We start from the raw sequence: 57671 nt of genomic DNA on the forward strand, positions 1-57671 counted from the left end.
GAAGACCAGGTCCGCAAAATGAAAAAGGCCTGTCCCGGTCGCAATGACCGGGACAGGCCCCAATAGGGTTTGTGGAGATGGGGAGAATTGAACTCCCGTCCGATGTTGCTTTGTCAGGGCTTCTCCGGGTGCAGTTTGCGTCGGTTTTTCTCGGCCCCAGCTGTCTCGCAAACAAGCAGCTGCCAGGCCCAGTTGTATAAGAGTCCCCTAAGCGCCTACAACAAGAACTTAGAGCAGTGGCCCTCTAAATGACGCCAGGATCCGGGACGAGAGCATTCCCGGGCTGACGGACTGTCTTACTGCTTAGGCAGCAAGAGCGAAGTCAGTGCGATTTGAGTCAGCACTTATTGTTTTACAGAGATCGTTTACGAGATAACCCTGTATCCTCGACCCGCTTCACCTGTCTCGACAAACACCGTCGAAACCGATCATCCCCTATTGTGTTTTCAAAGCCACGCCCGGTGCAAACCAACCGTGGACTACTTAGCTTAGCGCATTCGGGGCCGGATTTATTTCCCCAACAGCCCGGTAGCGGACTTTGCATTCAACACGAGCAGGGCTGCTGCGTCAACCTGTGCTGCAAAGGCGGGGTCGGACTGCGCCGCCGCCACGAGCCCTTCATACATTTGCGGGAGCAGCGCCTGGTCGGTGCACAGCGCCATGGTGCCTCCGGCGGCAATGAAGTCCACGCCCCGCTCCGCAATGGGCACCCCGGAGACCTGGACGGCGTCGCACATGTCGTCGCTGACAATGATGCCCCGGAAGCCAAGGTCCCCGCGGACCATGCCCTGGATGATGACGGCCGAATACGGGGCCAGTTGGGCCGCATCAATTTTCGGGTAGTACGCGTTGGAAAGCATCAGCCATGGCACGCCTGCATTGACCGCGTCGCGGAACGGCTGCACATAAGGGTCGTTGCGGACCGTGACGGAGTCCGTGACGCCCGCGGTGACGTCGGTGTTGCCGATCACCCGCCCCAGCCCGGGAAAGTGCTTCACGGTGGGGCTGATGCCGGCGGCCAGCATGCCCCTGGCAAACGCCACGCCGTGGCTGGAGACCGCCGCGGGGGTGTAGCCGTACTCGCGCCCAAAGGCGCCGATCGGTGCGTTCTGAGGGGCAAAGGCCGCCCCGGGGACGGTATCCAGGACGGGGGCCAGGTTGACGTTGACACCCACCGCTGCCAGCTGCTGCCCCCACCGCGTCGCATCGGCCTGCAGCTGTGCCGGCGGCAGCTGGCCCTGCACGATGGCCTGCGGGATGGTGTCAAGGCCCGGTCCCTGCATGATCTGCACAAAACCGCCCTCCTGGTCCGTGGCCACAAACGGCCTTACCCCGGCCGTTCCCGGGCCAACGTGGGCGGTGACTGCGGAGACCACGGCCGCAATCGCTCCCGATCCGGCGGCGCTGCGCCCCTTCATGAACACGTTGCCCACGTGCAGGCTGTCCAAGGCATACAGGGAATTGGCGTCGGCCCCCGTGACCGGAGTCGACACCATGAGCACCTGCCCCACCTTCTGCGCCAGGGTCATGGCCGCCAGCCTTTGGGCGGCAGGGCTGCCCTGCGCCGGGCCCGACGCCGGAGGGGGCGTTGCGCTGGTGGGCGGCGGTGGCGCCGTGCTCGGCACGGGTGGCGCGGTGGTGCTTGCCGCCGTCGTGCTTGCCGCTGACGGGCTGGCCGCTGTCGTGCTTGACGGGGGGCTGGAAGAGACTGAAGCAGGAGGCGGCGTCGACGCCTGGACGGAGGGGGGCGCAGTGCGGGGAACGAAAAGGAAAGCCAGGACCAGCCCGGCCGCGAGCACTGCGGCCACAGCCGCAACAATCCACCACCTGGCCCGCGTTGTCATGTGCGTCAATTCCTCAGGTGCAGGTGGGCGGCGTTGAGTTCATCCATTTGCTCATCCGTGAGCTCATCGAGCACCTTGCGTTCGCCCTTGTCGGACTTCGAAAAACGGATGAAGAGCAGGATCATCACGGGCAGGTCCATGACCTCGGCGATGAACCACAGGAAGTCCCCGCCCAACTGCTGGTCCACAATGCTGCTGGGAAACCAGGGCGGCTTGGGCCCGGAGAATGCCGCTGCGCCGTCGAGGACTGCGGGGGAAAGGCGCATGACAATGCCGGGGACGGCGTCGGCCAGGAGTTCGATGAAGGCGAAGACAAATTCCAGCATGATCAGCGCCGTGCTTACCTTGGTCTGCTCCTCCACCATGGGCAGGACCATGAGCAGGCCCAGCAGGGGGATGAAAATGCTTAGCAGGCCCTCAAGCACGGGGCTCAGGCGGGATACGCCGGCCAGGGGCGTGAGCATCATCGACAGCACAATCAGGCCCACCACGGGCGCCACGGCGCTGTTGGCAAAGAACTTCATGGGCCGGCGGGCGGCGGCCCCCAGGGTGGTGCGGAGGCGCCCGGGGCGCACGGTGAGCCGCGCCAGGCCTACAGGCAGGCCAAGGGCGAGTCCGGCGGGGACCACAAACAGCATGATGGCGATGCGCATGGAGAATGCCCACCTCAGCTCCGGCGACCAGGTGCCCAGGAAGCCGAAGTTCGCCAAGGTGTACAGTCCCAGCCCCATGAGGAAGAACGCCGCGGCCCGCCACAGGGGCCACCGGATCCCTGCCCGCGCAGCCCGGGTCAGACCCCACGAATACAGCCCTCCGGCACCCACCACCAGGGCCAGCGCCCAGGGGTCCAGGCTCCACGTCGACCAAAATTCGCTGATGGGTGGCACGATCTAGCCCCTGTTCTTCTCCCGCATGGCGCGCAGGGCCTCGCGGTTGTCCTGCTTTTCACGCAATGACTGGCGTTTGTCGTAATCCTTCTTGCCGCGGGCGATGGCAATCTCCACCTTGGCCCGGCTGTCCAGAAAGTACAGCTGCAGCGGTACAATCGTGAAGCCGGATTCACGCGTCTTGGACGCGATTTTTTCCAGCTCGTCGCGGTGCAGCAGCAGTTTGCGGCGGCGGCGGGCCGTGTGGTTGGTCCAGCTGCCGTTGAGGTATTCCGGGATGTAGACGGCCTCAAGCCACAGTTCGTCGTTGTAGAACGTGGCGAATCCGTCCACCAGGGAGGCCCGGCCTTCGCGCAGCGACTTGACCTCGGTGCCCATGAGCACCAGCCCGGCCTCGTAGGTGTCCATGATGTGGTAGTCGTGCCGGGCCTTGCGATTGGTGGCCACCACTTTCAGGCCACTTTCCTTGGGCACTGTACTGCTCCTTCATTGACAACTTGGGACGGGTTTCCAGTTTAGCAACGATCACCTTGCGTCCCTGCGCGGCCCTAGAGCAGCGTCATGGGGTCCACCGGGGACCCGTTGAGCCACGTCTCAAAGTGCGCATGGCAGCCGGTGGAGTTGCCGGTGCTGCCCGAGTAGGCGATCAGCTGGCCGCGGCTGACCTGCTGGCCTGCCGCCACCTGCACGGAGCTGTTGTGGTAGTAGATGGTCATGAGGGCGTTGCCCTGGATGACGCCGTGCGTGATCTGCACGGTGTTCCCGCCGCCGCCGTTGGTCCAGCCGGCAATCACCACGGTCCCGGCGGCCGCCGCATACACGGGCGTGCCGCAGGTGGCACCAAAATCGACGCCCGTGTGCATGTACCCGCCGGTGCCGTTGAAGTCGATGGTGCCGGGAGGCGTCTGGCGCCAGCCAAATCCGGAGGTGATGGGAATGTTCCCGGCGAACGGGTGCGCCAGACCGAAGGCGGAGGGGTTGCCCGGTGCCGGCGGGACGTAGGGCGGGGGCACAAAGTTGTTGTTGCCTTGCTCGGCGGCCTTTTGCCGTGCCAGCTCGGCCTGGCGGGCGGCTTCGGCAGCCGCCGCCTTGCGTGCCGCCTCAATTTCCTGGCGCTGGCGTTCGGCGATCTTCGCGGCAACATTGTCCTGCTGCTGCTGCACCACCTTGATTTTGGCCTGGATTTGTGGCTTCTGGGCTTCCAGCTTGGCGTTGATCGCGGCGGAGTCGCTGATGAGCTTGTCTACGGCGGCCTTCTTCGCCGCAGCCTGGTCGCGGGCAGCCTGCTCGGCCACCAGTGCCGCGTCCGCCTGTGTCTTCAGGTCCTTGATTTCAGCCTCCACGGCAACCAGCCGTGCCTGCGCATTCTGGTTGGTGGCTTTTTCCGTGGTCAGCCGCTCAAGGGCGGCGTTCTGGCTGCGCATGGCCTGTCCGGCCAGGTCGATGGAGTCGGCCAGGTCGCCGGAGTTGCCCACCCCCAGGATCAGTGCCAGGTTGGGCGGCAGTCCCCCGGCCTTGTAGGACTGCGCGGCCAGCTGGCCGATCATGCTCTTTGTCTCGGCCGACTTCTTCGCCTCGAGGGCAATCTGGGCCGTGATCTTGTCCTTGCTTTGCTGGGCCAGGCCGATGCGGGCTGCGAGGGAGTTGACCAGCTCGGTGGCCGCACCAACGCGGTTCTGTGCATCGGCCAGGGCGGCCTGGGCCCCCGGCAGCTGGCCCTGGTACATGACCAGGTCCGAGGCCGACTTGGCGATGCCGGCGTCCACGAATTCCAGGGCGGAGGCGGCGTCGTCGGCCTGCTGGCGAAGGGCCGCCGCCTGGTCGTCGAGATTGTCCGCATGGGCGGCCGGCACCAGTCCCAGCATTCCCACAAGCACCAGCGATGCCAAGGTTCCGCCCATGCGGGCCTGCCACCGTCCTCCACGCCGCGGGGTGGTCACCGCGCCTGTTCCCCCGCTTGATGTCGAATTCATGTGGGCAATGCTCCTAGGTCTGTGACTCGTGGTGATGTATTGCCGTTCGTATCGCACTGGCCGGGCAGAAAGTGATGCCGTGGTCTATGTTTTCAGATTTTTGCGCAATGATACAACCGAGGATACGCCTGCCAGGAGGATTCCGAGCAGAATCAGCACCGGATAGATGACCAGCGCCTGGGTCTGAGAGATGACCGGCGTGCCCGAGGACCCCTTGGCCAGGTAGTCGCCGAGGAAGAACCTGACGATTCCCCAGACGGCCCCGGAGGCCAGCAGCGCGCCGATGGTGGAGGCAATGATCCCCTCGAGGGCAAACGGCAGCTGGATCACTGTCTTCGAGGCACCCACCAGGCGCATGATGTTGATCTCGCGTTCGCGCGACTTGGCGGAGAGCTTGATGGTGGTGGACACCAGCAGGGCCGCGCAAATAATCATCAGCCCCGCCACGATCATGGCCACCAGGGTGGCAATGTTCATGAGGTAAAACAGCGAGTCCAGCACCTTGCGCTGGTCCACCACCGAGTCGACGCCGGGGGTCGCGGACAAGGACTCGTTGATGATCTGGTATTTCTGCGGGTCCGTGAGCTTGATGCGGAACGACGACGGCAGGTTGCCCGCCTCCACCGAGTCCACCATGGGGGAATTGGCGAACTGCTCCTTGAAGTGGGCCAGTGCCTCCGCCTGGGTCTCAAACGTCCACGATTCCACGTACGGCTTGACGGCCGGCGAGGCCAGGATGCCCTCAATGTTCTTCTTCTGGTCCGCCGTGACGGGGCCGCCGGCACAGTTGGTGTTGGTGGGGGTGTCATTGCACAGGAAGACGGTGACCTGGACCTTGTCGTACCAGAAGCCCTTGAGCTGGCCGATCTGCAGTTGCAGCACCCCGGCCGCGCCGACAAATGTCAGGGACACAAACGTCACCAGGATGACGGAAATGACCATGGTCAAGTTGCGCCGCAGGCCGCTGCCAAGCTCGCTGAGGATGAAGGCTAGTCTCACGGCTGGTCCCCGTTCGTCGTGGCGTCGGAGGGGTGTTGCCGTGCCCCGGGGCGCGGGTAGATGCGGCCGCGGTTGCGTTCGAGCCGCGGCGGCATGGCATCGTCAGCGGGTGCCACGTCCCTCTCTGTTGCGGCACTCACGGCGCGCTGGCGGCGGGTCTGGGGGGCGCCCTCGTCCATTGCAGGCACGACGGCGGGAGCCTGGCTCCCAGCCTCGTTTGCAGCTTGGGCGGCGGGAACGATGGGGATGGTGGAAGTGTACTGGGCGGCGTCCTCGTCGCGGACCACCTTGCCCTGGCGCAGTTCGATCACGCGCTTGCGCATGGAGTTGACGATGTCGTCGTCGTGGGTGGCCATGACCACGGTGGTGCCGTTTTGGTTGATCTTGTCCAGAATGTCCATGATGCCGACGCTGGTGACGGGGTCAAGGTTGCCGGTGGGCTCGTCGGCCAGCAGGATGTCCGGCTGGTTCACGATGGCGCGGGCAATGGCCACGCGCTGCTGCTCGCCGCCGGAAAGCTCGTCGGGGAGCCTGTGGCCCTTGCCTTCCAGGCCCACCAGTTCCAGCACGCGCGGCACCTCGGTCCTGATGGCCGCCCGGCTCTTGCCGATGACCTGCATGGCGTAGGCGACGTTGGCGAACGCCGTCTTGGTGCTGATGAGGCGGAAGTCCTGGAACACGATGCCGATGCCGCGGCGGAATTTGGGCACGCGCCAGCTGGGGACGTTGGACACGTTCTGCCCGGCCACATACACCTGGCCGGCCTGGGTCTTGGTTTCCCGCAGCACCAGGCTGAGGAACGTCGACTTGCCGGAGCCGGACGGGCCCACCAGAAAAACAAACTCGCCGCGCTGGACTTCAAGGGAAATGTCGTCGAGCGCGGGGCCGATTTGTTTGAGGTGGGTGATGCTCACATTTTCAAAACGAATCATGACTTTTCGTTGCCCTTCCAGCGAACGGTGCTGGCATGCCGGTGCCTGGGCGTGGGTTTGGGGGAAGAAACCACCAGCGTTACGACTATAGGCACCAATTGGCGGCATCGCTGGACCCGTGCCGGTGTGTCGGGATCCGGAATGTTATGGATGTGCCGGGTTGCGGGAGCGGCTAGGTGTAGGAATCACCGCGAATGGGGGCCTTGATCAGTGCCCGGTCATACAGCACGCGGGCATTGTTTTGCACCACCAGCTCATGGGCCAACTCGTTGCCGGTGCGTTTGTCGCGGACACTGCGGTAGACGCTGTTGCGGCGGTAGACGTCGGGGCCCACCTGCTGGAAATGGGAGTCGCGTTCCTTGATGTGGTACTTCACGTCCAGGGGTTCCTGGGCCCGCAGTTCCCCGCGCAGGTGCTCTTCCGTCACCGAGATGCGGAACTGGAATGTGTTCCGGGTGGGGTTTCGCACCCGGTAGTCCAGGTAGTTGTACACAATGGACGTCCCGGTGCCGAAGGGAATTTGCCGGTTGAAGTCAGGGAACAGGTCAATTTCCCCGTGGTGGTGGTGGTGTTCCGCAATTTCCAGGGGGCTGTGCAGCACCATCCAGTGCAAAAGGTTGGTGAACTGGCACAGGCCCCCGCCTAGGCCTTCCGCGGGTCCGTTGTGGCTGATGGTCAGGCCCGTCCGGTATCCCTTTTTTGCCGAACAGCGCCCCACCAGGGTCCAGAAGGAAAACGTCTCCCCCGGGCGAATCAGGATTCCGTCAATGTGCGGGGCGGCCAGGCCCAGGCTGACGGCCTTGTTTTCCTGCAGGGCCAGGTCCACTGTGCCGAGCTTGCGGCGGATGAGCGAATTGTGGCTGTAGACACTGACCGGCAGGTCTTGCATGTTGCGCGTGCGTGCCAGGGCCGCCCGGTGGCGGAAATTGGCCAGCTTCCGCAGCACGATTTGCCGCTGGACGGCGATGGCAAAAGTGAGTGGTGAAATTTCCCCAAATAATTTCCGTGCCAAAGTGGTACTTCCCCCGTGAAAGTGCGCCAACAGGTGACTTGTGACAAGGGCCACTATATCGCCATTTGGGCGGCGCGCCCTGCTGGTTTACTGGTTTTCGGCGTTGCGGTTGTCCGCCCGCCAGCGGATACCGGCGTCGATGAAGTCGTCGATTTCCCCGTCCAGCACGGCCGAGGTGTTGCCCACTTCGTACTCGGTGCGCAGGTCCTTGACCATCTGGTACGGGTTGAGCACATAGGAGCGCATCTGGTCGCCCCAGGAAGCCTTGACGTCCCCTGCCATGGCCTTTTTAGTGGCGTCCTCCTCCGCTTTTTTCAGCAGCAGCAGGCGGGACTGCAACACGCGCATGGCGGCGGCACGGTTTTGGATCTGCGACTTTTCATTCTGCATGGACACCACCGTGCCCGTGGGCAGGTGGGTAAGCCGGACGGCGGAGTCCGTCGTGTTCACGGACTGGCCTCCGGGGCCGGAGGAGCGGAACACATCCACGCGGATGTCGTTGTCCGGGATGTCGATGCTGTCCGTCTGCTCAATGAGCGGGATGACCTCGACGGCGGCGAAGGAGGTCTGGCGACGTCCCTGGTTGTCGAAGGGGCTGATGCGCACCAGCCTGTGCGTGCCGGCCTCCACGCTGAGCGTGCCGAAGGCGTAGGGTGCCTTGACTTCGAAGGTGGCCGACTTCAGGCCTGCCTCTTCAGCGTAGGAGGTGTCCAGGACGGAGGTGGGGTAGCCGTGGCGTTCGGCCCAGCGCAGGTACATCCGCAGCAGCATCTCGGCGAAGTCGGCCGCATCCACGCCGCCGGCACCGGAGCGGATGGTCACCACGGCCTCCCGTTCGTCATACTCGCCGGCCAGCAGCGTCACGATCTCAAGGTCCTTGAGGGACTTTTGCAGGCTCGGAAGCTCCTTGGCCGCCTCAGCAAGCGTGTCCGCGTCGCCTTCATCCTGGGCCAGCTCCACCAGGACCTCAAGGTCGTCGATGCGCGATTCAAGCGTGCGCAGCTTTTCCAGCTTGGACTGGGCATGGCTGAGCCGGGAAGTCACCTTTTGGGCGGCGGCGGGGTCGTCCCAGAGGTTGGGTGAGCCAGCCTGGTCCGACAAGTCTTCAATGTCCTCCAAGAGCCTGTCCACCTCGGACACCTGCTCAATGGACGTGTAGGTGGCGCGTAGCGCCCGGATCTCTGCGGGAAAGTCGATCTCTGCCATGATATTCAAGCCTACGGCATGCTTGGCGCACCTTCCGCGGGCGCCCGGCCCTACAGCACCAGGTGTGCCCGGGCCGTGCCGGTCACGGTCATGGCAATGCCGTCGGGTACAAGGAAGTTGATGAACCAGGGATGGACCGTGCCGGTCAGGTTCACCTGGGCGGTCCGGCCGTCAGGGGTGCCGGTGCCGGCTGCAAGGCGGACGTCCGACAGCGACTTTGGTGATTCATTGCTTTCGAGGTAGGCCAGCGCGGCCGCAGTTACGCCCTGGCCGGTGAGAAGGGTGCCAGGGTCCGGGCCGTGGTTGCCGGCGTTGAGGACGAAGGTGTCGGCGGCTGCGAGCGCGGCGCCGTCTGCGGTGGAGAGCAATTTCTTGTGGCCGAGGTAGAGGCTGGACCCGGCCGCGACCACCGTCATCAGGAGCAGGGACAGCAAGACATAGCCGATCAGCAGGACCATGATGTGGCCGTCTTCCTGCGTCGTTTCGCGTGCGCCACTCATTTAAACCGGCCCACTTTTTGGGTTGCGGTGGAGTCAACTGTTGCCGCTGTCAGGTTGACGCCGGGCAACGCTGAGACCAGTGGCAGTTCGACCCTCAAGGTGACGCGGGTCCGGACCATGGTGCCCGGCGTGAGGCAGCCGCCGTCGCACGTCACGGTGAGGGCCGCCTTGGAGGGGTCATAGCCCATGTCCGTGACGGCCATGGCAACGGCCTGTTCGGCAGCCATGCGCGCTGATGCTTCGTCTCCTTGCAGCACGTAGACCTTGGCCGCCTGGTCTGCAGCCCCCACCACGGCGTAGGCCCCGCCCTGCAACTGCCCCACGGTAAGGATGAGGTAGGCCACGGGCACCATGAGGAGCACTACGAGGAACACGAATTCCACAATGGCACTCCCGACTTCTGCGTCCGGCGGTGCGTCCGGCGCTGCGCCAGGCGATGCGCCAGGCGCTTCGAACGGTCCGTGGCGCCCCGCGGCCTCTGGGTGCGAGGACACCTCACCCCGGAACCAGGGCATGCCCGCTCATCTCAAGCCGTCCGCGCGGCCCAAAAAGGCCCACCAGCGGCAGCGGCGCCGTGACGGAGACGGTCAGGATGGCCACCCCTCCAGCCGTGGACACGCTGGCCGTGACATCCTGGGCATAGCCCTCCCCCAGCGAGGTGGACAGCAGCAGTTCCGCCCGGTCCTGGGCATCCTGGGCCGTCCTGTCCGCCAGGGCCCCGTAGCGGGCCGCCGACGACGCAGCATCCGCCACAGTGTTCCGCACGTGCAGCACAAGCGCCAGCTGGATCAGGGCCAGGAACATGACGGTGACCAGGGTGGACACCAGGACGAAGTCAACCACGGCCGCGCCGGACTCCGAGGCACGTGCTACGGCTGGACCTGGCTCATGGCCTCGTTGAACAGCTTTTCCAGTGCCGGACCGGCGAGCGCCAGCAGCCCCGCCACGAGGACGGCGGACATGAGCGTGATGAGAACCCAACCGGGAACGTCCCCGCGGGCGCCGCCGGTGGCCGGGCGGAACCGGAGGCTCGGCCACCGGCTCGCCAGGCGCAACTGCCACAGTCCCAGTAGTTGCTTGACGGCGATCAGTTGCCTCAGTGCAAGTGTCGCGGCCCCGTTGTGCTTCCCCATGGTGTTTCCCCTCCAGGTGTTGGTGCAGGTGGTTTGTTGGTGGTTTGCAGCAGGTGCCCATTACAGGCCAATCTGCAGCAGGGCCAGGCCCGGGAAGACGGCAAAGACGACCGTCAGCGGGAGGACGCCAAAGACCAAGGGGATCATCATGGCGATCTCCTTGCGCCCTGCCGCTTCCATCAGTTCCCTCTTGGCGACGTCGCGGACGTCCTGGGCCTGGGCTCTCAGTACATCGGCCAGCGGCGTCCCCCGGTTTACGGCCACGCTGATGCCGTCCACGAAGCGGGTCAGCGCGGGCACATTGAGCCGGTCTGAAAATTCGCCCAGGGCCGTCACCAGCGGCACTCCGGTGCGGGTTTGGGCCAGGACCTTGGCAAATTCCGCGGACAGTTCCCCGCGGGACTGCCTGGCCACCCTGTCCAGGGCACTGCCGGCGCTCTCCCCCGCCCCCACGGCAAGGGCCATGAGTTCGGCCATGGCCGGGAACTCGGCCAGGATTCTGGCCTGCCGGCGTTTGATGCGGATGCCGAGGAGGTAGTCGTAGCTGAGGTAGCCGCCCAGCATGAAGCCGATGGTGAAGGCGAAACCCACCATGGCGTTGGTGCGCCCCGACCAGGCCAGGACCAGCGACAGCACCAGCCCGACCACCATGCCGGCGCCGGCCCAGAGGAACTGGACGGCTCGAAACTCGAGGGCGGATTCGTTGCGGCCGGCCTGGGCAAGCCGGGCGCGGAGGCCCTTGACGCTGATGTTGAAGCGGCCCAGCCTCCCCACCACATCGGCCAAAACCAGGCGGAACAGCCGTTCCAGCGGGCCAAACAGTGCGCTGGTTTCGTCTTCAGCCAGGAGCTTGGAGCGGCTCTCCAGGCTGCGCAGTTGGGGTTCCACGCGGTCGGCGAAGGTGGGCCGGCGCATGGCGGGAATCCTGGCAAAGACCGTCCACAGGCCGAACCCCAGACCCAGGCCGGTGGCCACCACGGCCGCGAGGTGGCCGTTCACCGCAGCACCCGTTCTTCCCTGGGCAGGGCGCCAATCCGCAGCATGAGCCGGTAGCAGACCACGGAGACCAGCAGCCCGCCACCCAGCACGGCCCAACCCAAGGGTGAGTTGTAGGCAGTTACAGCCTCAGGGCGGGTAGACATCAGCATGAGTACAATCCACGGTGCTGCAACGGCCAGCCTGGCCGCGTTGACAGTCCACGACTGCCGGGCTTCGAGCTCGCTGCGGGTCCTGGCGTGGTCGCGCAGAAACTCCGAGAGGGTTCCGAGCAGGCGCCCAAGGTCTGAGCCTCCCACATCCCGAGTCAACCGCAGGGCTTCGATGATCCGGTCGGCGACAGGGTCGGCCAGCCTGTCCTTGAGCCTTTGCAGGGCGGCCTCAAAATGGCCGCTGGCGCGGTAGTCGGCCCCAAACCCGGCAAACTCACCCCTGAGTTCTTCAGGCCCCTTGACTCCCAACTGGATGAGGGCTTCGGGGAGTGAGAGCCCGGCCCGGATTGCTGAGCGAAGGTGGTCCACCACGTCCGGCCAGAGCTCGCGCATTGTTGAGGACCGGCGTCGGGCACGCCATTGCAGGAGGGCAAAGGGCAGGTAGCCGCTGAACAGGCCAAAGCACAGCGCAATGGGGGCGGCACCTGTCAGGAGCAGGAAAAGCAGGGTGGTGAAAACCGCAAGGCCTGCCGTGCTGGCGGTCAGGGATGCCGGCGTCACCTGGGCCACGCCCGCCTGCTGCAGGAGTTCGCCCAGCCGGCCCCGCCTGGCCACTGCCGGCGCCCGCTCGGGGGTACTCCAGCAGGCGGCCCAGACCAGGTACAGTCCCAGGCCTCCCAGCAGGCCGGCGAGCGCGGACATCAGGCGTCACCCACCAGGGTGGCCACGTTGTAGCCGGCCGCCGCAAACTTTTCCGGCGACGGCATGGCCGAGGCTTGGGCTGTGAGGAGTCCGTCAACGGTGTCGAACACCATTCCCGATTCGATGACGCCATTTTCCACCCGCCGGCCCAGGGACAGGATTTGGCCCACGCGCCGCTTCCCATTGGGGGCCCTGACGCAGTGCACCACCAGGTCGATGCACGCCGCCACGGTGGGCAGCACGAAGGCCGCAGTGATGTTTTCCCCGGCCAGGAGGGGAAGCGTGCAAATCTTGACGACGGCGTCGTGGGCGGAGTTGGCATGGACGCTTGCCATGCCGGGCAAGCCGCTGTTGAGGGCTATCAGCATGTCCAGGCTTTCGGCCTCACGCACCTCGCCCACGATGAGGCGGTCCGGCCGCATGCGAAGGGCTTCCTTGACCAGGCGGCGCAATGGAATCTCGCCGGCTCCCTCCAGGTTGGGCTGGCGGCACTGCAGGCCCACCACGTCCCTCAGCGGCAGGGCGAGCTCAAAGATCTCCTCCACCGTCACCACGCGTTCCCGGGAGCCGATGCCGGCGGCCAGGCAGTTGAGCATGGTCGTCTTGCCAGCCTGCGTTGCCCCGGATACCAGGATGTTGAGCCCGCTGCTGACGGCGGCGCCCAGGAAGCGGGCCGCCTGGGGCGTGAGGGAGCCGAGTTCCACGAGGTGTTCCAGGCGGCTGGCGCGGGCGGTGAACTTGCGGATGTTTACGGCCCAATGGGCCTTGGTGATGTCCGGGATGACCACGTGCAGGCGGGAGCCGTCCGGGAGGGCAGCGTCCACAAAGGGGCTGCTGAGGTCCAGCCGGCGGCCCGAGCTTTTGAGCATTCGCTCGACGAGGTCCCTGACCTGCTGCTGGGTGAAGACAAGCGGCGTCAGTTCGGATTCACCGTTGCGGGCCACGAACACCTGGTCCGGGGCGTTGAGCCAAATTTCCTCCACAGACGGATCGTCCAGGAAGGGTTGCAGGGCGCCAAAGCCGGCCACGGCGTCATAGATGTGCTGCTTGGCGTCTGCCGCATGGGAAAGGGGAGGTACGGCCCCTACAAGTGAACGCTCGTCGTAATCGTTGACTGCCGCCTCGACCAGGCGCCGAACCTCGCCGCCCTGCTGCAATGGGTCCAGCCCCTTGCGGCGTATGAGCTCGCGAACTTCGTCTTCAACGAGTGTCAGTGCATCCATCAACCTCTCCGCCCCCGCGGTCCGGTTCTTCCCCTTGGTCCTTGGAGCATAACCAAGTGAATGTCCAGGCGCCAGAGGGTGGTGGTGATCTGTGGACAACCGGCGCCGCTTCAACCCCCATTTTCACAAAGCTTTCCCAGCCAACCATCATGGAACGGCCATTATTCTGGTGAAGTGAACTTTCTCTATCAGGCGCCCATCGTCAACGGCGCAATTCCTGCCGTCCTGGTCACCTCCGGGCTGCTGGCATTGCTCTGGCTGGCGTGGGGCAACCGGCGCCACCTGACTCGCTGGGTACCCGTGGCCCTTGTGATCTCCGTGCTGGCGATGGGCATTTTCTGGTATCTGGCAGAGAAAGTGTGGAACCTTTGGGGCGAGCCGCTGCCGCGCCGCCTCTACATATACGCCGGGCTGGCGCTGTTCGGCGTGTTGCTGGCGGTCCCGAAAATCGTGGCCCTCCGGCGCCTCTGGGCACGCCTGCTGGTGTTGCCGATCGCCGCCGTCGTGGTGGTTTCCGCTGCAGGAATGGTGAACCAGAACTTCGAGTATTACCCCACCTTTGGATCACTCTTTGGCGACACCGGAACAGCCATCAAGAGCCTGGCCCAATTCGAAGCTGACAAGGGCGTCGCGGAACTACCAATACCACCAAAACCGACCACCGAGGCGAACTGGTCACCGCCCGCCAACATGCCTGCCCACGGCGACGTCATCAACGTGCATATTCCGGGCCCAATCTCACATGAAGTGTCGTCAGGGGCCTTCGTGTACCTCCCCCCGGCCTACTTATCCACACCGCGCGCCAATCTACCCGTGCTGGTGCTGATTCACGGGGTACCCGGCAGCACGGTCGACTGGTTGCGGGGCGGGCAGATCAACAAGTTCATGGACCAATATGCGGCGGCGCACCATGGACTCGCCCCCGTAGTAGTCTTGCCCGATGCCGGGGCCAACTGGGCAGGGTACCCGCCGGCGTGCCTCAACAGCCGGCAGGGACAAGCGGCCACGTACCTGACTTTGGATGTACCGAACTGGATCAAGAAGACGTTTGGGGCCGGCACGATTTCCTCCCGGCAGTGGGCGATTGGTGGATTTTCATACGGTGGCACCTGTGCCATGACACTTGCCGTCAACCATCCCGAGGTTTATCCAACGTTTATTGACAGTTCCGGCGAGTCTGAGCCAACCATTGAACAGGGACATGACTTGCTTCTCAAGAAGTACTTCGCTGGAAATCCTGCCGCGTTTGCAAAGCAAAACGCCCTGGACATTCTCAAGGTAAGGCGTTATGCGGGAAGTGCCGGTATAGTCACGGTCGGATCCAGCGACAGCCATTATCGACCACAAGGCATCGAGGTATTTCGCGCCATGAAGAAGGCGGGCATGGATGTCACCCTTCAGGAAGCTCCAGGTGGCCATGCCTGGCCGGCCTGGCGGTACGGTGTGTATCAGAACATGGACTGGCTGATGAAGCGTTTGGGCGTCAACTGAGCGACCTTTCCTAACGCCATGGCCGTTCCGGCGCCTTCTGCATCTGGTCCGGCCTGATTCCCAGACCCAATGGCCCAGCCTATTGGCGACTTCGGGAAGCAAAGTGGTCCTTGCTACAATCACCAAGGACCTGCAGGGGAACTCGCTTCGAGGGACCGGCGAGCATTCCTAAGGAGAGTTCCAGAAGTTCATGACTTGGTTTCAGACTATTCCGACAATAATCGTCGCCGGGCTTGTTGTCTTCGTTCCGGGCGCCCTCCTTAGCCGGTTATTGGGAGCACGGGGCCTCGCCTGGGCCGCGACGGCGGCTCCCCTGACCGTGTCCCTGGCCGCTGTGGGTGCCATCGCCGCCCAGAAGCTGCATGTCGGCTGGTCACTATTGCCATTTCTGGGAATCACCCTTCTTGCATGCGCTGTCACAGTCGCGATCCGGCTTCCCGGGATCATGCGCCGCAGGAACACCGCACAAGGCCGTCCGCCCTGGATCCGTCCCAGCTGGACACTCGTGTTGGCCGTCGCCGCCGGGTTCGCTGTGCCGGCAATCATCCTTTTCGTTCGTTTCGCAAAGATTTTTAACACTCCGGAGAACATCTCCCAGACGTACGACAACGTCTTCCACCTCAATGCGATCCGCTTCATCCTCAACACAGGGAACGCTTCATCGCTGACCCTTGGCAACCTGTCCGCCACGGGAACAGCCAGCTTCTATCCTGCTGCCTGGCACGATCTTGCGGCGCTAGTGGTCGGTCTGACAGGCACACCAATTCCCGTAGGGGTCAACGCTCTCAACATGGTGTTGGGCGCCCTCGTCTGGACGACGTCGAGCATGTATCTCGCAACGCGTTTGCTCGGCAACCGGCCGGCCGCTTATTTGGCGACGGGCGCACTCGCAGCAGGCTTCAACGCCTTCCCCTACCTGTTGATGGAATTCGGCGTCCTGTACCCAAACTTCTTGGCGATTGCGCTTCTTCCGGCATTCATGGGGCTGGCGGCCGATCTGATGAAGCTGAGCAAAGCCCCTGGTCCCAACACTCTCCTGGCCATCATTCTCCTCGGTGTCGGCGCCCCAGGGCTTGCCCTGTCGCACCCCAGCGTGGTGATGGCCCTGGGCGCCTTCGCGATTTCGCCGCTGGTGGTCTGGCTCATCGTGACGATCCGGAAAGCCTTCGCCAACCGGATCAAGTGGCGCTGGGCAGCAGCAGCTGGGGTCTTCACCTTTTTGTATGCGCTGGGCCTGTTCTTTCTGTGGGGCGTGATTCGCCCGAGTAAGACAGCATCATTTTGGCCGCCGCTCCAGACAGTTCCACGCGCCATTGGCGAGGCCCTGACGAATGGTGTCCTGGGCAGGCCAATGCCGTGGCTCGCTGCACTACTAATGGTGATCGGCATCTATGCCGTATTCCGTCGGAAGCAGGGCTTCTGGGTGCTGGGCGGGTACGGTCTCAGTGCCCTCTTTTTCGTTGTGGCCTCCGCGTTTGAGCAAAACGGCCTGCGAGATTTTCTTACACGCGTCTGGTACAACGACAGCAACCGGCTGGCGTCCATGCTTCCCGTCTTCGCACTTCCGTTGGCCGCAATGGGCGCCGTGTGGCTTTTCGACCTCGTAGTCGCGGACAGCCGCGCCCAGCCCGTGAAGGCCAAACCGAACTCCCTTGCTTCCTTCCTGCGCAGCAGAAACGGAGGGCTGGTGTTTGGTGCTGTCGCATGGTTAGCTGTCATCGTATTGGCACAAGGATTTGCCATTGCCACAGCACAGGGCAAGGCCAGGATCCAGTATGACTTGTCGCCTGCGTCCCGGTTGCTGACGGTGGACGAGAATGCCATCCTGATGCGTCTTGATGCCCACGTTCCCAGCCACGGCATCATCATTGACAATGCCGGAACGGGGTCAGCCCTTGCCTACGCACTGGCCAACCGGCAAGTCATCTTGCCTGCCATCGGCCCCAATCCGAGTCGCGATGATTCAACACTGATCCGTTTCCTGCCTGAACTGGGAAATAACCCGGCCGTATGCGATGCCATCAAACGCCTCAACAGCTATTACGTTCTTGATTTTGGCGCACAGGAAATCAATGGCATGACTCACCCGTTCCCGAGTTCGAAGGCCCTGGCGGAGATGCCTGGGCTGAAGCTTCTCGACCAGGAGGGCACAGCAAAGCTGTACCAAGTCACCGGCTGCCGATAGGAATTCCAGACAGCGGCTGCCAGGATCAGCCCCCAGACCTATCCCGGGGCACTGCGGTCAGGCTCCGTACCCCTGCGGGTTGTCGTGCTGCCACCGCCAGTGGTCTTCACACATTTGGGCCAGGTTGCGGTGCGCCGACCAGCCCAGGTCCGCCAATGCAGCGGACGGGTCGGCGTAACTGACCGCGGCATCGCCAGGGCGTCTCGGCGCAAACTCAAACGGGATGGGCCTGCCCGCCGCGTCGCCAAACGCCTGGATGACTTCCAGCACCGAGGAGCCGTTGCCGGTGCCCAGGTTCCAGCGGAACACACCCTGATGCGTTGGCAGGTAGTCCAATGCTGCGAGGTGGCCGGCGGCCAGGTCCATCACGTGAATGTAGTCGCGCACGCCGGTGCCGTCCGGCGTCGGGTAGTCATTGCCAAAGACCATGACCTTTTCGCGGCGTCCCACGGCGACCTGGGCCACAAATGGCAGTAGGTTGTTGGGGATTCCGCTGGGGTCCTCGCCAATGCGGCCGGACTCGTGTGCGCCCACCGGATTGAAGTAGCGCAAAAGTGCCACACGCCAAGTTGCGTCTGCGGCGCCGAGGTCCGTGAGGATGTCCTCGATCTGTTCTTTGGTGCGTCCGTACGGGTTGGTGGCGTCCAACGGCATCTTCTCGATGAGGGGCACTTCTTCGCTGGCACCATAGACCGTGGCAGAGGAACTGAAGACGATGGTTCGCACGCCGTGCTTGTCCATGGAAGCCAGGAGGTTCAGCGTGCCCACAATGTTGTTTTGGTAGTACATGAGCGGCTGGGCCACCGACTCCCCCACTGCCTTAAGCCCGGCAAAGTGGATGACGGAATCGAACTCCCCAGCAGCAAAAAGTGCATCCACCCCACTTGCATCCAGCAGGTCCAGTTCAACAAATTCCGGGTGCCGCCCTGTAAGGTCCTCAACCCGGCGCAGGGACTCCGCGGATGAGTTCACCAAATTGTCAAGCACGACGACGCTGTGCCCGGCTTCCAGCAGGCAAAGCACCGTGTGTGAACCTATATAGCCGGCGCCGCCGGTCACCAAAACTTTCATGTGCCCAAGCCTATCTGGCCCAACGGGTAGACTTTAAAGTTGTGTCGTCCAACTATCCCCCCGCAGCCGATCAGGCTGCCCGCGTGTCCAGCCGCCGACGTGCCAACGTTGCCACCAACTTCCGCCCGGACGTGCAAGGGCTCCGAACAGTCGCCGTCATGGCTGTGGTGCTGTATCACCTGTGGCCCAAGCGCATCACGGGCGGGTTTGTTGGTGTGGACGTATTCTTCGTTATCTCCGGTTTCCTGATAACTGGTCACATGTACCGGGAACTGATGGCCAATTCAGGGCTGTCGCTGGTCAAATTTTGGGGTCGCCGTATCCGCAGGCTGCTGCCCGCAGCATTCGTTGTTTTGCTGCTGTCCTTGGCCGCCGTCTACTTGTGGGTCCCTGCCACATTGTGGGAATCCACGGCCCGCCAGGTGGGATCCAGTGCGCTTTACGTCCAAAACTGGGTGCTGGCCGCAGATTCCGTGGACTACTCCGCCCTTAACGCAGATGCCACGGTGGCCCAACACTACTGGTCCCTGTCCATTGAAGAGCAGTTTTACATCTCCTGGCCTCTCATCATGGTTGCCCTGCTGTGGATTGTTCGCCGACTTGCCCGGCGCGTGCCAACGCTGTCCCAATCACCACGGGCGACACTTATCGCAGGGCTGACGGCCATTGGCGGGGCATCGCTGGCATACTCCATCCATGAAACATCAGTGAATCCTGCAGCCGCGTATTTCCTCACCCCCACCAGGGTTTGGGAATTCGCCGCCGGGGCGCTCGTTGCCCTGGTTTTCCTGGACAGGCAGTTTTCCGGCCCGTTGGCAACAGCCCTCGCCTGGACGGGGCTGGGTGGCATTTTAGTCTCGGCACTGCTATACAGCAGCGATACCCCTTTTCCCGGCTATACAGCCCTGTTGCCGGTTGTCGGCACCGCTCTGCTGCTGTGCTGCAGCGGGACCACGTCCACCGCGAGTCCCGCCTGGCTCCTGTCCCGCAGGTCGGCAACCTTTGTGGGTGACATTTCATATGCCGTGTACCTCTGGCACTGGCCACTGATCATCGTTGTCCCTTACGCCCTGCAGACTGATCTCAATTGGGAGCTGAAACTTGGCATCCTCGGGCTGTCAATCCTGTTGTCCTGGCTGACGAAACTTTTTATTGAGGATCCTTTCCGGAAGGGACCTTGGTTGCGGGGTTCCGTGCGGGCCTACTCCTTCGCCGCCATCGGGATGATGGTGGTCACCGGCCTGTGCTTCGGGCTGACAACGCTCGCCAATGCCCCAGCCCACGTAGATCCCGCCCTCGCAGCCTCCAGCTGCTACGGCCCTGGCGCCCTCAATCCTGCCAATTCTTGCGGTTCGGTTCTGGGCACGGATGCCCCCAACCCAACGGCTGTTGAAGTTTCCAACGAGAATACCAATCCGTTGTACCGCGGTTGCCAGGCCAGCTACGGCGGCTCGGAGTTGGTTAGTTGCGATCTTGGTGTTCCTGCCGCCTCGGCCCGGGCCACCGTGGCGATGGTCGGTGATTCGCACGCGACGGCTTGGTATCCGGCCATGGACGTGCTGGCAAAAAAACACGGTTGGCATGTCGTCACCTATGCAAAGGCGTCCTGCCCTGTTACCACGGCACTGAGGGTCCTCAGCAATGAGAAGAACCCCGAGAATCAAAGCGCCTGCCATGCCTGGGTCCTTCGGTTGAACGACGCACTGAAAGCCGACCACTCGATCTCTGCGATCTTCACGGCCTCGTATTCGTCGGCCTACCAATTTAAGTCAGCCAGTGGTGACCCACTCAAGGTCCCCGCAGTGGACGGCTTCACCCAGATGTGGGCAGGCTGGCAGGCCGCCGGCAAAAAAGTGGTGGTCTTTGACGACGTTCCACGAACCAATGGACAATTCATTCCAACGTGCCTCTCCAAGAATCCAGGGAACGCCATGAATTGTGCCCTCCCTGTCAGTCAAGCCCTCCCACCCAGCATGAACATCACGAAGGCGGCCAAGCAGGCCGCCAAGGACGGTGTCATCGGGGTCGAGTTGCGCAGGGAGTTTTGCGACACAAAGTGGTGCTACCCCGTGATCGGCTCCGTGATCGTCTATCGCGACTACTCACACATCAGTGCTGAATATTCACGGGCACTGGTACCGTATGTGGACGCGCAACTCGGTGCCCTGAAGATTGGCAAATAATTGGCTGAAAATGATGGCCGTTTGACTGTCCTGCATCTGGGCGACATCGCCGGCACCTCGCGCAACGTGATTGAAGTTGCCGACGCGAAGGGTTTAACGTGGATCCTGCGCGACGTTCCGGCCGGCCGTGGCACCAACCCCGCCGTTGTAATGTTGCGCCGTTTGCGTGACTTGATTGCCGTTCGCTCGATCCGGCCACGCCCAAGTATTCTCCACATCAATTACGGTGTTTCGGGCTACTACGGTTGGGGCCGGCGCAACGTGGTTCTGCACCTCCACGGCACGGATGTCCGCTCCGACCTGCACTCAAGGATCCTGGGCCCGGTGGTGCGAACGTCCATCAAGCGCGCCGACGTCGTTCTGTATTCGACACCTGACATGGCCGCTGCGGTCAAGGCTATCCGGGCCGATGCCCAATGGTTTCCGGCATCCTTGCCCCCAGTTGCCGGAGTTCGGTTGCCGCTGCCGGAGCCAAGAAGGGGTACACGAATATTCTTTGCCAGCCGTTGGGACGATTCCAAGGGTGCCTTGCAACTGCTCGAACTGGCCTCGGAACTGCGCCGGGATCACCCGGAGCTTGAGCTGGTCGCCCTGGACTGGGGCACATATGCGCAGCGGGCCCGCAATCTGGGAATGCGGATGCTGCCCCACATGTCCCCGGACGAATTTCGGGCGCAACTGGCTGCAGCCGACGTCGTCATCGGGCAGCTGGCCCTAGGGGCATTGGGCCTGAGTGACCTGGAGGCCATGGCACAGGCAAGGCCTCTGGTGGCACGATTTACCCTTGACGCCGAATATGGCGAGCCGGCCCCTCTTTTCAATACCAACACGGCGCCGGCATTAGAACTGGTCCTGCAAATACTCGCTGACCCGGCCGCCGCGGCAGCATTGGGCGAACAAGGACGGAACTGGGCGCTGAAGCACCACGGCGCCGACGTACTGGAAGCGAAACTGGAAGACATTTACGCCAAACTTTCAGCTTGAGCCAGGGGGCGGCCATCGAACGGGAGCTGAGCTGTCATGTCGCGCAAGAGGCCGTTTTCTGTCTAGACCGCATTCACCCTCGCCGGCAAACCCCTCATTTTTGAAGGTCCACTAACCATCAAATGACACCATGGGCATGACACTGCGGCGCTTTCAACTCCAGTAACAAAGGCAACACTGGCCACTTCGGCATCCCACGAGTAAGCTTGCGAGTGGTTTGGGGGCCCGAGCACGGGCATTCATTTGTCCCGGACGGGTGCCAATCCCCTAACCCGACAACCCCTACCCACCGCCGCGGAGCTCTCCCCATGATTACGACTTGGTCCAAGTTTATTGACGGGTCCACCCGGTGCCTACCGCACAAGTTTGCCCTAGGTGCGGGTGCGGGTCTGGTCGCCACGGCTCTGGCGCTTTCCATGGCCATGCCCGCTGCCAGGGCCGCAACGCCCACTCCCACACCCTCTGCATCTGTGGCCGCCCTAGCACCCGCGCCCACCCCAACTCCGCCGCCGTCGGCCGTGCCGTCGAACATGATCAAGAGCACCCCGGTTCCAGTTCCACCGCCCGTCGAGTCACCAACAACTTCCGCCATGCCATCCGCAAGCCCTGCCAGCCAATCGCTTAATGACCTCATTAGACAGAATGGGGCCTACATGGGGCAGGGGGAAAAACTGCGGGCCATGAAGCAGGGCACGCAATCCATGGCCCCGCTGGCAAAGTCACTTCAGCCCAACTCACAAATGCAGTCCATGACAGCGCAGTTCATGGCTCCCGGCATCCAGGGCCTTGATGTCAGCGGTTGGCAGGCTTCGGTCAATTGGGCGACGCAATACAATCTTGGCGCACGGTTCGCTTACGTAAAAGCCACTGAAGGCAACAACTTCACCAGCAGTGCCTTCAGTAGCCAGTACACGGGCGCTGCAGCGGCTGGGCTCATCCGCGGAGCCTACCACTTTGCCTTGCCCAGCCAGTCGTCGGCCGTCTCGCAGGCCGATTTCTTCGTCAACAACGGCGGCGGATGGAGCGCCGACGGCAAGACCATGCCGCCACTCCTGGACATCGAGTACAACCCCTACTCAAACCTCGGAAATACCTGCTACAACATGAGCGCCAGCACCATGGTCGCGTGGATTCGGGACTTTTCCAACCAGGTGCAGTTTCGCACCGGACGCCTGCCCATGATTTACACGACCACCGATTGGTGGACTCGGTGCACGGGGAATTCGGGCGCCTTTGCAAACCAGGCCCTGCATATTGCGGCCTACTCGACGGTGGTTGGAACGCTGCCGAAAAGCTGGTCGGAATACAGTGTGTGGCAGTACAGCTCGTCGGGCCCATTCGCCGGTGATTCCAATGCTTGGAACGGCACCCTTGACCGCCTGAAGGTGTTTGCGACCACGGCCGACGCACCCCGGCCGGTCCCCTCCATCCCCTCCTCCGCCGATGTGGTGGCGGCAGATTCGGCTGGCATCTTGTGGGACTACCCCGCCCCGGGCGACGGCACCTTGGGCACGCCGCGAAAGATCGGTGTCGGCTGGTCCGGACTGCGCTCCATCAATGTCATCGATTGGAATGCAGACGGCGTACTAGACATTATTGCGCAATGGACTAACGGCAGCGTCACGGTGTACCCCGGCCTTCCCGCCGGTGGATTCGCACCCCCCCAAGCCATCGCCTCAGGTTGGCAAAACAACCAGCTCACCATTGGATACTGGCTCTCTGCCAGCAACTATCCACAAATCCTCAGCCGAAACCCGGACGGGGCCTTGACCCTCTGGATGAACACCACTGGGGGCGCACTGCAGGGAAGCACGTCAATCGGTAACGGCTGGGGAAGCCTCAACCTGACGATGGTCGACTTCGACGGAGACGGGAACCAGGACGTCCTGGCCCAAAACCCAGCCGGCGCCCTAACCCTTTACCGATCCGACGGTTCAGGCCGTTTCATCAGCGAGTCCCGGCCACAAGTGGGCTCTGGTTGGAACACCATGACCAGCATCACCATTGCTTCCGGATACCGATACACATCCGACGTCGGCCTCATGGCCCGGAACTCCGCAGGTGCCCTGATCTACTACCCTGTACCGGGAAACTCAACATTCGGCGCACCCTCCAATGTGGGCACTGGCTGGAATCCCATGCTCATCGCCGGCGGCGAAAACGTCAACATGAGCGTCTCAACGCCGCCAACAACAGTCGCTCCGTCCCCACCCACCCCCTCCATCAAGTCCACCTCGGACGTCGTGTCAATCGACAGCGGGGGCCGTCTTTGGCGTTACCCTGTTGCCAATGCCAAACTGGGTACCGGCGCGCAAATCGGTACCGGTTTCACCGGCGTCAAGTCCATACATGTGGCCGACTGGAATAGCGACGGGGTTCTGGACTTGATCGTCCAATGGTCAAATGGAAGGCTGTCGCTCTACCCGGGTGTTTCCACGGGCTCCTTCAACACGGCCGTAACGTTGGCAGACACAGGCTGGGGCGGCTATGACATGACTGTCGGCCAATGGATCACAGGCTCCAGTTTCCCAGCCATCGTTGCCCAGTCCCCTGATGGCACCCTGACGTCATTCACAACAACTAATGGGACATCCCTGACGGCGGGTACAGTGCTAGCCCACGGCATGACCCGCATGCATCCGGTGATGACTGATTTTGACGGCGACGGCAATGCCGACATTGCTGCTGTTAATAACATAGGCCAGCTAGTCCTTTACCGCTCCAACGGCAAGGGAAGCTTGATCCCGGAGCAGCGCCCCGTCATTGGAAACGGGTGGCAAGGGTTTACAAGTGTCGGGCCCGCGCCGGCGTTCACGTCAAGCGCGTCCAAGGGCTTTCTCGCCCGGACGGCGGCAGGGGTGCTCGTGTACTACCCCACGGCCGGATCGACCTTTGGTACCCCGTCGACGCTCGCAACAGACTGGAATGGGAACACTATTGCAGGCAGTTCGTTTCTGGCACCCCAGCAGGCCGTCCCGAGCCTCGCTGACGTTGTTGCCGTGGATGCCAGTGGAACCCTTTGGAATTATGCTGCAACCGGGTCCACGGCATTGGCCGCGCCCTACCCGATCGCCACAGGGTGGATGGGCATCAAGAGCCTTCACGTGGTGGACTGGAATTCAGACGGACTCCCTGACATCTTGGCCCAGTCAAGCAATGGGGCAATGACATTATTCCCCGGCACGAAAGCTGGGGCGCTGGGCTCCGCAATTCCATTGACCACTTATGGTTGGGGTTCAATAAAATTCATCGCAGGGAACTGGGTCAAGGGCGCTAAATATCCGGGTCTGGTTGGGACCAATGGCCAGGGCGATTTGTATTACTGGCCCAATCCGTCTGGCAGAACAATGGGCGCGGCCCAACGAATAGGCATTGGCTGGGGCTCGCTGACCATTGCCATGCAGGATTTCGATTCGGACGGCAATTCGGATTTGCTGGCTGTAGACACTGCGGGCATCATGCGCCTCTACCGCTCGAATGGTTCCGGTGGGTTCATTCCCGAGACTCGCACTGTGATCGGAACGGGTTGGTCCTCGTTTAGCCAGATCGCAGGCATCAACGGATTCGCAGGAGTGGGCACCAAGGGCATATTGACGTTCGTGGCATCAGGCCAGGCCCGCTACTACCCGGTTGACTCCAATTCAACCTGGGGTTCGCCGGCCCCTGTCAGCCAAGGTGTTGTGGCCAGCAGCGTGTCCTACTGATCGGGGCAGGGTCCGGCGCGCACTGAATCGTCAGTGTGTGCCGGGCCCGCGCCTGCGGCTACTTGCTGTCCAAAGCTGCTGTCGGGGCGGCGATGGCCGCAATAGCTGACTCCCAGCCCCTTACCTGTTGCTCCGCGGAAAGCGCGTGGGCGGCCGCATGGGCGCCCTTCTTCCAGCCTTCCACCAGCTCCGGCGTCAGGGAAAGGAGCGTCTTGGAAAGCGATGCGGTGGAAAAATCTTCTGTGACGGTGCCAAATCCATACTCACGGACCAACGCGACCATGGCGGGCGACGGGCCGACGATGACACCAAGCCTGGCCTGCACGGCCTCAAAGAACTTGTTGGGCAAGGCGTTGGCCAGATTGAAGTTTGTCGGGGGCAGGAAAACGATGGAGGCATCATAGGACTGGAGCGTTGCCACCAATTCGGCGTACGGGACGGGATCTCGGAACCTAATTCCCGGGACCCCCACGGCGCGCTGGCGCAATTCCTCCACATATGCGGGCTCGTTGGGTATCACGATCATGTCAAGGGTGAGCCAGTCCGGCGCACTGCGCATGGCATCAATGAAATTTTCAAGCTTCCTGTACCGCTGGCCTGCAGCACTGTGGATCAGCTTGATTGGCGAGCCAACTGGCCGAGGTGTGGCCTCCAAATATGGAGCCGCGTTGGTCACGACTCCTGTTGCCACCCCATAATCCTTTGCATATTCCGCGGCGATGCCATCGGAAACTGTGGTCACGGATTTTGTGAGCGGCAAGTACTTTTTACACAGCCACCTCATAAAAGGAGCAACGAAGGTACGCCATTTGATGTCGTCGTCCTTTTCGCGCGGGGCAAACTCGTGGAGATCTGCGTGGACGCCCAGCCTCGGTCGCAAGTCAAGAGCAAGCGGCAGTGCGTTGAGATCATTCGCCAGCACCATGTCAAAGCTGCCGATGGGAAGGACGGCGCGGGCCGCCTGGACCGCGGTCAAGCCCTCATAAACTCTTTTGTACTGGCGGGTGGCCAAGCCAACACGATCGTTGGTCCAGCCCCTGGAATCCTCCGGCAGGGCAAAGTGACCCGCAACGCCGTCGGGCGCTTCACCATAGGCGCAAGTAAACACGCGGTACTTGTCCTTGAACAACTCCACTTGTTTGAGAACTCTCGGATCTGAACGAATCGGCGAAAACGTGAGAATCAACAGGGAAAGTGGTTCAGTCATGGGTTCATTATTCCAGAAACAGCACGGGTGCATGACATTGCCAAGCGCTTGCTAGACCTCATGCTGCGTATTCTTGTCAGGGGACTCCTGCGCCATCTTCGCGCCCTCTACATCCGCATCAACCGCGGTAACGGGCAGAATGGCCTCATCCAGCGCAATGCGCCGTGAGAGCCTGGTGATCGAAGCTTCCATATTGCGAAACCGCTGATATGTGGTTGCCATAAACACCAGAACTGTGACGATCAAGCCATAAAGCACCAGGTCCGTACCACGGCCAATGCCGAGGAACCGCGCAACGTGGGTGAGAACCGTGGGGAAAAAAATCGAAAACGCGGCCACCAGGGCAAACAAAATGAGCATCAGTCTGCGAATCGCCAAGTGCTGGGCGTTGGAACCGCCGCGCATCAGAGCCAGCGACAGGACCACCACGGCCAGGACAAGAACAATTTGGACAACTATTTGCACAATGTCACCTAAACAAGAGGTCCGCGAGGATATTTACCGAATTCAGCAGGGATTGTCCCTTGGACTTCGAATAGTCCGTATAAATGATCTCGACTGGTTGTTCCACCCACCGAGGTTTCATTTCGGCAATCTGGTGCACCAGTTCGGAGGCGTGCGCCATCCGGTTCTGGCGAAGGTCGATTCTTCGGGCCACCGAGGGGCCGATGGCACGCAAGCCATTGTGGGCATCCGTTAGGTTCATTCCAGTCGCCAGTCGTGATTGCACCGCCGCCGTGCGCAGGACAACCCGCTTTGCAAACGACAGTTTTGTGCGCTTGTCCAAGAATCGTGATCCCAAGACTATTTCTGCCTCGCCGGAGAGTATTCTGCCTTCCATTGCCTTCGCATCCATCACCCTGTGCTGGCCGTCGGCGTCAAAAGTAATGACGCATCCCAGTTCTGGATCCTGAAGGGCATAGGAAATACCGGTCTGCAGTGCCGCGCCCTGGCCGAGGTTCATGGGATGTTGAACCACGACGGCACCCGCCTCGCGGGCCACTGCCTGCGAACCATCTGTACTACCGTCATCAACACAAACAACATGGCGAAACTCGTTCCGGAGTCCCGAGATAACAGTGCCGACAACAGACGCTTCGTTATACATGGGGATAACTATCCAAGTTCGACTCACCGTCCGAGTATCCCATAATCGATGACAACCGAGTGAATCCAGGCTGCCGACATGCCTGCAAGTTGGCGGATATCCTGTCCTTGCTTCAAAGGCCTGCCACGCGGCGGTAAAGTGCAGCTAGCTTTGGTACATATGCGTCGGCTGCATACCTAGGCCGAGCCCAGGCCGCGCCGTTCAGCCTCAAGGACGCGGCTTGCGGGTCGGCAAGTGCGTCCAACACCTGGGCGACGACGTCGTCAAGGCCGCCTTCCATGACCGGTGGAACACTTCCATCATCGGGGCGGGCCAGTCGGGTGCCGAGCGCTGCTACGGGCAATCCCATGCACAGGGCTTCGAACTCGCTGGTTGAAAAATAGTTCGAGGCCTGGCCGATGCCTACTGAGGCGTGGGCCAGTTGCGAGTGGTACGCCTGCTGCGGCATTCGATCCAGCATCCGGACGCCGTGCCGACGGGCCTGCGCCGCTCCCGGGCCCCAATCAAGTCCAACCAGGTCAGCTTTGCCGTGCAGCACCTCGCTGAGCTTCGCCGCAAGATTCAGCTGCCTGTCGACACCCTTGTCCTCATCCCATCGGGAAATGAAAAGGACGGTTGGCTTCTCCGACGGATTCCAGGACGGCAGCCCGGGTACGTCGACCAATGACGGCAGGAATTCCGCGTCAGGCCGTGCGGCCATGGCATCTTCACAATTGTCCGTATTCGCATAGAAGACATGTGCGGCATCGTCAATGGCCCGCTGGATTTCGTCGTGAAAGGTCGGCTCCTTCCATTGCCGGCGTATGTCAGTGCCATGCAAGGTCAAAACATAGGGCCGCTTGGGCATGCCGCCCTGTCTGATTAGCCGGACGCTGGTGCCATAGTGGACATGGACGGCGTCCGCAGAACGGAGTCTCAACGCCCGGCGGACGGCAAATGGAACCATCCGGAATCTTGCCAGCGTGGCATTTGAAGGTGCAGCAGTCAGGGGGCGAACCTGTTCCGGGGGCATGTAATCCCACTTCAAGCCTGTGCGGGCAGCCGCCCGCACCGTAGCCCGTGCAACGAACGCACAGTCATTAAATTGCAGAACTCTTGGCTGGGGTTCCACGACTCTCCTAACAAGTCAAAGCAAAAATCAGTCTTGAACTATCGCACCAGTGCGGACGCAACCATGAAGCGCATTGGCGCCTCCGGGTGAAATACCGCCGCAATCTCCAGAGGAAACCATGTTGCGGGGCTCGAAAAGTTTCTGCGGGACGAGGAGAGCCGGTCCATTAGGCCACAATCCCCTTCATGTCGCACCAATGCATCTACGAGGGCACGATCGGCCCTGGACAGCGGGCGCAGCGCGTTTGGGGCCGAGACCAGCATCACTTCCAGGACTTCTGCCAAGGCTGCGGAATCATCGGCGCTCCAGGAACCTGCTGCAGATCGAAGCGCGACCTGCCCAAAAACGTGGACACGCACCAGCTTGGTGACAATCGACTCCCTGGCCTTCGCAGTCAGTCCGGAAAACCAGTCGGTGGCTACCAGCCCCGTGGCAAACGCCATGTCGTCCGCAATGGGCCTCCCGGTCAAGCTCACCCTCGCCACGGCATCATCGTGCACCAGGTACCGAGGCAGCCCGCGACCATAAGTGATGCGCGCACCGGAAAACCACAATTTGGCGGAAAAGAGCTGGTCTTCACCGCTCGCATAGCTGGTCAGGAACGCCAGACCTAAGTCACGAATCAGGGACCGCTTCATCAGGCCCAGCGGTGCGCTGCGATACGCCAGTCTGTCCGAAATTGGATCAAGTCCCACCCGGCGGGTTCGGCGGACCACTGGTGTTCGGATACTGCCGCCACCTGCATGGGCCATGGGCGCCACCAAAACGTCTGCACCGTCGGCCGAAGCGGCACCTGCCCAGGCCGCCACGGCCCCGATTTCGAGCGAGTCATCGGAGCCCATGATGCCCACCCAGTTGCCTGTAGCCTCCGAAAGCCCGTAATTGAACGGGCCGGCCGGGCTCTGGATGCCATCCACATAATGAAGGAAACGAATCAGCCCCCGGTGTTCCGGGGCCACGCGATCCCTGATGGGAGCGACGTCGGTGTTGTGGCAAACCACGCTAATCCGCAGGCGTCCGGAAATTCCCGGTTCCGTGGGCAGGCCGCCTGCGATGAGTGAAGCGACTGCGCGCTCGATGGGCCGGTCCGGTGAATGCACGGCGATGACCATGTCGACCAGGATCGAATCCTGTGAGTTGGAGTCCATCCAGCTAGGTTATCGCGGAAGTGGGCAATTCTCGCGGGCTACCCGTGGCCACGGTGAGCACCTGGTCCCAGGCAAGCCGCACGGCGAGTTGCCTAACACCGCATGAATCCCGGTTAACATGGAATCATGCGAATATTGAGCGTCGTGGGCGCACGCCCCCAGTTTGTCAAGCTTGCTCCCATCGCCCGGGCCATGAAGGGGCGGGCCGAACATATCATTGTTCACACAGGCCAGCATTACGACGAACTCATGTCCGACGTCTTCTTTCAGGACCTGGGCATCCCCGCGCCCGACTACAACTTGGGTGTTGGTTCCGGCAAGCATGGCGAGCAAACTGGTGCCATGCTGGCTGGACTTGAAAAGGTGTTTGAGGAAGCACAGCCGGATGTCGTGCTGGTTTATGGCGATACCAACTCCACCTTGGCGGCAGCACTGGCCGCCGTCAAGATTCACATTCCCGTGGCACACCTCGAGGCCGGACTTCGCTCGTTCAACCGGCGCATGCCTGAGGAACACAACCGGGTGCTTACCGACCACGCATCGGATCTGCTGCTCTCGCCCACAGAGGTGGGCATGAAGCACCTGGCCGGTGAGGGATTGGCAGGGCGTTCAGTCATGGTGGGCGACGTCATGACGGACGTGCTGTTCCGTGTCCGCGAGCACCTGGCCGAAGAGCGCCAGCCCCTGCCTGACGGCGTTTCTGCGGGCAAGTATTTCGTGTGCACCATCCACCGTCCTGACAATACTGACGACCCCACGCGGCTGAAGGGCATAGTGGAATCGCTGGCGGCCCTGGGCATGCCGGTGCTACTTCTGGCCCACCCCCGGCTAAAGGCCCTCGCCGAGGCGCACGGAATCAGCCTGGCTGCCGGATCCATCGTGCTCCACGAACCTCTGGCATACCCTCAGCTGGTAAATGCCGTCGCGAACAGCGCCGGGGTGGTGACAGATTCTGGCGGGCTCCAGAAGGAAGCCTTCTTGCTCCGAATTCCCTGCACCACCATCCGTCCGGAAACCGAATGGGTGGAGACTGTCGAGCTGGGGTGGAATATGTTGGTCAATGACGACCTCAGCAAGCTTGCACCGGCGGTACAGCGGCCGGCTCCCGACCCGACAGATGCCACGCCATATGGTGACGGGAATGCGGCACAACGAACCGTTGACGCTCTACTGGAGAAATTTGCCAAATAGAAACCGGACGGCGCGCTCGGAGCCACCGCACTATGAGCTAAGGCCGGAAAATTCTAATGCACGGTTTGCCAAAGTTGCCGGGGCAGGTTCAGTATCCGTGCTGCTTGGCGGCCTTGTCGTACCGGCGGCTGACCCACAATGCCATGCCTACGAAGACCACCAGCCAGACGGCCATCGCCCATGACATGATCGATAGTGTCACGACAATGTCCCCGTGAAGCCACGGGATGAGCGTTAGGGGAATAGCCGCATATACAACGGCATGTGCCAGCATCCAGTCCTGATTGTCGGTCACGACAAAAATCGTCGAAATGGGCGACGTGATCAGGTTCATGAACAGCCACGGAACAAGTGCCTGCGAGATGTAACTGGCCTGCACCCATTGGCCACCCAACACGAGTGGAAAGATCCACGGCGACAATACGTAGATCAGGACAAACGGAATAATTCCCAAAAGGGCCGACCTGACAATCGCCGTCCTGATGAAGGGGAACATCCGCCCCCGCTCAATGGTGGCCAGCTTTTGAAAGAACACTTGTGAAATGGCGCCATTAATCAGCGCAATGGGAATCTGGAGAATTCGCCATGCCATGTAGAACTGGCCCAGGACAGCGCCTGAATAGAGTGCGGCGATCAGCAACGACATGCCCGTTGACCGGGCACTGTCCACCAAGGCGTTGGGTCCGTTGAGCAGCGGCATGCGCCGATACCGATGAAGCAGTTCCTTTAGTGAGGAATCAGCTTCTTCAAGTCCCGAGCGGGAGTCTTTGCTCTTTTGGCGCAGACGGACGAGGGCCAGGAATTGGCCTAGCAGCGAACCTATGATCAGTCCGCCCACTCCCCCAATTTTGACCAGGGCCAGGCCCAGTTGGGCCAGGCCGGTCCCGGAACTCATCAGGACCTTGTTGACGCCAATGGTCTTGTAGTCCTTGGTCCGGTTGAACCAGTAGGTCAAGGCGGTGATTTCGGACAGGCTGAATACGCTCAAGCCCATCAGTCCCAGCCATGGCGCCAGGGAAGGGGCATTAAAGGCATCGGCTATCACCCCGCCCAAAATGAGACAGACAACTGTTGATACGACGCTGGCCGCAACGATGAGGATCGTGACGCCGCGCTTGAGGACTTTTGCGTTGGCTTCAGAGCGCGGCAGCATAATGGCCATGTCATAACGCAGGGCGGCAATGACTGTCAGCGTTGAAAGAATTGATGCATAGACGGAGAACAGGCCGTAATCTTCAGGCGTGTAAAGCCTGGAAAGGACCGGGGTCAGCAACAGCATCAAAGCCTGTGATGCAACCGTTCCTGTCAACAATGTGGCTACGTGCCGGATGAATTCGTTGGCAAAGAGGGACTTGGCCCTGTTGGCCACCGAAGGTTTGGCCTTGGGCGTTAGCGACATTTTTATGCCTGCCCAACTTCACGGAAGGCTGCGCCCAGGACAGCTTTGGCGGCCGACTCTCCCACCGACACCAAGGAACAGTTGGCCACTACCCACGCCGACAACTGTTCCCGCTTGGCCGGCGAAGCCGGATTCCCGAGCAAGCGGATCATCGCATCGGCCACTTCTGCAGGATTCCACGCGCAGGTGTCACCGAGCTCGTTGTCCTCAACAATGTCGGCACCGTCGCCCTGGCCGGCGAAAATCACCGGAGTACCGCAGCCAGCCGCTGCATAGATCTTTGTTGGCTTGGCGAAGTCGTACCCTTGGCCAGGTTTGATGCTGACCAAGGCCCCTGCGGCCCCACGAATCCAGCTCGCAGCCTCATGAGGTGCCACGACTCCACCGAAATGGACACTTTCCGGGGCGATGCGCTCAGCCATCTCCTTCAGGTGGGGCTCATCGGTGCCCTGGCCAAAGAATCGCAGCTGAATGCCAGGTGCTTTGGCCAGGACCAGGGGCAGTGCCTCGATGAACACGCCGGCGCCCTGCCATTCGCTCATTGTTCCGGTGTACACAAAATAAGGAACATCCACGGACGTTGTCGGCCCCGTCAACCCAAACGTGGCCGTGTCAACCCCGTTGCCCGTTACGAGGACACGATCATGTGGGACATTGAATTTGGCCACCTGCTCGGCAACCGGCTCGGAAACGGCGACCACCGCGGCCGCATGCCGAAGGACAAAGCCTTCCAAGGCCCCCATTACCTTCTTCACGATGCCGGGCACCTCCATTGCGGAGAGCGCCTCCGTCCACACGTCAGCCGCATAATAGACGAATGGGCGCCGGAGCAGCAGCGAAGAAAGGGCAACCACCAAACCAGTGGTGGGCGGCGGTTCAGAGACCACCACGTCTGCCTTTACGGCGAGCAGCCTAAAGAACGCAGGGATGTCGAAGCTGAGGTACTGCACGTATCCGCGCACGTTTCCCCCCTTGTCACGCAAGACAGGCCAGCGCCTGAGCTTGTACGCCGGCTTGAACACGCCGGAGCCCTTGGGAGGCTTTGTGGTGATGACCTCCACCACTGCCCCCTGTTCCACGAGCCCGTCCACCAAGGCCTTCAAGCGGAAGGCCGCCGCCCCCACTTCCGGCGCAAACAGCCGGGTGGCAACGACGACCTTCAACGGTTTTTGCATCGACACTAAGACGGGATCCTTACGGTGGCGCCTGTGCGGGATGATTCCAACACTGCTTCTGCCACCACAAGGGTGTCCTGGCCCTCGGCCATGGTCACGACGTCGTTGCGCAGCCCCAGGACGGCGTCCCGGAACGCTTCGTGTTCGGTGCGCAGCGGCTCCGGCTTGGCAATGGCCAGGCGGGTCACGTTGCCCTCGGACACTCCGCGGAAGGCGGCCATGGAGTCCCATTCGGTGGCCACCGTGCCATTTTCATAAAACGTCAGGTCCGCCGTGACAGTGTCCGCAACAAAAGCGCCCTTTTCGCCGGTGACGATGGTGAGGCGTTCCTTCATAGGGGACAGCCAGTTCACCAGGTGGTTGGTTATGATGCCATTCTCCAACTTGCCTGTGGCGGCAACCATGTCCTCATGGGGACGCCCGCTGCGTGTGGTGGTCTGGGCAAAGATTGACTCAAAGCGGCTCTGGGCCAGCCAGGCAGTCAGGTCGATGTCATGCGTGCCCAGGTCCTTCACGACGCCGACGTCGGCAATTCGGGACGGGAACGGCCCCTGCCGGCGGGTCGCGATCTGGTAGACCTCGCCCAACTCGCCGTCAGCAATGCGCTTGCGCAGGGACTGGAGCGCAGGGTTGAAGCGCTCAATATGTCCAACGGCACCGATCAGGCCCTTGGCGGCGAAGGCATCCACCAGCCGCTGCCCGGCGGGGACGCTGGCTGCGATTGGCTTTTCCACCAGCGTGTGAATGCCGGCTTCTGCCAAGGCCAGTCCGACCTCCTCATGCATGCCCGTGGGGACCGCAGCAACGGCCATGTCGATACCGGCTGCGATGAGTTCCTGGACACTGTGGAGGACCGGCAGATCCTTGGCCACACCGTGGGGGTCGCCAAATGCGTCAGCTACAGCCACCAGGTCCACGCCTTCCACTTCACGGATGACCCGTGCGTGGTGGCGGCCCATCATGCCGAGTCCGATGAGTCCTACGCGCAAGTTGGCCATGGCCTAGGCACCTGCCTTCACAATGGTGTTCACGGCAGTGACGATCCGCTCCAGGTCGTCTTGGGTCAGCGACGGGTGGACCGGAAGGGAAAGGACTTCCTTTGCCGCAATCTCAGTGTTGGGCAGGTCCTCGGTGGAGTTGAAGGACGGCAGCCGGTGGTTTGGAACCGGGTAGTACACGCCGGAGCCGATGTTGTACTCGGAGCGCAGGCGCTCGTGCAGATCGTCGCGGCCCTCGGAAACTCGGATGGTGTACTGGTGGTAGACATGCTCGGCACCGTCGGCCACCTTCGGGGTGCCAACGCCCTCAAGGTTGGCATTGAGGAACGCGGCGTTGGCCTGGCGCTGCTTGGTCCATGCCTCCACCTTGGTCAGCTGGACACGACCGATGGCGGCATGCAGGTCGGTCATGCGGTTGTTGAAGCCCACCAGCTCGTTCTCATACTGCTTCTCCATGCCCTGGTTCCGCAGCAGCCGCAGCTTTCGCTCAACCTCGATGTCCGACGTCGACACCATGCCGCCCTCGCCGGAGGTCATGTTCTTGGTGGGGTACAGGCTAAACATGCCGAACTTGCCGAAGGTGCCGACCTTCTTGCCGTTCACTGCCGCACCGTGGGCCTGGGCCGCATCTTCGTACAGATCGATGCCGTGCTTCTCGCACAGGGCCGCAAACGCCTCGGCGGCGAACGGGTGGCCGTACAGGTGCACAGGCATGATGCCCTTGGTCTTCTCCGTAATGAGGGACTCCACATGGGCGACGTCGAGGGTGTAGTAGTCAAGCTCTATGTCGGCAAAAACCGGCGTGGCGCCTGTCAATGCTACCGAGTTGCCGGTGGCCGCGAAGGTGAATGACGGGACAATGACCTCGTCACCGGGGCCCACCCCCGAGGCAAGCAGGCCAAGGTGCAGACCGGAGGTACCGGAGTTAACGGCTACGCTTGCGCGGCCGTCGAGGAGCACCTGGGAGAATTCCTGCTCAAACCCGGCAACCTCCTTGCCCTGCGCCAACATGCCCGAGGCGAGTACCGCGTCTACCGCGGCGCGCTCCTCGGCTCCAATGATCGGTCGTGCTGCGGGAATGAAGTCCTGGCTCATGCTTTGTCCTCTGCCTCTTTCAGGAAGTTTCCATCTTCAATATATTTTGCCCCGGTTTGCGGGCACACCCAGAATCCACCGTCTCGCTTGAGCGGGAACCCGGCCTTGCCGACCCAGCCCAGACGACGGGCGGGAACGCCTGCCATCAAGGCAAACGCAGGAACATCTTTGGTGACTACGGAACCCGCAGCGATGGTGGCCCACCGGCCAATAGTCAGTGGTGCAATGCATACAGCGCGGGCACCGATGGAGGCCCCGTCCTCAACGGTGACACCCACTGGGGTCCAGTCATGGGCACTCTTGAGGGAACCATCCGGGCTGACGGACCGCGGGTACGTGTCATTGGTCAGCACCACGGCCGGGCCGATGAAAACGCCCTTTCCCAGCACAGCGGGTTCATAGACCAGCGCGTAATTCTGGATCTTGGTGTTTTCACCAATCTTCACCCCGGTGCCTACATAGGCTCCCCGGCCGACGATGCAGTTTTCGCCCAGAACGGCATCTTCGCGCACTTGCGCGAGGTGCCAGATCTTGGTGCCTTCGCCAAGTACCGCATTTTCTGCGACGTCTGCACTTACTGCGATGCTACTCATGCCTGTTGACCTCTTTCCGTGGGTGGCAGATTTGGGTTCCCTAACTTCTTCAGACATTGTCCAAGGCCTCTGACGGTGTCTTGGCCACTTCCAGCGCTCCTTTGTCAGACGGAGCCAACCCGCTTGCGATTTCAGGGGTCGAAGCTGGATCTACCTGGCCCGCTATCGGCAATCGCCAGAGCGTTAGCGCCGCAAACAGCAACACGCCGAGCATGGCAGGGTAACCGCGGTATACAAAAAATGCATGGATTTGGGAGTGGTTGTTTAGCACTTCGAACCAGACTACGACGACTATTGCGGACAGGGACAGCAGTGGCCAGGCCGCCACCGTGCGCAGCCCATGCCGCCTCCATATCATGAATAGTGCCACCACGATGACAATTCCTGCGGCGATCATCACAAAACGCGCAGTGGCGACATGAGTGGTCCAGTAGACCCAATTGGCCCGAGTCGGGGCAAATAAAGCATGGCTTACTCCGGAATGGCTTCCGCCAGTGCGGAACTCAATATTTCCCACGATAACTTTGTAGGTGGTCCGCACTCCCAGGAACATCGCGGAAAAGATCCAGCGCGAAACCCACGTGCCGGCGAACCCAATAATCCACACGGCTGCCGCTGCAACCCCGGCGATCAGAGTGGGCCGCAAAGCCCTCCTTCGGGCGAAGGTGATACCAGCCGCCACCACAGTGCAAAACGCCCACGGAATCGCTGGGGTGGTCAGGAGGTCCACATAGCAGAATAACGCTGCTGAAAGGCCCACAGCGAAAATGCCCCATTTGGGAGATTTGGATGCGCCCCACGCAGTTAGTGCCACGCCGAAAAACATGACTGATATTGAAAAGGCCTGGCTGAATGAGGTGGACGGAGTGGACATCAGATTGGTGGCCAGCCCCAGTGGCAACAACAGACCCGCTGCAGGCCACATGCCTGTTCGCCGGCCCAAAACGACAACAGCCAAAATGGCGCTGAACAACAGCATCGCCCCGGCCACGATCCGCATGCCCGTCAGTCCAAAGAGGGCGATGACGGGCCGTGTCACGACCGTATAGCCTGCCCAATATTTGGAGTAGCTGGACACCATCCCCGCCGGCATCGGCTTCCCTGAAGCTGTCTCAAGTAAGGGCTTTGCCCCGCCGGTGCAACTACCGAGTCGAGGCATGTACGCCGCCCTGACAAATACATTCTCACCCGGATGTCCCAAGCCTGTGGCGGCTACGATGCACTCCGTGAATGTGTCAGAAGTGCCACCCATACGGTCTATCATCCCGTCCGGGCCATAGGTCCCGGCCTTGATTGCCACGCCCAGATTGTGGGTTATGGCTTGGTCAGGGACGGTTTCGCTGGCGACGAGCAGACCAAAAAAGACGAACTGCACGACAGCAGCAACTATAAGGAATCCGCCGGTCCTACGCAGAAAAGTTTTCACTGCCATCCGTTTCCCAGTTGCTTCACCTGTCGGTTGCGCCTGTGTCATGATTTATCACCGACAGCAGGAAATGCCAGGTATGCGGTCCTAATATTTTCTTGGCGAACCTTGCGAAGCCCGTCGAGAATAATGCCGATCAACAGCGTCAGAACTGACAAAAGTATGATTGACGAGGCCAAGAACGCTGTTGGAAACCGTGCCACCAATCCTGTCTCGAGGAAGTCAATAATGACTGGAATTCCCAGCCCGACCCCCAGCAGGAACAGGACAACCGAAAGCAGGCCATTCACCAACATGGGCCGCTCCTGTTGAAGCAGCCGCCCGATCATCCCCAGGATCTTGAATCCGTCGTGGTAGGTCCGGAGTTTGCTTTCGGTCCCTTCAGCCCTATCCTTGAATGCCACCGACACCTCAGTCTGGGGCATCCGGGCATTGATGGCGTGCACCGTCATCTCCGTCTCGATTTCAAAGGCTCGGGACACCGCGGGGAATGACTTGACGAATCGTCGGGAAAAGACCCTATACCCGCTGAGCATATCGGTGGCCGGATAGCCGAATATTTTACTCACCACAGTGTTGAAGGCCTTGTTGCCCAACTCGTGGCCCGCTCTGTAGGCAGTGGCGGTCTGTTGGGTTCGAACACCCGTCACCTGGTCGTAGGGCCCTTCAAGCAGCGCTTCGATCAATAGGGGGGCCGATGAGGCGTCGTAAGTGTCGTCACCGTCAATCAGGACATAAACATCGGCATCGAGATCTGCCATGGCCCGGCGAACGACGTTTCCCTTGCCCTTGAGCAGTTCGTAACGGACATGGGCGCCAGCTTCACGTGCAGCCAAGTCAGTACCATCGGTGCTGGCATTGTCATAGACATAGATTTCCATGTCGGGGACGGCACTAGCCAAGTCAGCCACAACCTTGGCAACGGCTCCAGATTCATTGTGACATGGCACAATCGCGACTTTTCTCAAATTCACTGCGACTGGGCCTTGCCGATAACGCGGTAGGTGACGCCGGGCCACTTGTCCGCCGAGCTGATGCGCCGGCCGTCGATGAAGGCCTTGACCCCGGGCAAGTCGGCGGGCGAAAGTTGCCGATATTCGGCGTGGTCGGCCTGCACCACGGCCGCGTCGACTGCTTCGCCGAGGTGGTAGGCAACAAAGCCAAGCTTTTCCAGCTCCGCATCTGTATACATGGGGTCGTGGACAAGGGCTGTGCCGCCCCGGCGGTTGATGGCTTCCACTGCGTCAAACACGCCGGAGAACGCGGTTTCCTTTACTCCGCCGCGGTACGCCGCACCTAGGACGACGACGCGTGCCCCCGTGAGGTCGCCAAAGGCACCTTCCAGCAGGCCGATGGTGTAGTCCGGCATGTCGGCGTTGGCCGCACGGGCGGCGCGGACCACTGTGGCTTCCGGGTCGTTCCATAGGTACAGGCGTGGGTAGACGGGGATGCAGTGCCCGCCCACAGCGATGCCGGGCTGATGGATATGGCTGAACGGCTGCGAATTCGATGCGTCGATAACCTGGTAGATGTCAATACCCGTCTTGGCGGCAAAACGGGCGAACTGGTTGGCCAGGCCAATGTTGACGTCCCTGTAGGTCGTTTCCGCCAGCTTGGCGAGCTCGGAAGCCTCGGCCGAGCCCAGGTCCCACACTCCGTTGGCGCGTTTGAGGTCAGGACGGGCATCAAAGTCGAGCACGGCCTCGTAGAACTCGACTGCCTTTGCGGCGCCAGCTTCGGACAAGCCACCAACAAGCTTGGGGTACTTGCGCAGGTCCTCGAAAACCCGGCCGGTCAACACCCGCTCCGGAGAGAACACCAGATGGAAGTCTTTGCCTTCGACCATGCCTGATGCTTCTTCAAGGGCCGGCTTCCAGCGGGTTCGGGTGGTCCCTACCGGAAGCGTTGTCTCATAGGACACCAGTGTGCCGGGGGTCAGGTGCTTGCCGAGTTCGGCAGTGGCTGCGTCCATCCAGCCAAAGTCAGGCTTGGCGTCGGAGTCTACAAACAAGGGCACCACGAGGACCACGGCATCGGCGCCGGGAACGGCATCGGCATAATCCGTTGTGGCACGCAACTTGCCAGCTGGCACGAGTTCGGAAAGCTTGTCCTGCAAGTGCGCCTCGCCCGGAAACGGCTCCCTAGCGGCATTGACGAGGTCTACCAAAGACTGATTGACATCCACGCCCACCACATCGTGGCCCTTGGAAGCGAACTGGACAGCCAGTGGCAGGCCGATCTTACCGAGTGCAATGACAGCAATCTTCACGTTTTACTTGCCTTTTCTTGTCGGGCTTGGCGGCTTGCGCCCGTGCGGACGTGGCCCTCGCATTGTTACTAGACTATCCAGCTTTTTGTCAGTCGTGCGCACCTTGAGAGCCATGCCACGCCCGTTGATGAGTTGTTTCATATTCACGGTCTTACAGCCACCGCTGGTTGACGCGCGTCGAATGCCCTGAAAACTCGGCCTTGAGATGGTCCGCGTCAAAATAGAAAGTGACCGTGGCCATCAGGGCATGACACCATTCCTCATCACCAAAGTGACAAGTTAGATCAATTAATTTTACCCGAGACGGCTTCATGAGCCACACCGCGCCGCCAACGGGTCCCCTGGCAGGGCGTCTGCCCTGGAACCCGCGCGGTTAATTGGCTGTGCCGAATGGCCTTTCACACAATGTGGATTACGGACATGGCCGCTGAGCAGAAGAGCCGCCCTGACGTAGTCATCGATGTCGGCAGCGGAACAGCGACCCTAAAAATATCGGCAGCCCGGTGCTGTACGCCTCTCCTGCCTGTATCCCGACCCATCGTCCACCTCTGCCGTGCACGACGAAATCCTTGCGGGATCCCCGTTGACGCGATCTTCCACGAACGCCCTGGTGAGCCAGACCGAGCCCAGGCGTTCAGCGTGTCAAGGCTGCCTTCTGACTGCGAACTCACAGGACGAACTCGCCTTGCAATGGCACCTCAAGTGCATTTACGAATGTAGTGGTCAAATGATTGTCACGATAAACAAGCACATTGCCCACTGCCGGTCCGCTTTTGGGCACGGCAGAAATAGGAATCGAGGTCCACTACGTTTGTGTCTGAGATCCGCACAGCCGCCAAGACCAGGGGATCCGCGGTGTTCTCGAGGCCACCTTGACCTACCTGGCACAGCGGTGACGATGCGCCATTCGATCGAACACAATCTGGAACGGAAAGTGCTGCAAAAGGCACGTCTCTGATGACGGTGACCTTAACGCCGGCCTCGTGCAGCGACTCAATCATTTTCACGTATCCGTTGACCAGGTCCGACTCTTGGATCCAAGGGTCAGTAGAGTTCCTGTTCAAATCCGAATGGTGACATGGCTGCATGACCACCAATTAGGGCTCCAGGGCAATAATCTTCCTAAGCGTGCGGGTATTCTGGTCCGTACATTTGAACAGAGGACCGTTGGCTGTGACCGGCGGCGCCGCTGGGACGGACATCCTTTACGGACCATGGCCCTTGCTTCCCAGCCGCGGCGCAACCCGATGGCTGCCGGCGGATCGCTGTACTGTCCTGCATGCGAGGCTCCCACCAGCACAACTGGTCCTGCTGGTCAGGGGAATGTATTTGGTGGCGACGGCAGGATCAGCCACTGATATGCATGCCAGCAGGAACTACCGCCTGTGATACCGGGTTGGAGGACAAGGACGCCAGCCCAAAAGTGAGGTAAATCCCCACCGGCTCTCACCAGCGGCAGGCTGCCTGTTACGCGCCGCGCAATTTTGCAACGGCCTCATGAATTCCACCGTCAAAGGTCACTTCGCCATGGTCAAGCACCACTCCGCGCTCGCAAATACGTGCGACCAGATCCAAGTCATGGCTGACGACTACGAGCGTCCGTCCCTCAGCGGCCAGCTCCTGGATCTTGGCGATGCACTTTTTCTGAAATGGCTCGTCCCCAACAGCAAGGATCTCATCGACAAGAAATACCTCGGGGTTCGTGTGCACGGCCACAGAGAAAGCCAGGCGCAAGTACATGCCGGAAGAATAGAACTTCACCTCGGTGTCAATGAACTGGCCAATCTCCGCAAATTCGATGATCGATTCAAAACGTTCGTCGATCTGTGCTTCCGTCATCCCGAGGATGGCTCCGTTGAGGTAGACGTTGTCCCGGCCGGAAAGGTCGTGGTGGAATCCAGCTCCAACCTCGATCAGGCCCGCCACCTTTCCGCGTGTGCGAACGCTGCCGGTGTCTGGAATCATGACACCTGAAATGTGCTTGAGGAGGGTGGACTTGCCGGACCCGTTGAACCCTAAAAGGGCTACGGTTTCACCTTGCTCCACCATCAAGTCCACGTCCTTGAGGGCGTGGAATTTCTCCGACAAGTCGCCCTTGCGTCCCTTAATGAGCCAGATAAAGGCTTCCTTGAGGGAGCGTGTGTGACGCAGCACAAATTGCTTGCTAATGCCTTGAACTTCAATAGCGGTAGTCATCTTAGAGCTCCTGCGCAAAACGGCCCTCAAGGCGTCGGAAAGTCAGTTGGCCCCAGAGCAGAACAGCAGCGGAAACAACCAAGCCAACGGGGATCCACAGGGACAAAAGGTGGGGCGGGATGCCCGCGGATCCGTCCGTCGTCGGAAGCCAAAACGCATAATGGAAGGTCTCCACGGCGATGGTGATGGGATTGACCTGGTAGATCGAATACCACATTTCGCCCAGCTTGTGCTGAACCATCGTCCAGGAATACATAACCGGTGACGCCCACGTTGCGATCATGAGGAGCATGTCCACAAAGTTCTCTGAGTCCCTGAAGTACACATTTGCCGCACCGAAGAGCAGGCCAAGGCCCGTCGACAACAGTGCCACAATAACAAATCCCGCCACGGCAGCGAGAAGTTGGAGCAGCGACGGGTGCCAGCCTGAAAAGAGGCACGCAACGACCAGGATCAACAGCTGTGGAAAGAAATGGACCGCGGACACCCATACCGAGGCAACGGGGAACAGCTGCCGGGGAAGGTATATCTTTTTTATCAGCCCGCCATTGCCCACGATGGACCGCGATGCGTTCCCCAAGGCTTCGGTAAAGAAGTTGATCAGGATGATGCCGGAGAACAAGTAAATCGCGTAGTTGGCCAGTCCCCCCTTGTTGGTGGAACTTTGCTCCATTCCCAAAAACACGCCAAGGGCCAGGTAAAACACCACAAACTGCACGCCGGGCTTTACATAAGACCAAATAATGCCAAGCACGGAACCGCGGTAACGCACCTTCAATTCCTTGCGTACCAGCAGTTTAAGCAAAAAGCGCTCTCGATAGACGTCTGCCAGTCCGCCGCTGGTGCCCGGACGTACCAGGTCGTCCTTCGTCGATTCCAAGAGTTTAGTTTTCACTTGTTTCGCTATGTTCGGCGAAGGTCTTCTCCCACGCGTCAATGGATGTAATGCCCGCGAGTGCCTGGCGGTATTCCTGCTTCAGGCGCGGCCACTCCCGCAAGACTTCCCCGTGGACCTTGACACTGTCGACGAGCAGCTTGCGGACCAGCTTGGGGTCGCGCTTGTACCAGGACGCCGCACTCCCCTCCGCATTGCTGACAATTGCACTGTCGAACTGGGACATCCGCCACCACTTGTTGTCCTGGTGGGCCACCACGGCCTCAGGGTGCTGCTGGCGTTGCGCGGAGACGGGAGTGGCCACCTGGCGGACCACGTTCTTGGCGAGCCACGGCGCCAGCTTGACCAGCGAAGGAACGGAAAAGCCCTTGCCCCTGCGGGGCAGCTTAGCGATCGCGATGGCGGGAAAGTCGTCCACATCCGGCTTGAACTGTGTCTCGGTATAACCCTTGGCCATTGCCCGGATCTCCGGGAGCCGTGTGGACAGCATCCCGTGCAGGCTGTCGGGGCCCCTTAACAGGTCCCGCAGTGCATCGATCCTGCCCTGAACGGTGTAATACTGCATGGAAATATTGTGTTTGAGATCCAACTTAAGGGAATTCTCCACCAGCCCGCCGCCAAATTCATACGGGCTGTGCAGCAGCGCATAAATGAACCGGTTGCGGGTGTGGAAATACGATTGCCACCCAACCATGTCGTCCTTGTCAATCCACGACACGTGCCAAACCGCGGCACCGGGCAGGGTGACCGTGGGGTAGCCGGCAGCTTTCGCCCTGACACCGTATTCGGCGTCGTCCCACTTGATGAATACCGGCAGGGACAGGCCAATTTCGCGGATGACCTGGGTGGGAATCAGGCACATCCACCAGCCGTTGTAGTCCACATCCACCCGGCGATGCATCCACGCAGTTTCGCGCAGGGTGTCCTGGGCAAAGTTATGGCGCATTTCCTGGTCCGGGTTGGGCTCATCTGGCCCGATGATATAGGGGTTGACCACCTCACCGAAGGTGTGGAGCACATTGCGGTCGTGGAGATCGAACATGTGCCCGCCAACCAGGGTTGGCTTCTTGCAGTAGTCGGCGAAGACCGACAGGCGGGTGATGCTCTCTGGCTCCACCACGACGTCGTCATCGAGCAGCAGGACGTAGTCGCTGGAGTTTTTTACAGCCTCATACATGCCGCGGGCGAACCCGCCGGACCCGCCAAGGTTGTCTTGGTTGATGATACGCAGTTTCCCGCCCAGTGCCCGGGCAACCTCGTCAAAGCCGTCGGCGTCCGCAACCTTCTGGGTCCCCTGGTCCACCACGATGACTTCCTTGACCGCAGTCATGGCCTCGGGATGGGCACCAAGGATTCGCAGGTTGTTGATGCAGAAATCTGTTTTGTTCAACGTTGTGATCTCAACGGTGATGGTTCCGTTGCTACGCGGATCCTGATCCGTCAGCCATTCTGCGCGGTGGACTGACACCGGATCTGCTCCGGCGGTGACGTCAAACCAGTACCAGCCACCGTCGCCGAATGGCGCAAGGGACAAGTCGAACGTGCTTTCCACCGTTCCACTGACCCTGGCGGTCTCCACGTGCTGGAGCGAACCGCGGGCGTTGGACTTGTAGACGGAGACCGTTCCGGCTCCTTCTGTTTGCACGCGCAGCCGAACGGAACGCAACGGCGTCCAGCGGCGCCAGTAGCTTGCCGGGAACGCGTTGAAGTATGTCGAGAAGGACAGGCGCTGGCCGGGACGGGCCGATGTAGCGGTCCGGGACACGACGTCTTCGAAACGCGCGGCGTTGCCGCCCTCAGCAGCACGGGTGGTCTTCTCCCGGCGTTCCCCGCGGACAGTGGTGGGCGATGCCCCGAAGGCACCCGCCGAGGTCCCGGCGTCGAGGTAAAGCGGGAGGGTTTCCTGGTCAGCGTCACCGGGCAGGATGACCCGCTGAAGGGTGCGCCAGTTACGGGACTCTTCCGCCGCCGTCGTGCTTTCAGTCTTCACGTCTACGCTCACGCGTCAACTCCTCCGCTTTGCAGCTTCGCCCCGCCGGTAAAGTGCGGCTTGATCTTGTTGTCAAACATGCTCAGGGCCGAACCGATGGCCATGTGCATGTCAAGGTACTTGTAGGTGCCCAGGCGTCCGCCAAAGAGCACGTCCGATTCCCCGTTGGCGAGGTCGCGGTAGGCCAGCAGCTTCTTGCGGTCGTCGCTGGTGTTGACGGGGTAATACGGCTCGTCGCCCTTCTCGGCAAAGCGGCTGAACTCGCGCATGATGACCGTGGCGTCCTTGGTGTACGTCCGTTCCGGGTGGAAGTGGCGGAACTCGTGGATGCGCGTGTACGCCACGTCCTCATCCGGATAGTTCATGACCGAGCAGCCCTGGAAGTCCTCCACGGGAAGCACTTCCTGCTCCAGGTCGATGGTGCGCCAGGACAAATCGCCCTCAGCATAGTCAAAGTACCTGTCCACGGGGCCCGTGTAGATGACCGGCACCTGCCCCAGGACTGACTTGCGGCTGAATTCGCCGTCGTCGAAGAAGTCGGTGTTCAGCACCACTTCAATGTTCGGGTGGTCCGCCATGCGCTCAATCCAGGCAGTGTAGCCGTCCACCGGCAGGCCCTCGTGGGTGTCGTTGAAGTAGCGGTTGTCATAGTTGTAGCGCACTGGCAGCCGCGAAATGATCGACGCCGGCAGGTCCTTGGGGTCCGTCTGCCACTGCTTGCCCGTGTAGTGCTTGATGAACGCTTCGTACAGCGGGCGGCCAATGAGCTGGATGCCCTTGTCGTTCAGGTTCGACGGGTCGGTGCCCGCCAGCTCGCCGGCCTGTTCCTGGATCAGCGCACGGGCCTCGCCAGGGCCCATGGCCGAGCGGAAGAATTGGTTGATCGTCCCAAGGTTGATCGGCATCTGGTACACCTCGCCCTTGTGGGAGGTGTAAACCTTGTGCTGGTAGTTGGTGAACTGGGTAAAGCGGTTCACGTACTCCCAGACGCGTTCGTTGGAGGTGTGAAAGAGGTGGGCGCCGTAGCGGTGCACCTCGATGCCCGTCTGGGCCTCGTTCTCGCTGTAGGCGTTGCCGCCAATGTGGTGGCGGCGGTCCAGGACGGCCACCTTCAATCCCAGCTCTTTTGCGGCCCGTTCTGCAATGGTCAGGCCAAAGAAACCCGAACCGACGACGACTAGGTCAGCGTTCACAAACTCTCCTGTGTAGTGGTTTACGGGCACGGCGGTGCCACGTCTACCGTTCTAGGTTACCCGACCGTTACCCAATCATTGCTTGCGGGTAGCTATGACCCGGGGCACTTCACAGGCTGATTGCCATGCCCGCAGACCGGTGGTTGCACTGGCCGGAGTGCCATTTGTCCCTCCACAGCCCCTGCCGGGCGGCTGCTTGTTGACAATGCACGACGCCGGCGCTTGCGGACACTTCCGTCCCGCCTAGGCTGAAAATCCAGCAGGCCGGTCCCCGGCCGCGCATTGGCAGCGGTGCACACACAGGAGGTGGTGGGAAATGCAGTTGGAGGTCACCGCTGTGGCTGGACCGGGGATGGCGCCATTTCCGGCGGTGGAGCTGAGCCTGTCTGTCCCTGAGGATGCACCATGGCGCCCGCCTCCGGGCCCTGGGGGCGGGCAGGCTGAGGCCACGGACTCCGTTGGGCAGGCCGAGATGGGCTGCACGCAGCCTGGCAGCACGCAGCCTGGCAGCGGGGCCTGGGAGGCTCTGGCCGCGCGTTGGCCCGGTGCCGGCTTCTCCGTGGCCGGGCGCTCCGTGGCCGCCCTGCGGCCGGGGCACCCTCCGCTGGTGGACGGCGCCGTCGTGGTGGTTCATCCGGGACGCCTGAAACCAGAAGCTTTCTCGCACGGCGGGATGGGGCGTGCATCGGGTGTACGTCCCCATGCCCTGGGCGCGCCGGCACTACTGGCCGTCCGGTCAGGGCCGGCGGCCGGAGCACTGTTCCCGCTGCAACGCGGCAGCTACACGCTGGGGCGGGGGCGTTGCAGGATTCCCATTCCTGATCCCACCCTGTCCCGTTTTCACGGCACCCTGGACGTGGGAGAGTCCGCCATGACATTGACGCCGGCGCATGGCTCCACGGGGTTCAGGGTGGTCCCGGGCTGGGACCGCCGCCCCACGGCGAGCGCAACGCCGGTCAAGGGAGCCGTGGCCGTGCAAGTGGGGGACTTGGTCAGCTGCGGCATGACCGGTTTCGCCATCCTGTTGGACGTTCCCGGGGGCATCCCGCCCGCACCAACGGCAACGCCTGCCACGGCTCGCCCGGAGGCGCGCGGACCCGCCCCGGGAATGCTTGCGCCGGGCACGCCCCTTGCGGGGGCGCCCGGGGCGGGGGAACATGCCACACCGCCAGCCCAACGGCCGGGGCTGCTGGACCCGGGCGTTTTGCAGCCCCTGTCCCTGGATGCTCCCGCCGGAATGTCACGCGGACGCTGGGCCATGGTCGCCGCAGGCCTGCTGCCCCTGGTGGTCGGGGTCCTGTTTGCCTGGCTGACCGGCTCGTGGATGTTTTTGGCCTTTGCGGGCATGGGCGCCGTCACGGTCCTGGTGCCCGTCCTCGGCGGAACCAGGCACCGCCGGGACTTTGCCGCCGCCGTGGCGAATGCCGCCCGGCGAGACGCCGCCCGCCGGATGGCGGCATTCCCGGGCGCCGACGAATACCTGGCCATGGCACAGGCTTCCACTGCCGGGAACCCCGAAGGCGGATCTTTTCCAGCGCCGGGTTTTCCCGCAGCCAGGGGCATCGCCATCCGGTTGGGAACGGCCACCCAAGCCGCCAACCTTGTGTTGTTCCCTGCCAGCCCCGGATTCAATGCGCCCATTGTCAGCGGGCTTCCTGTCGCTGTCCCCCTGCAGGCAGGGGCTACCCACCTCCGTGGCGCTGCCCCTGCGCTGGCACTGCTGCTGAACTTCGTCTTGGTGCAGCTGGATTCCGCCGCAGTGCCCGTGGTGTTGCTTGGAGCCCCTGACCGAGTGCCCTTGTGTGCCCGGTTTCTCCGCAACACATTCCTGGCAACCACCCCTGAATCCGCCATTGAAACTATTCAGGCGTTGTGCCCTCCCGGCATTCCAGCCGAACAGTCGCCGCCCCCTGAACCCACTTCGAATGGAACCGGAGGCGGGCCGCCGTGCGTCCTGGTGGCGGTCGACATGTCCGTCACTGCCGTGGAAGCCGCATGCCCGGGGCTTCGGATAGTAACGTTCACAGGCGGGGTTGGGGCCGGCGTTCCCGCCGCGGCCACCCTGCGCGCGCAGGGGAACTGCGTGGCCGGAACGGCGCATGGGGTGGCGTTTGTCCCGGACGGTGTTCCGGCCCTCCTTTTTGACCGGTACGCCAGGGCCAGGGCCCGCTCCGCAACGGCCGCACCTTCACGGCGGAATTCCCTGGAACCCTGCCAGGTGCCGCCCCTCTCCAAATGCACGCCGGACGGGGTGGCGCGCCAATGGGCCGCCACGACAAACCGCCCGATAGCCCCGGTTCCCATTGGGCAGTCCCCCTCCGGTCCCGAACTCTTTGACTTCACCCGCCACGGCCCGCACCTCTTGGTGGGCGGCACCACCGGCTCGGGAAAATCCGAGTTCCTGCGCACTCTGGTGGGAAGCCTGGCAGCCACCCATTCGCCAGTCGACCTGCAATTCGTTTTTATCGACTTCAAGGGCGGGGCAGGATTGGGCACCATGCAAAAGCTTCCCCACACGACATCCCTGGTTACGGACTTGGATGGCCACGGCATTGCACGCACCATCGCATCACTCCGGGCCGAAATCCACAGGAGGGAGTCCATGCTGGGGCGCGCCGAAGCAGCGGACAGCGACTCCTACCGCTCCGGCCATGCTGGCCGAAACGCGGGGATGGCCCACTTGATGATTGTCGTGGACGAATTCCGGGTGTTGGTGGACCAGTTTCCAGAAGCCATGGCGGAGCTGATGCGAATAGCTGCCGTTGGCCGCTCACTGGGCATCCACCTGGTCATGGCCACCCAGCGCCCGCAGGGTGCCATCAGTGCCGACATCCGCGCCAACGTCACCAGCTCGGTGTGCCTGCGCGTGCAAAGCACTTTTGATTCCCAGGACGTCATCGGATCGGGATCGGCAGCCTCCATCAGCGTTGGAACCCCCGGTCGCGCCTACATCAGCCGGGCAGGCGCCCGTCCCACACAGTTCCAGTGCGCCACCCTTCGCCTTCCTGACGAGGAGTCAGCCATCCGCCCCATGGCCCTCGCAACAGCCGACGCGCTGGCGCAGGGTGCCGGACAGGCCGCCGTCGGGCATGCGGATCGTGGCACTGCTGGCCGTACCCCCGACAGCGACATAGCACCGGTGGCAGCGATGCTGACGGAAGCGTGGGAACTGTATCGAGCGGGGCCCGCCGCCGAAGGCAGGCCGGCGGCCGCACCAGCCGTCGTTGCGCCTGACCTTCCTGCCACAGTGGACGTGACTGGCCTGGCCCCTTCGGCCCCTGCCGGAACTGGCCCGGGCGAGGCCGCCGCGACGGTTGTGTTGCCGGAGGTTGGCGGGCCAGGACTGCTGTTGGGAGTGATGGATGTGCCCGAAGCCCAATCCATTGAGCCCCTCCTCTGGCGCCCTGCCACTCATTCCCATGTGGCATGCGTGGGCACACGGTCGGAATCCTCCGCCGCGGTGCGGCTGCTTGCGGGCCAATTCATCAGGGCACGTTCCACCGAACTCGAACCCATTCCACATTTCTCTTACCTCCTCGACGGCGATGGCTCCCTGCAGGCTTTTGCCGGGGACCCTGCGGTGGGCGCGTACGCCTCTCCCCGCCGGCTTCGCACCGCTGCCCGGCTGCTGGAGCGCCTGGCAGGTTTGGCCGGTTCAGACTCCACCTCCCTGGTGCTGTTCGCCTCCGATTGGGGACGCTGGCTGGCCGGATTCAGGTCGAGCCCCTGGCCATGGGCCGAGGACGAGCTGACCGGATTGGTCCGCCACGGCGCGTGCAACGTCAGCGTGGTCCTTGGCGGTGACCGCGAGCTCCTGACAGCACCGTTCATGGCTTCAATTCCCAACCGGCTGTTCCTCCCGCACCGGGCCAGCACGGAGTCCACGCTTTTGTGGCCCAAGTTGCCGCGGTTTGCACCGCTTCCAGGCCGGGCCGCCGTCTTTGGGCCAATCAATGCCGCGGCGTCAGGAGGGCTGCCCGACGATCCCCACACTGCCCAGCTTGGCACGCCAGCCGCAACGTCCTCCCGCCACCCCCTGCACGCCGGCACCGTCAGTTACCAAGGCAACGTCTCGGAACCATTGTTAGACGCAGCACCGGGCACAAACACGGGACGGACAGGTTCAGGACAGGCTTCCCACCGCGGACAGCTCCCGCCCGAGCCGCCAATTGTGGTTTGCGACCTTCCGGAGGCGCTGACACTGGGCCAGGCCCGTGACACCATGCGCAGGCTGCAGACACAACGATGCAGTGGCAACGGCAGCGACAGTGGCAGCAACAGCCATGGCGGCGCCCCCGGCAACCGCAGCTCGTCACCGGCAACATCCCAGTGCCAGGGCTATGCTTCATTGTTTGTGGGCCTCGGCGGGGACGGCCGCACCCCCATCACCGTGAGAATCCAGGCCGGGACCGTGCTGCCCCTGCTTGGCGGGCCGGGTTCGGGCCGCTCAACCTTTTTGCGGTCCGTCCGCGCCCTCAATGGGCCGGAACTGAACGCCGGGCTGCCCGCGCAGCCGGGGCCGCCCGTTCTGTGGGTGGACGACGCCATCGCCCTGGACCCTGTACCCCTTGCCGAGCTGGGCCGCCAGCTGGACCAGGGGTCAGTGGCCGTGGTTGCCCTTCCCAACCATCTGCCGTCCCTGTCCCGCCTGCCCCTGGAATGGGGGCTGAGGAACATGGAGCACGGCATCATCCTCGGCCCGAAGAGGGCCCTGGACGGAGAAGTGCTGGGCGTGCGCCTGGACACCGCGGGTTCAGAACCCTCCGGACGCGCAGTCCTTGTGGTTCGCGGCAGCGTGGAGTGGTTTCAGTTCCCCTTCGCCGACATTGGCCGGGCCGGGGAGTGAGATGACCGTGTACAACTACAGCACGGGGTGTTCGCCGCCGGTCCGCAACGAGAATGCCACCACCCTGGGCGTGAACAAATAGTAGATGCCAGCCAACGCCGGCAGCAGCAAAAGCACGCCAACAGGAACCGCACCGCCAAATAACGCAGGCATGGCCAGCGCCACCATGAGCAGTTGCCACACGAACGCAGCTGACCTCGTCCAGCGAAAACCCCTGTAGGCGTTGACGGAAACGGCGGCCAGCCCGGTTGCCAGGGCCAGTGTCAACACCACCAGGAACACAGAGCTGGCAAGGGACTGCGGCGGCTGGAAAAACGACCCAATGCCGAGCCAGAGGGCGGCTGCGGCCAGCTCAAGCGCCTCAAGCGCCACGACAGCCGCTATGACCACCACGCCAAGCGGCCGGGGCGGCCGCAAGCCCGATTCTGTGGGGGGCACGGCGCCCTTGGATGGGACGGCTCCCTTGGACGGCACAGGTTCCTGCGGCTCGGGGGCTGGCTGGTTCTGCGGGTTCCGGGGAGGTCTTGACACAAGTGCACCCTACCGGACATAGTCGGGGAACAGCCATGGGCGCCTTGGCGTTTGTGACGCATCGCTCACGTGTGGAGTGCAAATTATGCATCAATACCCCTTGTTTACAAAGAGTTAACATGACACGCTTAACTCAATGACCTAAAGGGGCCGCAGAGGCCCTTTTCTTATGTGGCCAAACGTGAAATATTTCACAAACAGCCTCCCGTTCTAATAAGGAGTGAGTGATCAGCATGGACTGGCGTAGTCGCGCAGCCTGCCTCGACAAGGACCCGGAATTGTTTTTCCCCGTAGGAAACACCGGGCCCGCTTTGTTGCAGATCGAGGAAGCAAAGAGCGTATGCCGTCGTTGCCCAGTCATCGACACCTGCTTGAAGTGGGCCATTGAGTCCGGCCAGGACGCCGGCGTTTGGGGTGGCCTGAGCGAGGACGAACGCCGCGCCATGAAGCGCCGCGCCGCCCGCGCCCGCCGCGCCAGCTAGCCACTCGCGGCCGGCCCGCAGCAGCGGTTGAACATCACGCCAGGGAATTGGTGCGTTTCAACCGCAGCTGCGGGCCGCTTGCTTTAATGGCGCCTTCTAATGCCGGCGTATCAGGGCCATTTCCAGGAACACGGTGGTGCCGCCGCCTTCACGCGGCGTCCACTCAATGGTGCCGCCCAGTTCGCTGGTGACCAAGGTGCGCACAATCTGCAGGCCAAGCCCCTCGGCGATGTGGCCGGCGGGCAAACCCACGCCATCGTCCTCGATCGTGACGGCCAGGGCGTCGTCGCCGGCGCTGTTCTTGTATCTCCTGGCCGTCATCCGGACCGTGCCTTCCCGGTCCTGCAGGCCATGTTCGACGGCGTTTGTCACCAGTTCGTTGATCACCAGTGCCAGCGGGGTGGCAAAGTCGCTGGGCAGCTCGCCGAAAATTCCTTCACGCTCGGTGTGCACCTTCTGGGATGGTGACGCCACCTCGGCGGAGAGCCGGAACTGGCGGTCGATCAACTCATCAAAGTCGACATTTTGGGCCAGTCCCTGGGACAGGGTCTCATGCACCAGGGCGATCGTGGAGACACGGCGCATGGCCTGCTCCAGCCCCTGCCGGCCTTCCTCGCTGTGCATGCGCCGTGACTGCATGCGCAAGAGGGCCGCGACGGTCTGCAAGTTGTTTTTTACACGGTGGTGGATCTCACGGATGGTGGCATCCTTGGTCACCAGCTCCTGTTCCCGGCGCCGCAACTCGGACACGTCGCGGCAGAGCACCAGGGCGCCAAACCGCTCGGTGGCATCACGCAACGGGATGGCCCGCAGTGACAGGCTCACGCCGCGCGATTCGATTTCCGTCCGCCACGGCATGCGCCCCGTTACCACCAGCGGCAGCGTCTCGTCCACCATCCGCCGGTCCTTGAGCAGCCCGGTGGTGACTTCCGCCAGGGAGCGGCCCTCCAGGGATTCCCCGTCCCCCAGGCGCCGGAAGGCCGATACCCCGTTGGGGCTGGCATACTGGACGATTCCGTCCACATCCAGCCGCAGCACGCCGTCGCCCACACGCGGCGCACCGCGGCGGGACCCGGTGGGCGAGGCAAAGTCGGGCCACAGCCCGAGCGTGGCCATCTTCAGCAGGTCATAGGCGCACTGTCGGTAGGTCAGCTCCAGGCGTGAGGGCATCCGCGAGCTGGAGAGGTCCATGTGCGTGGTGATCACGGCCAGGGTGCGGCCGTTGCGGACCATGGGGATGGCCTCCACCCGCATGGCCATGTCGGCATTCCAGATGCTGGTTTCAGTGGATCGCTCTATGTTTTGGCTCCGCCAGGCGGAATTGACCAGGGGCTCCAGTTCAGGGCGGATGCTTTCGCCCACAAAGTCGGTGTGGAACATGGTGTGGCTGGTCGACGGGCGCACGTGCGCCAGCGCCACGTACCCCTTCCGGGGGTGTGGGAACCAGAGGGCCAGGTCGGCAAAGGCAAGATCGGCAATGAGCTGCCAGTCCCCCACCAGAAGGTGCAGCCATTCGGCATCCCCCGGCCCAAAATCAGCACCCTCCCTGATCATGTCGGCAAAGATGGCCACCTGCGGCTCCTCCTGTATTGGTTGCCGGTGCCCGCACCCCTTGTGGGACGCGGGCACCGGCCGTTTAGTTGCTAGCGCCGAACGATCGAACGCAAGAGCCTCAATGCTACCGACAAGGAGGCCATGTCGTCCTGCTCAAGCTCATTCACCTCGGCAAACATCTTGGTGGCACGCGTGAGCTGTTCCTTGTTCTGCGCCTCCCAGCCTTCGATGCGTGCCATGGTGCCCGTCCCGTTTTCCGTGCTGTGCAGGACGTTGCTGGCCATGTCCGCCGTGGTGGCGTAGAGGTCATCACGCAGGGCGGCGCGGGCCAGTGCCTGCCAGCGGTCATTGCGTGGCAGTGCCGTAATCCGCTCCAGCAGGGCATCCACGCCGTAGCGGTTGTACAGCGCGTAGTACACGCTGGCCACGTCCTCCACCGGTTCGTCCACGCTGGCACTGACCTTGGCCACATCCAGCAGGGGGAATGTTTCGAACAGTTCCGCCCACTGCAGCCCGAGGGCGTCGGGCATGTTGAACGACTTGGCACGGTCGCGCCACAACTGCACGCGGTCCACGTCCACGCCCTGGAAGAAGTCCCCCATGCGGGCCCCCAGCGAGGAGACAACAGGCTTGAACTGGCCAATCACCTCGGCGATGGTGCGCTGTCCCGTGCTCTCGTTGACCAGCCACCGCAGTGCACGGTCCAGCAGCCGGCGCATGTCCAGCTGCACCGTGCACCACTGCTCCGTGGGGAACGACGGCGGCAACTCGCGCAGCGCCGCAGTCATGGCGTCGAAGTCGTAGATTTCGTGCAGGGCCACGAACGCCTTGGCAATTGCCACTTCGTCGGCGGAGGACTCCTCCATGGCGCGGAAGGCAAACGTGATCCCGCCCAGGTTCACCATGTCATTGGCCACCACGGTGGCAATGATTTCCCGTCGCAGGGGGTGGGTGTCCAGTTCGGCGTCAAAGCGTTCGGCCACCTGGGCCGGGAAGTACCGGCGCAGCGTCGACTTGAACCACGGATCATCTGCCAGGTCGCTGTCGCTGAGCGCCGTGGCCAGTTCCATCTTGGCGTAGGCGGCCAGCACGGCCAGCTCCGGCGAGGTGAGTCCCTGGCCGCCCAGGAGGCGCTCGTGAAGCTCCTCGTTGGTGGGCAGCGCCTCGATGGCCCTGTCCAGCTCGCCGTGCTTTTCCAGCCAGTCCATGAAGCGTTCGTAGCTGGGGCTCCACTCCACCACGCGCTGGCGGTCGTTGAGCAGCAGCACGTTCTGGTCGATGTTGTCCTCAAGCACCAGGTGCCCGATTTCCTCGGTCATGGACATCAGGAAGGCTGCGCGCTCGTTGGTGTCAAGCTTGCCGGCCGCCACCATGCGGTCCACGAAGATCTTGATGTTCACCTCATGGTCGGAACAGTCAACACCCGCTGAGTTGTCAATGGCGTCGGTGTTCAGAATCACCCCGTGCAGGGCGGCCTCCACGCGGCCGTGCTGGGTCATGCCCAGGTTTCCGCCTTCACCCACCACCTTGACCCGCAGGTCCCGGCCGTCCACACGGATGGCGTCATTGGCCTTGTCGCCCACTTCGGCGTTGCTTTCCGTGCTGGCCTTGATGTACGTGCCGATTCCGCCGTTGTAAAGCAGGTCGGTGGGGGCCAGCAGCACGGCCCGCAGCAGTTCCGGCGGGCTCAGCTTGACGGTTCCCTCGGGCAGCCCCAGCACCACCCTGACCTGTTCGGAGACGGGTATCGACTTGAGCGTGCGGGAGTAGACGCCGCCGCCTTCACTGATCAGTTCCTTGTTGTAGTCCTGCCATGATGACCGCGGCAGGTCATAAAGGCGCTGGCGCTCGTCAAAGGCAGCGCCCGGTTCCGGGTTCGGGTCCAGGAAGATGTCCCGGTGGTCAAAGGCGGCCACAAGGTGAACGTGGCGGGTCCGCAGCAGGCCGTTGCCAAAAACGTCGCCCGACATGTCGCCAATCCCCACTGCCGTGAACTCCTCGGCCTGGGTGTCGACGTCGAACTCGCTGAAGTGGCGCTTGACGGATTCCCAGGCACCTCGGGCCGTGATGCCCATCTCCTTGTGGTCGTAGCCGACGGAGCCGCCGGAGGCGAAAGCATCGCCCAGCCAGAAGCCGTACTCTGCCGAAATGGCGTTGGCCGTGTCGGAGAACGACGCCGTCCCCTTGTCCGCGGCCACCACCAGGTACGTGTCGTCCGAGTCATGCCGGACCACGTTCTCCGGCGGCACCACCACTTCGCCGTCGGCCGTGGCCACGAGGTTGTCGGTGACGTCGAGGAGGCCGCGGATGAAGGTCTTGTAGCTTTCCTTGCCTTCAGTGATCCAGGCGCCCCTGTCAACGGCCGGGTTGGGCAGCTGCTTGGGGAAGAAGCCGCCCTTTGCGCCCGTCGGGACGATGACGGCGTTCTTGACGGTCTGGGCCTTGACCAGGCCCAGGACCTCGGTGCGGAAATCCTCGCGGCGGTCCGACCAGCGCAGGCCGCCTCGGGCCACCTTGCCAAAGCGAAGGTGGACGCCTTCAACGCGCGGGGAATATACCCAGATTTCAAACATGGGGCGTGGGAACGGCAAACCGTCGATCCCCGCGGGGTCAAGTTTGAGGCTGAGGAAGTCACGGCCGCGGTAGTAGTTGGTGCGCAGTGTCGATTCAAGTAGGTTGGCGATGGTGCGCAGGACACGGTCGGCATCCAGCGTGGGCACCTTTTCCAGGGCGTCCAGGAGGCGTCCGCGGACCTCGTCGAGACGATCGACGCGGGTCTCTTCCGGAACCGCCGGGTTGAAGCGGGTCTCAAACAATTCCACCAGCGCCCGCGTGACGGCGACGTTGTGGAGCAGGGTGTCGGCAATGAAGCCGAACGAGTTGGTGTTTCCCATCTGGCGCAGGTACTTGGCGTAGGCGCGAAGAATCACGATCTGGCGCCAGTCCATGCCCTCGGTCAGGACCAGCCGGTCAAAGAGGTCGGATTCGCTGGCTCCCGTCGTGGCTGCCCCGAACGCGTCAGTCAGCAGGCTGGCCGTGGCGAGCGGGTCCACGCCGGCCGGGTACTTCAGGCCCAGGTCGTAGAGGAAGAAGTCGCGCTTGTCCGCCGTCTCGATCTCAAACGGGCGTTCGTCAATGACTTCAATGCCGAGGTTGTGGAAGAACGGCAGGATGTTGCTCAGGCTCTGTGGGTGCGCCATGTACAGCTTGACGCGGGCGTCGCCGTCGCGTCCGTCCTGGGAGGTGGCAGGCACGTAGACGTGCATGCCGGGCGCGCACTTGTCCGGGCCGGTCCCGGCCTCGACCACCAACTTGTAGTTGCTGTCAAAGTCCTCAAAGCGTGCAATGTCCTCGAGGGCGTCCTCCACCTCAAAGTCCACGCGGTAGCTGGCCGGGAAGGCGTCGGCCCACTTGGCGGCCAGCGGCTCGGCAGCATCCAGTGGATAGGTGTCCCGAAGCACCTGGGCAATGCCCTCAGGCCAGGACCGGGCGGCCATGACAAGGCGCTGCTCCAGCTCTGCGGTCTGGAGGTCCTCCGGGACAAAGTAGTCCTTGGGCAGCCGGATACGGAAGAACAGGCGGGCCAGCGCCGACTCGCTCATGCGGGCTTCAAAGTCGATGGAGACGGCGTTGAAGGTGCGGGTGAGTTCATCCTCAATGCGGCGGCGGACGGCCGTGGTGTAGCGGTCGCGGGGGATGTAGATCAGGGCCGACATGAAGCGGCCGTAAATGTCCGGACGCAGGAAAAGGCGGGTGCGGCGGCGTTCTGCCAGGCGCAGGATTCCGTTGGCGGTTTCAATAAGGTCCTGGACCTCAATCTGGAACAGTTCGTCGCGGGGATAGGTTTCCAGCACGGCGAACAGGTCCTTGCCGGAGTGGGAGTCCGGGGGGAAGCCAAAGTGGCGCAGGACGGCGTCGACCTTTTCACGCACCACGGGAATGTTGCGCACCGATCCGGTGTACACGGCCGAGGAGAACAGGCCGATGAAGCGCTGCTCGCCGTTGACGTTGCCTTGGGAGTCGAAGGACTTGATGCCGATGTAGTCCAGGTAGGCGGCGCGGTGCACCGTGGAACGGGAGTTGGCCT

Annotated in this window: 45 protein-coding genes and 1 other RNA gene (1 of these 46 running past the window's edge); 9 read left to right on the forward strand and 37 right to left on the reverse strand. The window is 62.3% G+C overall.

Going from position 1 to position 57671, the window contains the following annotated elements:
* Positions 1-69: 69 nt before the first annotated feature.
* Together ssrA and G6N77_RS10375 are read right to left on the reverse strand one after the other, a co-directional pair.
* Positions 70-436: a transfer-messenger RNA gene (gene ssrA, locus G6N77_RS10370) on the reverse strand.
* A gap of 73 nt (positions 437-509) precedes the next feature.
* On the reverse strand, positions 510-1529 hold the full coding sequence (locus tag G6N77_RS10375; RefSeq protein ID WP_240901916.1) for a glycoside hydrolase family 3 N-terminal domain-containing protein: 1020 nt from the start codon (positions 1527-1529) through the stop codon (positions 510-512).
* On the opposite strand from G6N77_RS10375, the gene G6N77_RS19875 reads away from it, so the two are divergent.
* Positions 1528-1881: a hypothetical protein gene (locus G6N77_RS19875; RefSeq protein WP_240901918.1), complete on the forward strand. Its 354-nt coding sequence runs from the start codon at positions 1528-1530 to the stop codon at positions 1879-1881. The genes G6N77_RS10375 and G6N77_RS19875 overlap by 2 nt on opposite strands.
* Here the strand turns inward: G6N77_RS19875 and G6N77_RS10380 are convergent.
* The 14 genes from G6N77_RS10380 to G6N77_RS10445 all read right to left on the reverse strand — a co-directional run bounded on the left by G6N77_RS10380 (position 1850) and on the right by G6N77_RS10445 (position 13559).
* Positions 1850-2731, reverse strand: coding sequence for a cytochrome c oxidase assembly protein (locus G6N77_RS10380; RefSeq protein ID WP_165182096.1), 882 nt, complete (start codon positions 2729-2731; stop codon positions 1850-1852). The two genes, G6N77_RS19875 and G6N77_RS10380, sit on opposite strands and share 32 nt — an antisense overlap.
* 3 nt (positions 2732-2734) lie before the next feature.
* Positions 2735-3205: an SsrA-binding protein SmpB gene (smpB, locus tag G6N77_RS10385; protein WP_165182097.1), complete on the reverse strand. Its 471-nt coding sequence runs from the start codon at positions 3203-3205 to the stop codon at positions 2735-2737.
* Between the two features lie 74 nt (positions 3206-3279).
* Positions 3280-4704 (reverse strand): peptidoglycan DD-metalloendopeptidase family protein, encoded by a 1425-nt coding sequence (locus G6N77_RS10390; RefSeq protein ID WP_165182098.1) that lies wholly within the window; start codon positions 4702-4704, stop codon positions 3280-3282.
* An 84-nt stretch (positions 4705-4788) separates the two neighbouring features.
* Positions 4789-5703, reverse strand: a complete 915-nt coding sequence (gene ftsX / locus G6N77_RS10395) for a permease-like cell division protein FtsX (RefSeq protein WP_165182099.1) — start codon at positions 5701-5703, stop codon at positions 4789-4791.
* Positions 5700-6635, reverse strand: a complete 936-nt coding sequence (gene ftsE / locus G6N77_RS10400; protein ID WP_165182100.1) for a cell division ATP-binding protein FtsE — start codon at positions 6633-6635, stop codon at positions 5700-5702. The genes ftsX and ftsE overlap by 4 nt, the downstream gene beginning before the upstream one ends.
* Positions 6636-6807: 172 nt before the next feature.
* The gene (locus tag G6N77_RS10405; protein WP_165182101.1) at positions 6808-7647 is read right to left on the reverse strand and encodes a VanW family protein; all 840 of its coding nucleotides are present in this window, start codon (positions 7645-7647) and stop codon (positions 6808-6810) included.
* An 87-nt stretch (positions 7648-7734) separates the two neighbouring features.
* On the reverse strand, positions 7735-8853 hold the full coding sequence (gene prfB, locus G6N77_RS10410; RefSeq protein WP_165182102.1) for a peptide chain release factor 2: 1119 nt from the start codon (positions 8851-8853) through the stop codon (positions 7735-7737).
* 50 nt (positions 8854-8903) lie between these two features.
* Positions 8904-9353 (reverse strand): pilus assembly protein TadG-related protein, encoded by a 450-nt coding sequence (locus G6N77_RS10415; RefSeq protein WP_205678194.1) that lies wholly within the window; start codon positions 9351-9353, stop codon positions 8904-8906.
* Positions 9350-9736, reverse strand: coding sequence for a hypothetical protein (locus G6N77_RS10420; RefSeq protein ID WP_306987034.1), 387 nt, complete (start codon positions 9734-9736; stop codon positions 9350-9352). The genes G6N77_RS10415 and G6N77_RS10420 overlap by 4 nt, the downstream gene beginning before the upstream one ends.
* 112 nt (positions 9737-9848) lie before the next feature.
* Complete coding sequence (locus G6N77_RS19880) at positions 9849-10196, reverse strand: TadE family protein (protein ID WP_165182103.1); 348 nt, start codon at positions 10194-10196, stop codon at positions 9849-9851.
* Positions 10197-10222: 26 nt separating this feature from the next.
* Positions 10223-10486 (reverse strand): hypothetical protein, encoded by a 264-nt coding sequence (locus G6N77_RS10430; RefSeq protein ID WP_205678210.1) that lies wholly within the window; start codon positions 10484-10486, stop codon positions 10223-10225.
* Between the two features lie 60 nt (positions 10487-10546).
* The gene (locus tag G6N77_RS10435) at positions 10547-11485 is read right to left on the reverse strand and encodes a type II secretion system F family protein (RefSeq protein ID WP_306987037.1); all 939 of its coding nucleotides are present in this window, start codon (positions 11483-11485) and stop codon (positions 10547-10549) included.
* Complete coding sequence (locus G6N77_RS10440; protein WP_165182104.1) at positions 11482-12336, reverse strand: type II secretion system F family protein; 855 nt, start codon at positions 12334-12336, stop codon at positions 11482-11484. Before G6N77_RS10440 ends, G6N77_RS10435 begins: the two co-directional genes overlap by 4 nt.
* The gene (locus G6N77_RS10445; protein WP_165182105.1) at positions 12336-13559 is read right to left on the reverse strand and encodes a TadA family conjugal transfer-associated ATPase; all 1224 of its coding nucleotides are present in this window, start codon (positions 13557-13559) and stop codon (positions 12336-12338) included. Before G6N77_RS10445 ends, G6N77_RS10440 begins: the two co-directional genes overlap by 1 nt.
* A 174-nt stretch (positions 13560-13733) precedes the next feature.
* Between G6N77_RS10445 and G6N77_RS20340 the strand changes: the two genes are divergently transcribed.
* Together G6N77_RS20340 and G6N77_RS10455 are read left to right on the forward strand one after the other, a co-directional pair.
* Complete coding sequence (locus G6N77_RS20340; RefSeq protein WP_165182106.1) at positions 13734-15050, forward strand: alpha/beta hydrolase; 1317 nt, start codon at positions 13734-13736, stop codon at positions 15048-15050.
* Between the two features lie 190 nt (positions 15051-15240).
* Entirely contained in the window at positions 15241-17235 is a 1995-nt protein-coding gene (locus tag G6N77_RS10455; RefSeq protein ID WP_165182107.1) for a DUF6541 family protein, read from the forward strand.
* A 57-nt stretch (positions 17236-17292) separates the two neighbouring features.
* On the opposite strand, the gene galE is transcribed toward G6N77_RS10455, so the two are convergent.
* Positions 17293-18306, reverse strand: coding sequence for a UDP-glucose 4-epimerase GalE (galE, locus tag G6N77_RS10460; protein ID WP_165182108.1), 1014 nt, complete (start codon positions 18304-18306; stop codon positions 17293-17295).
* 83 nt (positions 18307-18389) lie between these two features.
* Here galE and G6N77_RS10465 point away from each other — a divergent pair, with 83 nt between their 5' ends.
* From G6N77_RS10465 to G6N77_RS10475, 3 genes are all read left to right on the forward strand, one after another.
* Complete coding sequence (locus tag G6N77_RS10465) at positions 18390-20489, forward strand: acyltransferase family protein (protein ID WP_306987043.1); 2100 nt, start codon at positions 18390-18392, stop codon at positions 20487-20489.
* A gap of 21 nt (positions 20490-20510) precedes the next feature.
* Positions 20511-21473, forward strand: a complete 963-nt coding sequence (locus G6N77_RS10470; protein WP_165182109.1) for a glycosyltransferase family 4 protein — start codon at positions 20511-20513, stop codon at positions 21471-21473.
* A gap of 680 nt (positions 21474-22153) precedes the next feature.
* Positions 22154-25177 (forward strand): GH25 family lysozyme, encoded by a 3024-nt coding sequence (locus tag G6N77_RS10475; protein ID WP_165182110.1) that lies wholly within the window; start codon positions 22154-22156, stop codon positions 25175-25177.
* A gap of 58 nt (positions 25178-25235) precedes the next feature.
* Here G6N77_RS10475 and G6N77_RS10480 read toward each other — a convergent pair whose 3' ends face one another.
* From G6N77_RS10480 to G6N77_RS10500, 5 genes are all read right to left on the reverse strand, one after another.
* Positions 25236-26384: a glycosyltransferase family 4 protein gene (locus tag G6N77_RS10480; protein WP_165182111.1), complete on the reverse strand. Its 1149-nt coding sequence runs from the start codon at positions 26382-26384 to the stop codon at positions 25236-25238.
* Positions 26385-26435: 51 nt separating this feature from the next.
* Positions 26436-26849: a DUF2304 domain-containing protein gene (locus G6N77_RS10485; protein WP_165182112.1), complete on the reverse strand. Its 414-nt coding sequence runs from the start codon at positions 26847-26849 to the stop codon at positions 26436-26438.
* Positions 26850-26853: 4 nt separating this feature from the next.
* Entirely contained in the window at positions 26854-27492 is a 639-nt protein-coding gene (locus tag G6N77_RS10490) for a glycosyltransferase family 2 protein (protein WP_165182113.1), read from the reverse strand.
* 112 nt (positions 27493-27604) lie between these two features.
* Positions 27605-28504: a glycosyltransferase gene (locus tag G6N77_RS10495; protein WP_165182114.1), complete on the reverse strand. Its 900-nt coding sequence runs from the start codon at positions 28502-28504 to the stop codon at positions 27605-27607.
* A 137-nt stretch (positions 28505-28641) separates the two neighbouring features.
* Entirely contained in the window at positions 28642-29751 is a 1110-nt protein-coding gene (locus G6N77_RS10500; RefSeq protein WP_165182115.1) for a hypothetical protein, read from the reverse strand.
* Between the two features lie 126 nt (positions 29752-29877).
* Here G6N77_RS10500 and wecB point away from each other — a divergent pair, with 126 nt between their 5' ends.
* On the forward strand, positions 29878-30942 hold the full coding sequence (gene wecB / locus G6N77_RS10505) for a non-hydrolyzing UDP-N-acetylglucosamine 2-epimerase (RefSeq protein ID WP_165182116.1): 1065 nt from the start codon (positions 29878-29880) through the stop codon (positions 30940-30942).
* 88 nt (positions 30943-31030) lie between these two features.
* Here the strand turns inward: wecB and G6N77_RS10510 are convergent, their stop codons facing one another.
* From G6N77_RS10510 to glf, 12 genes are all read right to left on the reverse strand, one after another.
* Positions 31031-32341: a lipopolysaccharide biosynthesis protein gene (locus G6N77_RS10510; protein WP_165182117.1), complete on the reverse strand. Its 1311-nt coding sequence runs from the start codon at positions 32339-32341 to the stop codon at positions 31031-31033.
* A gap of 2 nt (positions 32342-32343) precedes the next feature.
* Positions 32344-33516, reverse strand: a complete 1173-nt coding sequence (locus G6N77_RS10515; protein WP_205678204.1) for a glycosyltransferase family 4 protein — start codon at positions 33514-33516, stop codon at positions 32344-32346.
* A gap of 5 nt (positions 33517-33521) precedes the next feature.
* Positions 33522-34514 carry a Gfo/Idh/MocA family protein gene (locus G6N77_RS10520; RefSeq protein WP_165182119.1) on the reverse strand — a complete coding sequence of 331 codons (993 nt, stop codon included), beginning with the start codon at positions 34512-34514 and terminating at the stop codon, positions 33522-33524.
* Between the two features lie 3 nt (positions 34515-34517).
* Positions 34518-35609, reverse strand: coding sequence for a DegT/DnrJ/EryC1/StrS family aminotransferase (locus tag G6N77_RS10525; RefSeq protein ID WP_165182120.1), 1092 nt, complete (start codon positions 35607-35609; stop codon positions 34518-34520).
* Positions 35606-36202 (reverse strand): acyltransferase, encoded by a 597-nt coding sequence (locus G6N77_RS10530; RefSeq protein WP_165182121.1) that lies wholly within the window; start codon positions 36200-36202, stop codon positions 35606-35608. Before G6N77_RS10530 ends, G6N77_RS10525 begins: the two co-directional genes overlap by 4 nt.
* 49 nt (positions 36203-36251) lie before the next feature.
* The gene (locus G6N77_RS10535) at positions 36252-37577 is read right to left on the reverse strand and encodes a hypothetical protein (protein WP_165182122.1); all 1326 of its coding nucleotides are present in this window, start codon (positions 37575-37577) and stop codon (positions 36252-36254) included.
* Positions 37578-37672: 95 nt separating this feature from the next.
* Entirely contained in the window at positions 37673-38647 is a 975-nt protein-coding gene (locus G6N77_RS10540; RefSeq protein WP_306987053.1) for a glycosyltransferase family 2 protein, read from the reverse strand.
* Complete coding sequence (locus G6N77_RS10545) at positions 38599-39897, reverse strand: nucleotide sugar dehydrogenase (RefSeq protein WP_165182124.1); 1299 nt, start codon at positions 39895-39897, stop codon at positions 38599-38601. The genes G6N77_RS10540 and G6N77_RS10545 overlap by 49 nt, the downstream gene beginning before the upstream one ends.
* Positions 39898-41364: 1467 nt before the next feature.
* Complete coding sequence (locus G6N77_RS10550; protein ID WP_165182125.1) at positions 41365-42093, reverse strand: ABC transporter ATP-binding protein; 729 nt, start codon at positions 42091-42093, stop codon at positions 41365-41367.
* A 1-nt stretch (position 42094) separates the two neighbouring features.
* A complete protein-coding gene (locus G6N77_RS10555; protein WP_165182126.1) occupies positions 42095-42973 on the reverse strand; it encodes an ABC transporter permease in 879 nt (292 codons plus the stop codon).
* 4 nt (positions 42974-42977) lie between these two features.
* Complete coding sequence (locus tag G6N77_RS10560; RefSeq protein ID WP_165182127.1) at positions 42978-44990, reverse strand: glycosyltransferase; 2013 nt, start codon at positions 44988-44990, stop codon at positions 42978-42980.
* Positions 44987-46171, reverse strand: a complete 1185-nt coding sequence (gene glf, locus G6N77_RS10565) for a UDP-galactopyranose mutase (RefSeq protein ID WP_165182128.1) — start codon at positions 46169-46171, stop codon at positions 44987-44989. Before glf ends, G6N77_RS10560 begins: the two co-directional genes overlap by 4 nt.
* Positions 46172-46487: 316 nt before the next feature.
* Here glf and G6N77_RS10570 point away from each other — a divergent pair, with 316 nt between their 5' ends.
* Positions 46488-51017: an FHA domain-containing protein gene (locus G6N77_RS10570; RefSeq protein WP_165182129.1), complete on the forward strand. Its 4530-nt coding sequence runs from the start codon at positions 46488-46490 to the stop codon at positions 51015-51017.
* Between the two features lie 15 nt (positions 51018-51032).
* Here the strand turns inward: G6N77_RS10570 and G6N77_RS10575 are convergent, their stop codons facing one another.
* Positions 51033-51548, reverse strand: coding sequence for a hypothetical protein (locus G6N77_RS10575; RefSeq protein ID WP_306987056.1), 516 nt, complete (start codon positions 51546-51548; stop codon positions 51033-51035).
* Positions 51549-51781: 233 nt separating this feature from the next.
* On the opposite strand from G6N77_RS10575, the gene G6N77_RS10580 reads away from it, so the two are divergent.
* The gene (locus G6N77_RS10580; RefSeq protein ID WP_038469266.1) at positions 51782-52030 is read left to right on the forward strand and encodes a WhiB family transcriptional regulator; all 249 of its coding nucleotides are present in this window, start codon (positions 51782-51784) and stop codon (positions 52028-52030) included.
* 96 nt (positions 52031-52126) lie between these two features.
* Here the strand turns inward: G6N77_RS10580 and G6N77_RS10585 are convergent, their stop codons facing one another.
* Both G6N77_RS10585 and G6N77_RS10590 read right to left on the reverse strand, forming a co-directional pair.
* On the reverse strand, positions 52127-53602 hold the full coding sequence (locus G6N77_RS10585) for a sensor histidine kinase (RefSeq protein ID WP_165182130.1): 1476 nt from the start codon (positions 53600-53602) through the stop codon (positions 52127-52129).
* A gap of 71 nt (positions 53603-53673) precedes the next feature.
* On the reverse strand, positions 53674-57671 hold the 3' portion of the coding sequence (locus G6N77_RS10590) for an NAD-glutamate dehydrogenase (protein ID WP_165182131.1). It continues 883 nt past the right edge of the window; the window shows 3998 of its 4881 coding nt (coding positions 884-4881); its start codon lies beyond the right edge, outside the window; its stop codon occupies positions 53674-53676.

Source organism: Arthrobacter silviterrae (assembly GCF_011045165.1).
Taxonomy (GTDB): Bacteria; Actinomycetota; Actinomycetes; order Actinomycetales; family Micrococcaceae; genus Specibacter; species Specibacter silviterrae.

Coding starts and splice junctions, on each gene's coding strand:
- G6N77_RS10525 (WP_165182120.1), bottom strand. CDS start 35,609: ATGAGCCAGGACTTCATTCCCGCAGCACGACCGATCATTGGAGCCGAG.
- G6N77_RS10375 (WP_240901916.1), bottom strand. CDS start 1,529: ATGACCCTGGCGCAGAAGGTGGGGCAGGTGCTCATGGTGTCGACTCCG.
- G6N77_RS10415 (WP_205678194.1), bottom strand. CDS start 9,353: ATGAGTGGCGCACGCGAAACGACGCAGGAAGACGGCCACATCATGGTC.
- G6N77_RS10580 (WP_038469266.1), top strand. CDS start 51,782: ATGGACTGGCGTAGTCGCGCAGCCTGCCTCGACAAGGACCCGGAATTG.
- G6N77_RS10440 (WP_165182104.1), bottom strand. CDS start 12,336: ATGTCCGCGCTCGCCGGCCTGCTGGGAGGCCTGGGACTGTACCTGGTC.
- galE (WP_165182108.1), bottom strand. CDS start 18,306: ATGAAAGTTTTGGTGACCGGCGGCGCCGGCTATATAGGTTCACACACG.
- G6N77_RS10550 (WP_165182125.1), bottom strand. CDS start 42,093: ATGACTACCGCTATTGAAGTTCAAGGCATTAGCAAGCAATTTGTGCTG.
- G6N77_RS10455 (WP_165182107.1), top strand. CDS start 15,241: ATGACTTGGTTTCAGACTATTCCGACAATAATCGTCGCCGGGCTTGTT.
- G6N77_RS10495 (WP_165182114.1), bottom strand. CDS start 28,504: ATGCCCCCGGAACAGGTTCGCCCCCTGACTGCTGCACCTTCAAATGCC.
- G6N77_RS10570 (WP_165182129.1), top strand. CDS start 46,488: ATGCAGTTGGAGGTCACCGCTGTGGCTGGACCGGGGATGGCGCCATTT.
- G6N77_RS10520 (WP_165182119.1), bottom strand. CDS start 34,514: ATGGCCAACTTGCGCGTAGGACTCATCGGACTCGGCATGATGGGCCGC.
- G6N77_RS19875 (WP_240901918.1), top strand. CDS start 1,528: ATGGCCGCCAGCCTTTGGGCGGCAGGGCTGCCCTGCGCCGGGCCCGAC.
- G6N77_RS10500 (WP_165182115.1), bottom strand. CDS start 29,751: ATGGACTCCAACTCACAGGATTCGATCCTGGTCGACATGGTCATCGCC.
- G6N77_RS10515 (WP_205678204.1), bottom strand. CDS start 33,516: ATGCAAAAACCGTTGAAGGTCGTCGTTGCCACCCGGCTGTTTGCGCCG.
- G6N77_RS10445 (WP_165182105.1), bottom strand. CDS start 13,559: ATGGATGCACTGACACTCGTTGAAGACGAAGTTCGCGAGCTCATACGC.
- wecB (WP_165182116.1), top strand. CDS start 29,878: ATGCGAATATTGAGCGTCGTGGGCGCACGCCCCCAGTTTGTCAAGCTT.
- ftsE (WP_165182100.1), bottom strand. CDS start 6,635: ATGATTCGTTTTGAAAATGTGAGCATCACCCACCTCAAACAAATCGGC.
- G6N77_RS10475 (WP_165182110.1), top strand. CDS start 22,154: ATGAAGCAGGGCACGCAATCCATGGCCCCGCTGGCAAAGTCACTTCAG.
- G6N77_RS10430 (WP_205678210.1), bottom strand. CDS start 10,486: ATGGGGAAGCACAACGGGGCCGCGACACTTGCACTGAGGCAACTGATC.
- G6N77_RS10510 (WP_165182117.1), bottom strand. CDS start 32,341: ATGTCGCTAACGCCCAAGGCCAAACCTTCGGTGGCCAACAGGGCCAAG.
- G6N77_RS10490 (WP_165182113.1), bottom strand. CDS start 27,492: ATGTATAACGAAGCGTCTGTTGTCGGCACTGTTATCTCGGGACTCCGG.
- G6N77_RS10390 (WP_165182098.1), bottom strand. CDS start 4,704: ATGAATTCGACATCAAGCGGGGGAACAGGCGCGGTGACCACCCCGCGG.
- prfB (WP_165182102.1), bottom strand. CDS start 8,853: ATGGCAGAGATCGACTTTCCCGCAGAGATCCGGGCGCTACGCGCCACC.
- G6N77_RS10530 (WP_165182121.1), bottom strand. CDS start 36,202: ATGAGTAGCATCGCAGTAAGTGCAGACGTCGCAGAAAATGCGGTACTT.
- G6N77_RS10480 (WP_165182111.1), bottom strand. CDS start 26,384: ATGACTGAACCACTTTCCCTGTTGATTCTCACGTTTTCGCCGATTCGT.